We start from the raw sequence: 42081 nt of genomic DNA, 5'->3' as shown, positions 1-42081 counted from the left end.
CCGAAGCCATCCTGCGCAAGTGCGTGCACTGCGGCTTCTGCACCGCCACCTGCCCGACCTACCAGCTGCTGGGCGACGAGCTCGACGGCCCGCGCGGCCGCATCTACCTGATCAAGCAGGTGCTGGAAGGCGCGCAACCCACGCGCAGCACGCAGCTCCACCTGGACCGCTGCCTGACCTGCCGCAACTGCGAGAGCACCTGCCCGTCGGGCGTGCAGTACGGCGCGCTGGTCGACATCGGCCGGCGCGTCGTCGATGCCAAGGTCGAGCGCCCGCCGGCCGAACGCGCCGTGCGCACCGCGCTGAAGGAGGGCCTGACCTCGCCGCTGTTCGCCCCCGCGATGAAGCTCGGCCAGTGGTTCCGCCCCTTCGTGCCCGCCGCGCTGAAGGCCAAGGTCCCGCCCCGGGCCGGCCCGCGCGCGCACGACTGGCCGACGCGCCGCCACCCGCGCAAGGTGTTGATGCTGCTGGGCTGCGTGCAGCCGGCGATGGCGCCCAACATCAACAGCGCGACCGCGCGCGTGCTCGACGCCGCCGGCATCCAGACCCTGGTGGCCGACGGCGCCGGCTGCTGCGGCGCGATCCGCGACCACCTCGGCGACCACGAGGGCGCACTGGCCGACATGCGCCGCAACGTCGACGCCTGGTGGCCGCTGGTGCAGGGCCTCACCGCGCAGGGCAAGGTCGAGGCCGTCGTGATGAACGCCTCCGGCTGCGGCGCCACCGTCAAGCAGTACACGCACCACCTGCGGCACGACCCGGCCTACGCCGAGCGCGCGCAGAAGATCGCCGCGCTGACGCGCGACCTGAGCGAGCTGCTGCCCGACGTGGCACCGCGCCTGAAGCCGCGCCTGCGCAGCGCCAGGCCGCCGAAGCTGGTCTACCACCCGCCCTGCACGCTGCAGCACGGCCAGCAGCTGCGCGGCGGCGTCGAGTCGGCCTTGCGCGAGCTGGGCTTCGACATCCAGCTCACGCCGGTCGACAGCCACCTGTGCTGCGGCTCGGCCGGCACCTACTCGGTGCTGCAGCCCGAGCTGGCCTACCAGCTGCGCGACCGCAAGCTCGACGCGCTGGCGCAGGCCGGCGCCGAGTGCATCGTCTCGGCCAACGTCGGCTGCATCCAGCACCTGCAGAGCGGCAGCACCGTGACGCCGGTGAAGCACTGGGTCGAGGTGCTGGACGAGGCCCTGCGCCCGTGAGCCGACCTGAAACTCGGTAAGGACACCTCGATGAACTTCGCGCCCAGAGCACTCAGGACGCTGCTCATGACATTGAGCATGACGCTCGTGGCTGGCGCTTCAGTTGCGGCCGAGTTCGATGCACTGGCCGAGCGATTCCTGCCAGCCCACTGGATCAAGGAAAGACTCCGGGGCAACGCTCTCGCCAGTGCCATCAGCAACGCGTGCAGCAAGCCGTCACCGTGCGACTATCCGCAACCACAGGCCGCGGGTGTCGTCACCGATGCAGACTTGCGAAGCATCATGACGCGTCTGGACGAAGTGTCCGCGCGGGGTGTGGCGCTGATCGATGCCGACACACCGGCGGTTCGAGACGTGGTTCGCCGACAGCTCGCCATCTTTCGGCCGCCTGACCAAAGCACGTTGGAGTTCTGGGGCAAGCCCAACCCCAAAGCAGCGAAGTGGCTGGCCCTGCGAACCGAGTTTTTCCGCGAAGGCTATCGGCTTATCGCGTACCGAGACGTACTCATGCGATTCGCTCCCGCCAGGATGCATGATGAGTCTGGAGTCTCGACACGCCACGCGACTTGGCTATTGGACGCCGAGCACCGAGCCATACGGCACATGTTGGTCAGCGATCAGCTCTCGGCCGCGCTGCCGCCCGGCGTCGATCTTTCGCGTCTTCGACATCTTGATGCCGAGGCCTTGAAGCTCGAATCGGAGGACTGGTTGTTGCGAAGCCAGCTGGACGTGTGGAAGTACTGGTTCCATCACGTTGAGAACGGGGTCTTTCAGCTCTGGACCTCTGACGCGCGCTTCTTGGCGGACTACAAGATCATGAGCGCCGATGTACGAAAGATCATCGCTGAGCAGCTCCGCGCTCGGCCGGCCCGATGAGGGGAGGCCAGAATTCGATCGCCGTTGCCGGGCCGTGTCCAGTGAAGAATTCGAGGTGACCGTCGATTGCGCAGCTCCCGCTTCTGACATAGGTCTTCTTCCGTTGAACCACCCTCAGCCCGCGTGCCCCTCCGCCGCCAGCGGCTCGGGCTTCACGCGCAGCGCCCACAGCACGCCGGCCACCAGCAGCGCCACGCCGCCGAGCGTCGTCGACCCGGGCCACTCGCCGCGCAGCGCGTAGGCGTAGGCCAGCGCCGACAGCGTCTCGAAGACGATCAGCTGGCCGACCAGCGAGGTCGGCAGGCGCTGGCTGGCCTCGTTCCAGCACAGCGTGCCCAGCCACGACGCGAACAGGCCGACCGCGAGCATCAGCGCGACGAAGCGCTCGGGCGACGGCCCCAGCGGCATGTCGAAGGCCTGGCCGGACGCGCTGTTCCAGATCCAGAAACCCGCATAGCCCACGGCCGCCAGCGGCAGCGTGGCGACGCCCTGCGCGGTGGCCCAGGTGCGGGGGCTGCGGTCGGCATGCGCGCGCAGCCAGTCGGCATTGCGGATCGGATACCAGGTCCAGCAGGCCACCGCCGCCACGGCCAGCAGCGCGCCGCTGGCATAGCGCGCCAGGTCGGCCTGCGGGTCGGCGCGCAGCGCGGCGAGCTCGGCCTGGTTGACGCAGGCGATGCCGGCGGCGATCAGCCCCAGCGACGGCGCGAGCCGCCCCCACGGCAGGCGGCCGTCGCGCGCCGCGTCGCGGAAGTTCGAGGTGATCGCGATCACCACCGGCAGCGTGCCGATGATCATCGTCGGCAGCGGCCCGCCGGCGCGCTGGATCGCCGCCGCGAGGCACAGGTAGTACAGCAGGTTGCCGATCAGCGAGAGCTTGAGCGCCTCGCGCCAGTCGCCGCGCGTGAACTGCGCGAGCCGCGCACGGTCCAGCCAGGCCAGCGGCAGCGCGATCAGCCCGAAGGCGAGGTAGCGCGCGAAGGACAGCAGCGCCGGCGGGTAGTCGGCCAGCATCGTCGGCGCGACGAAGACCAGGCCCCACATCAGGCCGGCGGCCAGGGCGAACAGGGTTCCGGTGAGCAACATGATCCGGCGAGCGTAGGTGCTCGCGGCGCTGCGGTCTTGTACCGGCTTGCTCAAGCCCGGCGCGTCTGCCTTTGGTAGCGGGCCGGCGTGACGCCGTAGCGCCGCGCGAAGGCGCGGGTGAGGTGCGCCTGGTCGGTGAGGCCGGTGGCCGCCGCCACCTCGGCCGGCGCATCGCCGGCCGCCAGCAGGCGCTTGGCCTCGAAGAGCCGCAGCGCCATCAGCATCTGCTGCGGCGTCGCGTGGTAGCGCGCCTTGAACTGGCGCAGGAAGTGAAAGGGGCTCAAGCCCGCGACCGCGGCCAGCTCGTCGAGCGTGAGGCGGCGATCGAGGTGCGCGCGCAGGTAGTCGACCACCGGCGCGAAACGCAGCGCGCCCTCGGGTGCGGCGGTGCGCGCACTGCGCGCATGGCGGCGGAACTCGGCCAGCAGCGTGTGCAGCAGGCTGTCGAAGGCCAGCGGCTCGTCGGCCCGCCACAGCGCGTCCAGCAGCGCGGCCACGCGGCGCGCGCGCGGCGCGTCGTGCCCGACCGCGTCGCCGAAGTGCCAGCCGCGGTCGCCGCTGACGCGCTCGACCACGTCGGCGTCGACGTAGACCATGCGGTAGCGCCAGCCGCCGTCGGTCTCGGCGCGGCCGGTGTGCAGCTCGTCGGGGTTCATCGTCACCAGCGACCCGGCCGGCGCCAGGTGGTCGCTGCCGCGGTAGCGGAAGCGTTCGACGCCGGCTTCGATCGCGCCCAGGCCGAAGGCCTCGTGGGTGTGCGGATCGAAGGTGTGGCGCACGATGTGCGCGCGGTACAGCTCGACGCCGTCGCGATGCGCCGGCCGCTTGAACTCGGCGCGGTCGAGCGGATGCTCGAAGGACTGCGGGACGCCGTGCATGGCGCCGATGATCGCAGACGCCCCGCGGCCGGCGCGGGACCGCGGACTCAGGCCGCGGCGGACCGGAAGTAGCGCGCTTCCAGCGCCTTCGCGTTCGTCAGCCGCAGCGCCACCAGCAGGCGCTCCATCCACGTCAGCGGCTGGATGCTGCCGTCGGGCAGGAACAGCACCGGGCCGAGGATGGGCTCGTCCTCGATCTTCGATTCCTGGTGGGTCACGGGCGTCCTGGCTTCGCTCATCGTCGTCTCCTTGCGTCAGCGTCGCGCCGGGCCGGAGCGGCCGCGCGATGTAACAGGATGTGTGCCCGCGAAGACTAACGCGGGAGTGCGACTTTCGACAAGGGCGGGAACCAGCACGGCATCCCGCGATCAGGCGCCCAGTTCGCGCGCCGCGATCGTGTAGCGGAAGCTGTCCGGCGACAGCGAATCGAAGGCGCCGCTGGCGTTCTCGCCCTGCGGGTACATCAGGAAGGGCAGCGTGCCCTTGCCGGCGCTGCCGGGCAGGCGCACGTCGTGCGCGGTGTTGTAGGCGATCCAGTTGCCTTCCCAGTGGCCGAACAGGCCCTTGTTGACCGGCGCGGCGACCGGGTGTGCCGGGTCCCTGATCCACTCCGGCGTCTCCTGGCGCATCACCTTCAGCACGTCGGCCGGGTCCATCGCGACCCAGCCGTGCTGGCGCAGGAAGACCTCGGCGCGGCAGTGCTGGGCGCTCTTCAGGCTGGCCGGGTTGCCGGCGCCGAGCTCCTTGTAGCCGAAGGCCGAGGGGGCGACGCGCAGGCCGTAGACGTCGCGTGCCGGGATGCCGACCGAGCGGCTCATCGCGACGAAGACCGCGTTGAGATCGGCGCACTTGCCGGCGAGGTTGCCGGTCTCGAGCATGGTGCGCACGTCGCCGGTGCCGCAGCCCTTGACCTTGGGTTCGCGGTGCGCGTTCGTCACCACCCAGCGGTACAGCGCCTGCACCTTCTCGATCTCGGTCCTGGCGCCGCGCGTGGCTTCGAGCGCCGTCTTGCGCACGATGCCGTCGGTCGGCATCAGCTCGCTCGGCGCGAGCGCGGCGCGCAGCACCTCGGGGTCCTCGCTGGCGCGGCCCGGCTTCGACCAGTCGATGCTGCGGCCGCGCGTCTGCAGGCGGCTCACCAGCGTGAACGTGGGCGCGCCGACGCCGGGCGGGAACTCGGCGTAGAGCATGCGCACGCCGCGCCCGGCATCGGCCACCAGCTTCATCGTGGTGGCATTGCCGGTCCAGTCGTGGCCCAGCGAGCGCTGGTAGTCGGTCTCGACGTCGGGCAGCGGCAGCCAGACGCGCGTCGTGCCCTGGTGGTCGGCGACCGTGACCGTGGTCGTGGTCTCGAAGCCGCGCCACGGGCCGACCTGCGGCTCGTAGCGGCGCTCCTGGGCAAGGACCGGCGGCAGCAGCGGGGCAGCGGCCAGCGCGCAGGCACCCTGGATCAGCGAGCGGCGGGAGACGGTGTCGGACATGGTGGGGGGCTCCTGGTTGAAGGTCGGAAGATCAGCGGGCGCGCAACAGGGGCGCCATCCATCGGGCGGCTTCGGCGCCGGCCCAGTCGGCCTCGCCGATGACCGAGAACGCCGCGCGCCCGTCGCGGCCGACGACGACCGTGGTCGGGAACACGCGCACACCCCAGGCCTGCGAGGCCGCGCCGTCGGCATCACGCACGACGCGGGTCCGGCTGAGCGGCATGAACTGCATGAACTTGCCCAGCGCCTGGTCGGTCTCGCGGTGGTTCACCGCGACGACCTGCAGGCCGTCGGCTGCATGACGCTCGGCCAGCACGTCGAGCAAGGGCAGCTCGTCGACGCAGGGCGGGCACCAGCTGGCCCAGAAGTTGAGCACCACGACCTGGCCGCGCGCGCTGGCCAGGTCGAAGGGCGGCCCATCGTGGCCGGGCAAGGCGAGGTTCGGCGTGGCGCGGTTGGCCGGCCAGGGACGCGGCAGCGGCGCGGCGGTCGCCGGTGCGGCGACCGCCGCGCCCAGCAGACTCATCAGCAATCGACGACGCGCATTCATCGGCAGCGGCTCAGTACAGCGCCGCCGATGCGGACGGCTTGCCCGACGGGCGCTCGAGGCCCAGCAGCGCCGCACCCACCGCTTCGGCCACCTCGATGCCGTCGACGCCGGCCGACATGATGCCGCCCGCGTAGCCCGCACCCTCGCCGGCCGGGTAGAGGCCGTGCACGTTGAGGCTCTGGAAGTCGCGGCCGCGCGTGATGCGCAGCGGCGACGAGGTGCGGGTCTCGACGCCGGTCAGCATCGCGTCGGGCATGGCGAAGCCCTTGATCTGCTTCTCGAAGGCGGGCAGGGCCTCGCGGATCGCCTCGATCGCGTAGGGCGGCAGGGCCGGGGCCAGGTCGGTCAGGCTCACGCCGGGCTTGTACGAGGGCTCGACGCCGCCGAGCACGCGGCTGGGCCGGCCCTTCAGGAAATCGCCCAGCAACTGGCCGGGTGCGAGGTAGCCGCCGCCGCCCAGCTCGTAGGCGCGCGACTCCCATAGGCGCTGGAAGGCCAGGCCGTCGAGCGGGCTCACCGGGCCTTCCGCCGGACGACCCAGGAGCGCGTCCTGCCGGTAGTCCTGCGGCGCGATGCCGACGACGATGCCGGCATTGGCGTTGCGCTCGTTGCGCGAGTACTGGCTCATGCCGTTGGTCACCACACGCCCGGGCTCCGAGGTCGCGGCCACCACGGTGCCGCCGGGGCACATGCAGAAGCTGTAGACCGAGCGGCCGTTCTTCGCGTGGTGCACGAGCTTGTAGTCGGCCGCGCCCAGCAGCGGATGGCCGGCGCCGGGGCCGAAGCGCGCCCTGTCGATCACGCCCTGCGGGTGCTCGATGCGAAAGCCGATCGAGAAGGGCTTGGCCTCCATGAAGACGCCGCGCGCGTGCAGCATCTGGAAGCTGTCGCGGGCACTGTGGCCGAGCGCCAGCACGACGTGGTCGGCGCGCAATTGCTCGCCGGACGCGAGCGTGAGGCCCCGGATCGCACCGCCTTCGATCGACACGTCGGTCACGCGCTGCCCGAAGCGGATCTCGCCGCCCAGCGACTCGATCCCGGCGCGCATCTTCTCGATCATGCTCACCAGCCGGAAGGTGCCGATGTGCGGCTTGCTGACGAAGAGGATCTCCTCCGGCGCCCCGGCCTTGACGAACTCGTCCAGCACCTTGCGCGTCAGGTGACGCGGGTCGCTGATCTGGCTCCACAGCTTGCCGTCGCTGAAGGTGCCGGCGCCGCCCTCGCCGAACTGCACGTTGGACTCCGGCTCCAGCACGCCCTTGCGCCACAGGCCCCAGGTGTCCTGGGTGCGTTCGCGCACCGCCTTGCCGCGCTCCAGCACGATGGGCCGCAGGCCCATCTGCGCCAGGATCAGCGCGGCGAACAGGCCGCAGGGCCCGAAGCCCACGACCACGGGGCGTGGGCCGCCCGCGGCCGCGAAGTCGGCCGGCGCGTGGCCGACGCCGCGGTAGCGCGTGTCGGGCGCGGGCCGGATCTTGGGGTCGTGCGGCTGCACGCGGGCCAGCACGGCCGCCTCGTCGGCGACCTCGCAGTCCAGCGTGTAGACGAGCTGGATCGCGGTCTTCTTGCGCGCGTCGTGGCCGCGGCGAAAGACGTGCAGGTCCAGCAATTGCGCGTCGGCGATGCCGAGGCGGGCCAGGACGGCCGGGCGCAGGGCGTCCTCGGCATGGTCCAGCGGCAGGCGCAGTTCGTTGATGCGCAGCATGGTCGGGTGCGGCCGGGTCGGGGCCGAAACCAGGGGCGGCGGCGTTCGCACGCCGCCGCGGGGGGCGTCAGCCGCCCTTCTTGGCGCGCTTGCCCGGGTTCTTCTTGCTGCGGGTGTGCGAGCCGCGCTCCAGGCTGACCTTCTGGCCATGGCCGGCGGTGAGCGCGACGCCCTTGGGCGCGGCGGGACGCGGGGTGGCTTTGCGGTCGGCTTCGGTGGTGATCTTGTTGCCCATGGTGGTTGACTCTGGCTCGTGAATTGCGGAACGAAGGCGGGATTAGGCCACAACCGCTCACGGCAAGAGCTGCGGCCGGGCCGTGGCGACCGCCCGCCCGGCCGCGGCCCAACCCTCCAGGCCGCCCGCCAGCGGCCGCACGCGCGGCAGGCCGGCCGCCCGCAGGCGCAGCGCCGCGGTCGCCGCCGAGGCCTCGTTGGGACAGTTGCAGTAGGTGACGATCTCGCGGTCGTGGGGCAGCGAGGCGGCCCGCGCGGCGATGCCGTCCAGGTCGGCGATCAGGGCGCCGGGGATGTGGCGGGTGTCGAGCTCGGCCGCGGCGAGCGAACGCACGTCGATGATCAGCGGCGCCGGCTCGCCGTCGCCGGCGGCGTCGATCAGGGCCTGCAGCTCGTCGGCGGCGATGCGCGGCACCGCGGCCTCGCGCAGGAAGCGCTGGCGCCGCCACCAGCGCCAGGCGACGAAGCCGGCCAGCAGGGCCAGCAGCAGCAGCGTCGCCGTGGTGCCGGCGCTGGCCAGCGCGACCAGCAGGCGCTCGACCTCGCCGGCGAAGACCACGCCCAAGCCGAGGAAGACGCCGGACCAGAGCGCGCCGCCGAGCGCGTCGCTGGCGACGAAGCGGCCGAGCGACATGCCCATCGCCCCGGCCATCGGCGCCGCCACGACGGACACGCCGGGCACGAACTTGGCCGCCACCAGCGAGCTGCCGCCCCAGCGTGCGACCAGGGCCTCGCTCTGGCGCACGCAGCTGTCGGGCGACAGCGACCAGCGGCACAGCAGGCCCAGCACGCGATGGCCCTGGGCGCGGCCGGCCCAGAACCACAGCCCGTCGCCCAGCACATTGGCCGCCACCGCGACCGCGAAGGCCAGCGGCAGCGAGACCACGCCCACCGCCGACAGCCCGCCGGCCACCACCAGCAAGGGTGCGGCCGGCACCGGCGCGCCGATGCGCGCGGCCAGCGTGGCGACGAAGACGAGCAGCGCACCGTGCGTCGTGACGAGGTCGATCAGGGTCTGCACGGCGGTGCCTGGCGCTGGGGATGGCTACGGATGGTCACGATTCGAACATGGCGAACGCGATTGCGTCGGCGCACGGCGGGAACCTCGCCCGACGCACGCGGTCCCTCGGGCTGCACACACAAGAAGGAGCGCGGTATGCAAGCACGAGTCCTGACGAAACGACGGTCGGCCTGGCGACCGCTCGCCGCACTGGCTGCATTGCTGCTGGTCGGCGCCGCCCTGTGGATCACCACGCCGGCGCAGGCGCAGTCCGCCGGCAAGGCGCCGGTGCTGGGCGACGGTCCGCCCAAGGGCAAGCCGCTGAGCCAGCCGCAGCTCAAGGCCTGCCTCGACCTGCAGCGGCAGCTGGAGCAGGAAGGCGCCGAGCTGCAGCGCGACCAGACCGAGCTCGATGCCGCCAGGCAAACCTTCGAGCGCTTCGACGCGCAGCTGCAGGCCGACCGCGCCACGCTGGTCGCCACCGACAAGGCCGCGGTCGACGCCTACAACGCGCGCCTCGACCAGCGCCGCCAGATGGTCGCCGACTACAACGCCAAGGCGCCCGCGTACGCGAGGCAGGCGCAGACCTACAACGGCCTGCGCCAGACCTGGGCCAGCGACTGCGACGACCGGCCCTACGACGCGGACGACTACGCGGCGATCTTCCGCGCGCGCTGACGCGCGTCAGGCCCGCGCCGCGAAGCCGGCGTCACTCATGACGCCGTCACCGCGCGGAAGGCGGCGATGAAGTCGGCCACCGGCTGCGGCGAACGCAGGCCCTGGGGCAGCAGCGCACGCACCTCGACCGGCACCTCGGGCAGCAGCGTGCGCACGTGCAGCGCGTCGCTGCGGCCGGCCTGCGCGGTGAAGGAGTCGATGATCGCCGGCCCGAAGCCCTGCTCGGCCAGCACCATCGCGATGTGGTGGGTCTGCACGGTGATGCCGGCGCGCGGCGCCACGCCCAGGCGCGCCCACTGATCGGCCAGCACCGTGCCCAGCGGGTCGCGCTCGTCGATGCGGATGAAGGGCGAGCGCAGCAGGTCCTCCAGCGACACCGTCGTGCGGCGGTCCGCGGCCGAGTCGCCGGTGCGCGTCACGCAGACCAGGCGGCCGGTCGCGACCAGTTCCTCGTGCAACGCCGGATGCGGCAGGCTGCCGTAGACGATGCCGACGTCGCCCTCCTGCAGCGCGATGGCACGCGCGATCTCGGCCGAGTGCAGCGTCTTGATGGTCACCGGCATCTGCGGGTGCCGCGCGCGAAAGCGCTCCAGCGCCCGCGGCAGCGCGCGCACCGCGAGCGAGGGCACGATGAGGATGCGGAACTGCTGGCCCTCGCCGCTGCCCAGCGCGCCGGCGATGCGGCGCACCGACTCCAGCTGCGACATCAGGCGCTGCACCTCGGGATAGAGCGCCTGGGCCTCGTGCGTGGGCACCAGGCGGTTGCGCTGGCGCGTGAAGAGCGCGTAGCCCAGCTGCAGCTCGGCATGCTGCAGCGTCTGCGTGACGGCCGGCTGCGTCACGTGCAGCAGCCGCGCTGCGGCGCTCACCGTGCCGGTCAGCATCACCGCGTTGAAGACCTCGATGTGCTTCAAGCGCATCGAGCCATTAGGTCAGCTTATGGTCTACCCGTCAAATGCGATGCGCCGGCCGGCACGGCACTCGCTAGCATCCGGCGCACCCCTTCCCGCAATTCCGGCCACCGCCAGAAAGGACCTCCGCATGCGCCCCTCGATCCGCACCGGCCTCGCCGCCCTCGCCGCCCTGAGCTGTGCCGCCGTCTCGGCCCAGACCGCCGGCACGCTCGACAAGGTCAAGGCCAGCGGCAGCATGACCGTGGCCTACCGCGAAGCCTCGATCCCCTTCTCCTACCTCGGCGCCGACGCACAGCCGGTCGGCTTCGGCTGGGAGATCTGCGGCAAGGTCGTCGACGCCGTGAAAAAGGCCACCGGCCGCGCCGACCTCAAGCTCGCGACCCAGGCCGTGACCTCGCAGAACCGCATCCCGCTGCTGCAGAACGGCACCATCGACATCGAGTGCGGCTCGACCACCAACAACAGCGAGCGCGGCAAGCAGGTCGCCTTCGCGACCAACTACTTCTACACCGGCACGCGCTTCCTGGTGAAGGCCGACTCGCCGGTCAAGTCGATCGCCGACCTGAAGGGCAAGAAGGTCGTCTCGACCACCGGCACCACCAACTACCAGATCCTGCGCAAGCTCAACGCCGACCGCGCGCTCGACTTCGAGCTGCTGAGCGCCAAGGACCACGCCGAATCCGCGCTGCTGGTGCAGGCCGGCCGCGCCGACGCCTTCGGCATGGACGACATCCTGCTGTACGGCCTGCGCGCCAGCGCGCAGAACCCGGCCGAGCTGGCGGTGGTTGGCGAGGCGATCCAGGTCGAGCCCTACGCGATCATGATCCGCAAGGACGACCCGGCCTTCAAGAAGCTGGTCGACGACACGCTGGCCGGGCTGATGAAGAGCGGCGAGTTCGAGGCGCTGTACAAGAAGTGGTTCCAGTCGCCGATCCCGCCCAAGGGCATCAACCTCAACGCGCCGATGAGCCAGGAGCTCAAGGACAACCTGAAGGCGCTGTCGGACAAGCCGGCGACCTGAGCGGCGCGCCCCCCTCGACGTGAACGCGATCGACCTTCCGCCGCGCACCGCGCGCGGCGCGGGCAGCGCTTGGCCCGACGCGACCGGCGGCGTGGTCGGCATCCTCGGCGGCATGGGGCCGCTGGCGACGCTGGACTTCATGCGCAAGATGCTGGCGGCCACGCCCGCTGCCATCGACCAGGAGCATGTGCCGGTGGTCGTCAGCTCGATCCCGCAGGTGCCCGACCGCACGCGCGCCTTCCGCGGCGAGGGCGATTCGCCGCTCGCGGCGATGGTCGCCAGCGGCCGCCGCCTGGTGGCGGCTGGCGCGGAGCTGGTGGTGATGCCCTGCAACACCGCCCACCTGTGGTTCGACGAGCTGCAGGACGCGCTCGGCCTGCCGATGCTGCACCTGGTCGACGCCGCGCTCGAGGACGCGGTGGCGCAGGCCGGCGACGGCGGGCGCATCGGCCTGCTGGCGACCGACGCGACCCTGGCGTCGGGCCTCTACCTGAACCGCGCCATGTCCGGCGTGCAATGGCTGCTGCCGACCGCCGGCGAGATGCTGGAGCGCGTGATGCCCGGCATCGCCGCGGTCAAGGCCGGCCGGCTGCCGCAGGCGCGCGAGCTGCTGCTGGCTGCGGTCGACGCGCTGCAGCGTCGCGGCGCCAGCGCGGTGGTGCTGGGCTGCACCGAGATCCCGGTCGCGCTCGACACCGCCGACGCGCCGCTGCCGCTGGTCGACGCGACCGGCGCGCTGGCGCGCCGCGCGGTCGCGTGGTCGATGGAACGGCGGCGCAACCCGGCGGTGCCCCGGCAGTGAACGCGCCGCGCGGCAGCGTCTGCGTGGTCGGCGCCGGCATCGTCGGCTGCGCGACGGCCTACGCGCTGGCGCGCGACGGCTGGCAGGTCACGCTGGTCGACGCAGCCGCGCAGCCGGGCCAGGGCGCGAGCCTGGCCAACGGCGCGCAGCTGAGCTACAGCTACGTCGAGCCGCTGGCCACGCCGGCCGCGCTGCGCGCGCTGCCCGGCTGGCTGCTCAAGGCCGACAGCCCGCTGCGCTGGCGGCCGCGGCCGGATGTCGACCACCTGCGCTGGCTCGCGGCCTTCGTGCGGGCCTGCCGCGCCTCGCAGGTGCGCGACACCACCGCGGCGCTGCTGGTGCTGTCCTTCCTGAGCCGCGACACGCTGCATGCCTGGCTGGCCGAACAGCCGGGCGCCGCGGCGCGCAGCGGTCACGGGCGGCCCGGCAAGCTGGTGCTGTATCGCGACGCCGCGGCGCGCGCCGGCGTGCAGCGTCAGCTCGACGCGCAGGCGGCGCTGGGCTGCCGGCAGCGCGTCGTCGATCGCGACGAGTGCGTCGCGATCGAAGCCGCGCTCGCCGCCGACCGCGGCGCCATCGCTTTCGGCGTGTGGACCGACAGCGAGGAAGTCGTCGACGCCGCGCGGCTGGCCCAGGCGCTGGCGCAGGCCAGCGGCGCGCGCCTGCGCCTGGGCGAGAAGGCGCTGGGCTTCGAGCAGCGCGACGGCCGCCTGCACGCGCTGCGGCTGCAGGACGACGTCATCGCGGCCGCTCATTTCGTCGTCGCCACCGGCGCCGGCGCCGCGACGCTGCTGCGGCCGCTGGGCCTGCACCTGCCGATCGAGCCGATCAAGGGTTACAGCATCACCGTGCCGGTCGTCGACGCCACCGCGGCGCCGCGCGTCAGCGTCACCGACACCGCGCGCAAGCTCGTCTACGCGCGTCTCGGCGACCGGCTGCGCGTCGCGGGTTTCGCCGAGCTGGTCGGCGCCGACCGCCGCATCGCGCCGGCGCGCATCGAGGCGCTGTGCGACGCGGTCCGGCAGACCTTCCCCGGCGCCTGCGACCTGCGCGAGCCGGCCGCCTGGGCCGGCCTGCGACCGGCCACGCCGGACGGACGCCCGCGCGTCGGCGCGACCCGCTTCCCCAATCTCTGGATCAACGCCGGCCAGGGCGCGCTGGGCCTGACGCTGGCGGCCGGCAGCGCGGCGCTGCTGGCGCGCCTGATGGCGCGGGCCGAGCCCGGCATCGATCCGCGGCCCTACGCACCGGACGCAGAAGCCTGCCCGTCGTCGGCGCGGGCGCCGCAGGCTACTGCAGCCTGAGTCGCGGCGCCGCGTCCGACGCTGCCCGCACCTCGCCGATCTCGGCCGCCGCCTCGAAGCCGTGGCGGCCGAACACCGCCAGCACCTCGGGGACCGCGGCCGCGTCGCAGCTCACCAGCAGGCCGCCGCTGGTCTGCGGGTCGGTCAGCAGCGCGCGATCGACCGGGTCGAAGCCTTCGGGCACGACCACCTCGGCGCCATAGCCGGCCCAGTTGCGGCCCGAGGCGCCGGTGACGAAGCCCTGCACCGCCAGGGCACGCGCGCCGGCCAGCAGCGGCACGCGCGACCAGTCGATGACCACGTCGGCCTGCGCGCCGCGCGCGATCTCGAGCGCGTGCCCGGCCAGGCCGAAGCCGGTGACGTCGGTCAGCGCGTGCACGCCGGGCAGCGCGGCCAGGTCGGGGCCGGGCGTGTTGAGCCGCGTCGTGGTCTCGATCATGCGGGCGTAGCCGTCGGCATCCAGCCGCTCCTGCTTCAGCGCCGCCGACAGCACGCCCACGCCCAGCGGCTTGCCGAGCACCAAGCGGTCGCCGGCCCTCGCGTCGGCATTGCGCTTGACGCGCTGCGGATGCACCAGGCCCAGCGCGACCAGGCCATAGATCGCCTCGACCGAGTCGATGCTGTGCCCGCCCGCGATGGGGATGCCCGCCGCCCGGCACGCCGCCTCGCCGCCTTCGAGCACGCGCGCGATCGTGCGCGGCCCCAGCACCTTGATCGGCATGCCGACCAGCGCCAGCGCCATGATGGGCCGGCCGCCCATCGCGTAGACGTCCGAGATCGCGTTGGTGGCCGCGATGCGCCCGAAGTCGTAGGGGTCGTCGACGATGGGCATGAAGAAGTCGGTCGTCGCGACCAGGGCCTGCTCGTCGTTGAGGCGGTAGACGGCCGCATCGTCCGAGGTCTCGATGCCGACCAGCAGCTCCGGCGGCAGCGGCAGGCGCGCGCCGCTGCCGCGCAGGATCTCGCTCAGCAGGCCGGGCGCGATCTTGCAGCCGCAGCCGCCGCCGTGCGACAGCGAGGTGAGGCGGGGTTCGGTGGTGGCAGGGGCGTTCATACGCGGGCGCAGGTCGGCGAGGCGCGCAGCATAGCCCTGCGCATCGCGCGCCGTGCGCTCAGGTCTTCCAGACCCGCGGCGCGCACGCGGCCAGGCCCCAGGCGATCTCGCGCCAGCGCGCCCACACCGCGGCCAGCAGCTGCATCGCCGGCTCGACCCGCGGCGCCAGCACGCGCAGCACGACGACGCCTTCGTGCGGCGAGGTCGCACCGGCGCGTGCGGCCAGCGGGCTGGTGGCCGCCGGCTCGCGCGCCGCATCGAGCAGGGCCTCGACCCGCGTCGCTTCCAGCGCGCCGCCGGCCGCGAACCACAACATGCCGAGCACCCGCTGGCCGTCCCAGCCCAGCGGCGAGTCCAGCAGCCGGGCATCGGCCGCGTCGACGAGGCCGCGCTCGAGCCAGCGGCCCGGCAGTTCCAGGTGCTGCAGGTAGCGGCCGCGCTCGAAGGCCTGGCCGGCCGCCGGCAGGCCGAGCGCCAGCAGGTCCCAGCCGATCATCTCGGCACCCGGCGCGAGCGTGAAGCGCAGGCGGTTCTCGGCCAGCGCGCCGCTGTGGACGATGGCCTCGAGCGGCAACCACTCGAGCCGCGCACCGGGCGCGAGCCGCGCGTCGACGGTCTGCAGCGCCGGCGCGCCGCCGCTGCGGTAGAAGCGCGTGGCGCCGGGCGTGGTGAGCAGCGCGTGCGCGCCTTCGGCCACGTCGATATCGAGATCGAGTGTGTCGCCGCCGGCGATGCCGCCCGGCGGATGCACCAGCACGTCGTGGCAGACCGCCGGCGCCTCGGGGTAGAGGCTGGCCAGCACGCGCAGCGGGCCGTCGTGACGATCGTGGCGCACGCTGCGCCGGCCGCCGTCGCGCCAGTCCTCGCTGCGATAGCGCAGCTCCAGCCGCCCCGCCCAGCTCATGCTGCCGTCTTCAGCAAGCCCTTGCGCTCGATGAAGGCGATGACCTCGTCCAGCCCGGCGTTCGTCTTGAGGTTGGTCATGACGTAGGGCTTCACGCCACCGCCGGTGGCGGCGCGCATGCGCTTCGTGTCGGACTCCATCACCGCGAGGTCGGCGCCCACGTAGGGCGCGAGGTCGGTCTTGTTGATGACCAGCAGGTCGCTCTTGGTGATGCCGGGCCCGCCCTTGCGCGGGATCTTCTCGCCGGCGGCGACGTCGATCACGTAGATCGTCAGGTCGCTCAGCTCGGGGCTGAAGGTCGCGGCCAGGTTGTCGCCGCCGCTCTCGATGAAGACGATGTCGGCCTCGGGGTACTTCGCCAGCATCCGGTCGACCGCCTCGAGGTTGATCGACGCGTCCTCGCGGATCGCGGTGTGCGGGCAGCCGCCGGTCTCGACGCCCATGATGCGGTCGGCCTCCAGCGCGCCGGCGACGGTGAGCAGGCGCTGGTCTTCCCTGGTGTAGATGTCGTTGGTGACGACGACCAGGTCGTAGCGCGTGCGCAAGGTCTTGCACAGCATCTCGACCAGCGTGGTCTTGCCCGAGCCGACCGGGCCGCCGACGCCGACGCGCAGCGCGGGGAGTTTCTTGCTTCGGCGGAGCGGTGCGTTCGTCGTCATGCGTCGATTATCGACGCCGTCACCTCCGTCAGGCGGCGATGCCGACCTGCAGCGTCGCGATGTAGCCGCTGGCGACGTCGCCGCTCAGCGTGGCCAGCTGCAGGCCCGTGCCGTCGCTGAAGACGTTGTCGGTGGCGAAGCTGATCTGCGCCAGGTTCGCGGCGCTCTGGCCGTAGCCGCTGGTGGCGTAGACCTGCTGGCAGGCCGCCACCGGCAAGGCCAGTTGCGAGGTCCGCAGCTTGCTGGTCGACGCGGTCGCCGTCGCCAGGCTGCGGTAGACCTCGAAGTGGATGTGCGGCATGCGGCCCGCGTAGCAGCCGGGGAAGATGGTCGTGAAGCTCGCGAGGCCGTCGGCGTCGGTGGCCTGCACGCCGCGCAGGTAGTTCTCGCCGGTGAAGCCGGCCGAGTACAGCGAGTAGGCGCCGCCCTGCGTGCAATGCCACAGGTAGATCGCGTAACCGGCCAGGTCGGCGCAGCTCGCGCTGGTGTCGACCAGCTGCAGCCGCACCGTCAGCGGCACGCCGGCCGCAGTGCCCGAGGCGCCGGCGACGCTGGTCCGGATGTCACTGCGCACGATGCCCGACAGGCCCAGCACGTTGACCACGCCGGAGGCGTTGCTGTTGGAGCCGTCGGCCGGATAGGGGCCTGCGGTCTCCTCGGGGATCACCGCACAGCTGGCGCTGGAGCTGCCGCCACCGCTCGAAGCGCTGCCGCTCGTGGCGGCGCCGGCCTCGCCGCCGCCACCGCAGGCCAGCAGGCCCAGGGGCGCGGCGCTGCCGGCCGCCAGCCAGGTCAGCAGGCGGCGCCGCTCGGCGCTGCGGCGCATCAGGGTGTCGAGGTCGTGGGCCAGGCCCAGGTCGTGGGGGTCGTCGTTCATGCAGGCATCGCGTTGGGGCTGGGGACCCGCGATGCTCGCGACCTCAGGTGTCCGCAATCTCTCTGCTTCGTTTCTGCGCGGACACAATCGTGTCCGCCGACGGCCGCCGCTCAGGACCTGAACAGGCGCGAGTACTGCGTCTCGTGCTGCGCCGACAGGATCGCCAGCATCGGCGAGAAGGCCTGGCGGTCGCCATCGGCCAGCGCCAGTGCGCGGTCGACGGCCGGCGGGATCGCCTCGACGAGCGCGGCCAGGATGCGCTGGCCGGCGCTCTGCCCCAGCGGCACGGCCTTGATCGCGGCCTGCACCAGGTTCTCGGCCCAGCCGAAGGCCAGCGACAGCAGCGACTCACGCCGCGGCGCGCCCGCCAGCACCGCGGCCAGCGCAAAGGCCACCGGCCAGGTCGGCGACAGCGCCGCCGCGTCGGCGACGCGCGGGTCCGGGGTGCCGCCGCGGTTCTTCAGCCACGCGACGAGCGAGCGGCCCATCTGCTCGGTCTGCAGGCGCAGTTCGCGCGTCTCGCGGGTGCTGCGCACCCAGTCGTCGAGCGCGCGCACGGCCGCGAGGTCGCTGCGCTGCCAGGCGTCGAAGGCGCGGGCCGCGACGGCCAGCTCGCTGCGGGCGAGCGTGAGGTCCAGCTGGTCGACCAGCCAGCGCGCCACCTCGGCCTCGCTGCGTGCACGGCCCGAATCGACCGCGGCTTCCAGCCCCTCGGAGTAGCTGAAGCCGCCCACCGGCAAGGCCGGCGACGCGAGCCACATCAGCTGCAGCAGCGGGCCGGCGGCGAGGGTCGGCTCGGACATCGGCGCGCCGGCGCTCAGTGGTCGTGCCCGCAGCCCGGACCGTGCACGTGGGGCGTGGCCGCCGGCTTCACCGCGATGCCGATCGGGCGGCCGCGTGCCGGTGCGGCCGGTGCACGCGCGTGCTCATGGTCGTGTGCATGACCCTGCGCGTGCTCATGCTGATGCCCGTGGCCGCCCGCCGCATACGCCCCGCCCTCGGGCTCGAACGGCGCCTGCGCTTCGGTGACGATCAGGTGCATCGCACGCAGCATGTCGGCCAGCACGTGGTCGGGTTCGAACTGCAGCGCGTCCGGCTGCAGCTCCAGCGGCACGTGGCGGTTGCCCAGGTGGTAGGCCGCGCGCAGCAGGTCGAAGGGCGCGCCGTGCTCGGCGCAGACGGTGACGCGCAGCACCGGCTGGGCAGCGGCGATCACGCGCACCAGCGAGCCGTCCTCGGCCACCAGCACGTCGCCGCCGCGCACCGCGCTGCCGCGCGGCAGCACGACGCCGAGGCTGCGCCCTTGCGAATCGGTGGCCTCGAAGCGGCTTTTCTGCCGCACATCCCAGTCGAGTTCGACGGTCGCGGCACGCTTCACGAGCACCGGCGCCAGGCCGCGGCCGGCGGGGATCAACTTGGTCAGGGTCAGCATGGCCGGATTGTGCGCGCGCCGCTTATCCGCCACAGACGCCAGATACCGCACGGCCGGCGTGAGCATTGGCTCACGAAGCGCCGCGGATGCGTGCGCCGCGCGCGCCGGCAGGGTGGTCGAATCGAGGACAGCGGCCGCCTCCGTGAAAGGACGCCCTCGTCACCATGCCCGTCATCGCAGTCATCAACCGCAAGGGCGGCAGCGGCAAGAGCACGCTGGCCACCCACCTCGCCGGCCATTGCGCCAGCGCCGGGCTGCGCGCGATGCTGGGCGACACCGACCGGCAGCAATCGACCCAGGCCTGGCTGCGCGCCCGCGCCGCGCAGACCCTGCCCGGCTCGAAGCCGATCGTCGGCTGGGCGATCGACCCGAAGAACTCCCTGCGTCCGCCGGTCGGCGTGACCCACGTCGTGCTCGACACGCCCGGCGGCACGCACGGCTTCGAGCTGGCCAAGGTCGTCTCGTACGCCGACGCGGTGCTGATCCCGGTGTGCCAGTCGATGTTCGACCGCGAAGCCGCGGCCGAGTGCTATGCCGAGCTGAAGACGCTGCCGCGGGTGGCCAACGGCCGCTGCAAGGTGGCGGCGATCGGCATGCGCCTGGACGGGCGCACCAAGGCCGGCGAGGTGCTGGCGCGCTGGGCGGCGGAGATCGACCTGCCCTACGTCGGCGCGCTGCGCGAGACCCAGACCTATGTGCGCTGCGTCGAGCACGGCCTCACGATCTTCGACCTGCCGGCCTCGCAGACCTCGATCGACCGCGCGCAGTGGCAACCCATCCTCGACTGGCTCGATCCGGTGCTGCGCCCGCTGCCGGCCGCCGCCGAAACCCCTGCCTTGAAGCCGACCCGGCCCTGCGCCGTGACGGCCGAGCGACGCCCGGCGTCGCTGACCACGGTGTCCACCGAGCGCAGCAGCGCGCCGGTCGCGCACACCGCGCCGCACCGGCCTGCACCGGGCGCCACGGGCCAGGTGCCGCTCGGCATCCTGCAGGCCGCACCGCGCCGCGGCGTCGCCCAGCGCGTCGCCGAGTGGCTGCGGGTCTGGCCGATGCGGCAAGCACGTCGCGCCTGAGGGTCCGTCAGCGCCTCAGAACAGGAAGTAGCGCTGCGCCATCGGCAGCACGGCGGCCGCCTCGCAGCTCAGCAGCTGACCGTCGGCGCGCACCTCGTAGGTCTGGGCGTCGATCTGCATCGCCGGCAGCCAGGCGTTGTGGACCATGTCGGTCTTCTTCACCGTGCGGCATCCGCGCACGGCCGAGACGGTCTTGCGCAGCCCCAGGCGTTCACCCACCCCCGCGGCCACGCCGGCCTGGCTGAGGAAGGTGAGCGAGCCGCGCCCCAGCGCGCCGCCGTAGGCGCCGAACATCGGCCGCACGTGCACCGGCTGCGGCGTCGGGATGCTGGCGTTGGCGTCGCCCATCAGCGCGCTGGCGATGAAGCCGCCCTTGATGACGAGGCTGGGCTTGACGCCGAAGAAGGCCGGCCGCCACAGCACCAGGTCGGCCCACTTGCCGACCTCGATGCTCCCGACCTCGTGGGCGATGCCGTTGGCGAGGGCCGGGTTGATCGTGTACTTGGCGACGTAGCGCTTGACCCGCGTGTTGTCATTGCGCGCGGAATCGCCATCGAGCGCGCCGCGCTGCACCTTCATCTTGTGCGCCGTCTGCCAGGTGCGCAGGATGACCTCGCCGACGCGGCCCATGGCCTGGCTGTCGCTGCTCATCATGCTGATGGCGCCCAGGTCGTGCAGCACGTCCTCGGCGGCGATGGTCTCCTTGCGGATGCGGCTCTCGGCGAAGGCCAGGTCCTCGGCGATGCTGGCGTCGAGGTGGTGGCAGACCATCAGCATGTCGAGGTGCTCGTCGACGGTGTTCACCGTGAAGGGCATCGTCGGGTTGGTCGAGCTGGGCAGGAAGTTGGCCTCGCCGACCACGCGCAGGATGTCGGGCGCGTGCCCGCCGCCCGCGCCCTCGGTGTGGAAGGCGCACAGCGTGCGGCCCTTCGTCGCCGCGATGGTGTCCTCGACGAAGCCGCTCTCGTTGAGCGTGTCGCTGTGGATCGAGACCTGGGTGTCGGTCTCGTCCGCGACGGCCAGGCACTGGTCGATGGCCGAGGGCGTGGTGCCCCAGTCCTCGTGCAGCTTCAGGCCGATCGCGCCGGCCTCGACCTGCTGGCTCAAGCCCTCGGGCCGGCTCGCATTGCCCTTGCCGAGGAAGCCCAGGTTCATCGGGAAGGCCTCGGCCGCCATCAGCATGCGCGCCAGGTTCTCGGGCCCCGGCGTGCAGGTGGTGGCGAAGGTCCCGGTCGCCGGGCCGGTGCCGCCGCCCAGCATCGTCGTCACGCCGCTCGCCAGCGACTCCTCGATCTGCTGCGGGCAGATGAAGTGGATGTGGCTGTCGATGCCGCCAGCCGTGACGATCATGCCTTCGCCCGCGATGACCTCGGTGCCCGGCCCGATGACGATGTCCACGCCCGGCTGCACATCGGGATTGCCGGCCTTGCCGATCGCGGCGATGCGCTGGCCGCGCAGGCCGATGTCGGCCTTGACGATGCCCCAGTGGTCGACGATCAGCGCATTGGTGATCACGCAGTCCATCGCGTCGCCGGGGCCGATGCCGTTGATGCGCTGGCTCTGGCCCATGCCGTCGCGGATGGTCTTGCCGCCACCGAACTTGACCTCCTCGCCGTAGCCGCCGGCCAGCAAGGTGAAGTCGCGCTCGACCTCGACGACCAGTTCGGTGTCGGCCAGGCGCACGCGGTCGCCGACGGTGGGGCCGTACATCTCCGCGTAGGCGCGGCGCGAGAGGCTCATCGAAGGTTCTCCATCAGCAGGGCGGGGGCGGCGGGCCGGCGGCGGCGCGGCCACGATCGGCCCGGGGTTCCCGCAGTCGTTGGCGCAACAGGTACTGGGCCAGCTTGATCTCGATCAGGAAGTCGGCGGCGCGGTGGCGCGACCAGGAGCGCCACACCACGGGTTCGAACAGCCGCGACAGGAAGTCGAGGCCGCTGGTCGTCTCGGGCCACAGGTAGTCGGGGATCTTCACCCAGTCGATGCCCGGTCGCGCCTCGGGCGGCAGCGCGACGTCGTCACCTTGCAAGCGCCGCGCCCAGGCGCCGATCAGGTCGACGCCGGCGCTGCGGGCCACGCCGATCGATCCCCAGGGCCGCGGGTTCACGTCGACGAGCCGCGGGCAGCCGTCGGCGTCGTCGACGAAGTCGGCGCAGGCGATCCCGGTGTAGGCCAGGGCCTCGAAGCAGCGCCGCCCGGCGTCCAGCAGCCGGGGCTGCGCCTCGGTCCGCAAGCGCAGCGCCGGACCGGTCGGCGGGCCGCCGCAGGCGGTCCGCTCGGCGCCGATCAGGTGCACCGCCCGACCGTTCTCGAACAGGCCGCCGACCAGCCGGGTGGCGCCCGGCAGCCAGGCCTGCAAGGTCGGCCGGCGCGCCGGGTCGTCGCTCCACAGCGAGCGCACGGCCTGCGTGGCCTCGGGCAGGCGCGACGCGATCACCACGCCGTGCCCGGCATAGCCGTTCGGGACCTTGACGACCAGCGGCCAGCCCAGCTGCCCGCCGGCCGCCTCGATCTCGGCGTCGTCGCCGCGCACGAGCCAGACCCCGCGCGGCACCGGCACGCCGTGAGCCGCGACGTACTCGAGCATGCGCTGCTTGTGGCCGAACAGCGGCCGGTGTGCGGCCGCCACCGCCGGCAGCAGGCGGTCGATCCAGCCGGGCAGGTAGCGCCAGCAGGCCGCCAGCACCGGCTCGGCCAGCGCCAGCACCCAGTCGGCGCCGCAACGCTCGCGGGCCTGGCCGATCGTCGCGATCATCCCGGGCGCGTCCAGCGGATCGATGCGCCCGGGCAGCGCCGTCACGCCGGCGGGCAGCAGCCAGGCCTTGCCGGTGTCGCCCCCGACGACGAAGACCCGCAGGCCCGCCGCCGCCAGGTCGCTGGCCAGCCGGAACACCTGCGCCCAGCCGACATCCACCACCAGGATCGAGGTCATGCCCGATTATTCGGGCCGGGCAGCGGTCACTGTTACAAAGTGCCCTGCACCTCGCCGCGGAAGCCCCAGACCGCGCGCGCCCCGGCGTAGTCCACCAGCGTCACCGTGCGCTGCTGGCCGGGCTCGAAGCGCACCGCGGTGCCCGAGGCGATGGCCAGACGCATGCCGCGCGCGGCGGTCCGGTCGAAGGCCAGCGCCGGATTGGTCTCGGCAAAGTGGTAGTGCGAGCCGACCTGGATCGGCCGGTCGCCGCGGTTCTCGACCACCAGCGTCAGCGCGCGCCGGCCGGGCATCAGCGCGTGGTCGGGCGCGTCGGCCGGGATCAGTTCGCCGGGGATCAGCATCGCGGCCGGCTCTTCACTTGCGACGCGCGAACCACAGCGCCGCGGCCGCCGCCACGGCCAGCGCGACCCAGCCCCAGGCGTCGAAGGCATGCCAGTGCAGGCCCTCCTGGCCGTGCCCTTCGTGGGCCCGGGCGACGGCCGCGACCCCCAGACCCGGAACGGTGAACAGCAGCGAGCGAAGGTTCTTCATGGTGCATGCCTCATGCAATCGGTTGGTGCACGGTAACCAGTTTGGTGCCGTCCGGGAACGTGGCCTCGACCTGGATCTCGGGAATCATCTCGGCCACGCCCTCCATCACGTCGGCACGCGCCAGCACCTGGCGGCCTTCGCTCATCAGCGCGGCGACGCTCTTGCCGTCGCGCGCACCTTCCAGGATCGCGGCCGAGATCAGCGCCACCGCCTCGGGGTGGTTGAGCTTCAGGCCGCGCGCCTTGCGCCGTTCGGCCAACAGCGAGGCGGTGAAGAGCAGCAGCTTGTCCTTCTCGCGCGGGGTCAGGTCCATGGGTTCGGGCTCTGCAGGATGGATGCCACGCCGGGTGGTTCGGTTCTTGATGCTAACCACGCCGCCATGGATCCCGCCGCCCTCGATCCGCCTCCGCCCGCCCGCCTGGACGACGCCCCCCAGCGCGTCGTCAAGGTGCGCCGCGACTACAACTCCTGGGTCGCGCGCGAGTCGATGGAGGACTACGCACTGCGTTTCACCGCGCGCAGCTTTCGCAAGTGGTCGCCGCTGCGGGTGGCCAACACCGCGCTCGGCGGCGCGGCCTCCTTCCTGATCCTCGAGGCCATCGGCGCCACGCTGCTGCTGCGCTACGGCTTCGTCAACGCGGCGCTGGCGATCCTGGCGACCGGGCTGGTGATCTTCCTGGCCGGGCTGCCGATCAGCGTCTACGCGGCGCGCCACGGCGTCGACATGGACCTGCTGACGCGCGGCGCGGGCTTCGGCTACATCGGGTCGACCATCACCTCGCTGATCTACGCGAGCTTCACCTTCATCTTCTTCGCGCTCGAGGCCGCGGTGATGGCCTACGCGCTGGAGCTGGTGTTCGACATCCCGCCGGCCTGGGGCTACCTGGTGTGCGCGCTGGTCGTGATCCCGCTGGTGACGCACGGCGTCACCGCGATCGGCCGGCTGCAGGCCTGGACGCTGCCGCTGTGGGCCGCCCTGCTGGTGGCGCCCTACGTCGCGGTGCTGCACGCCAACCCGGGGCTGATCGGCGGCCTGACGGCCTACGCCGGCGAGACCGGCGGCCACCCCGGCTTCGGCTGGCTTGCTTTCGGCGCGGCCACCACGGTCGGCATCGCGCTGATCACGCAGATGGGCGAGCAGGCCGACTACCTGCGCTTCATGCCCGAGCGCACCACGGCCAACCGGCGCCGCTGGTGGACCGCGGTGCTGATCGGCGGACCGGGCTGGGTGCTGCCGGGCGTGCTCAAGATGCTGGGCGGCGCGCTGCTGGCCTACCTGGCGATCACGCTCAGCGTGCCGGCCGAGCGCGCCGTCGACCCCAACCAGATGTACCTGGCGGCCTACGAGATGGTGTTCTCGCACTACGGCACCGCGGTCGCGGTGACGGCGCTGTTCGTCGTGATCTCGCAGCTCAAGATCAACGTCACCAATGCCTACGCCGGGTCGCTGGCGTGGTCCAACTTCTTCTCGCGCGTCACGCACAGCCACCCGGGGCGCGTGGTCTGGGTCGTCTTCAACACGATGATCGCGCTGCTGCTGATGGAGTTGAACGTCTTCGCCGCGATGGGCGAAGTGCTGGGCCTGTACTCCAACATCGCGATCGCCTGGATGATGGCGGTCGTGGCCGACCTGGTGGTCAACAAGCCGCTGGGGCTGTCGCCGGCGGGCGTCGAGTACCGGCGCGCCTACCTCTACGACGTCAACCCGGTCGGCGTCGGCGCGATGGGCATCGCCTCGGCGCTGTCGGTCGCTGCGCACCTGGGCGCGTTCGGCGCGGCGGCGCAGGCCTTCTCGGCGGCGATCGCGCTCGTCACGGCCTTCGTCGCCTCGCCGCTGCTGGCCTGGTGGACGAAGGGCCGCTACTACCTGGCGCGCAGCGACACGCCGGCGCCCGCCCCCGCCTCGGAGTCCGGCACCACCACGCGCCTGCAGCGCTGCTGCATCTGCGAGCGCGACTACGAGGGCGAGGACATGGCCGGCTGCCCGGCCTACGGCGGGCCGATCTGCTCGCTGTGCTGCACGCTCGACGCGCGCTGCGGCGACCTGTGCAAGCCCGAGCCGGCGCGCCTGGCCACGCAGTGGGGCAGCGCGCTGCGCTGGCTGCTGCCGCGGCGCGCCTGGCCCTATCTGGACACCGGCCTCGCGCACTACCTGCTGCTGATGCTGGTGGTGCTGCCACTGCTGACCGCGATCACGCTGATGCTCGAGCGCCACGGCTTCGGCAAGGCCTTCGCGGTGATGCTGCTGGTGGCCGGCGTCGTGTGCTGGTGGCTGGTGCTGGCGCACAAGAGCCGCCAGGTCGCGCAGGAGGAGTCCAACCGCCAGACCCAGCTGCTGATGCGCGAGATCGAGTCGCACCGCCGCACCGACGCGCAGCTGCAGCAGGCGCGGCAGGTCGCCGACCGCGCCAACCAGGCCAAGAGCCGCTACATCACCGCGATCAGCCACGAGCTGCGCACGCCGCTCAACAGCATCCTCGGCTACGCGCAGCTGCTGGAGGAAGACGAGGCGATGCCGCCGCAGCGGGCGCAGGCGGTGCGCGTGATCCGCCGCGGCGGCGACCACCTGCTGGGCCTGATCGAAGGCACGCTGGACCTGGCGCGCATCGAGGCCGGCAAGCTGGCGCTCGAGCCCCGCCCGATGCGCTTTGCCGACGGCCTGCACGAGATCGCCGGCCTGATGCAGCTGCAGGCCTCGGCCAAGGGCATCGCCTTCGACACCGACTTCGCGGCCTCGCTGCCCGAGGTGGTGCGCGCCGACGAGCAGCGCCTGCGCCAGATCCTCATCAACCTGCTGGGCAACGCGGTCAAGTTCACCGCGCGCGGGCGCGTCGTGTTCCGCGTCAGCCACCTGCGCGAGACGGCGCGCTTCGAGATCGAGGACTCGGGCCCGGGCATGAACGCCGACGAACTGGCGCGCGTCTTCGAGCCCTTCCAGCGCGGCGCGGCGGCCGGCGCCAGCAGCGTCGCCGGCTCGGGCCTGGGCCTGACCATCGCGCGCATGCTGACCGAGCTGATGGGCGGCGAGATGACGGCCACCAGCACGCCCGGCGTCGGCAGCCGCTTCGCGATCCGGCTCTTCCTGCCCGAGCTGACCGGCGCCGTCGTGCCGCGCGCCGCGGCGCGCCACGCCCGCAGCGGCTACCTCGGGCCGCGCCGGCGCGTGCTGGTGGTCGACAACGAGGAGGTCGACCGCGACCTGCTGGCCCACCTGCTGCAGCCGCTGGGCTTCGAGCTCGTGCTCGCGGCGTCGGGCGAGGAGGCGCTGGCGCTGCTGCAGGGCGGCCCCGCGCCCGACGCCGTGCTGATGGACCTGGCGATGCCCGGCATCGACGGCTGGGAAACGCTGCGCCGGCGCCGCGCCGAGGGCCTGGCGCCCGGCGCCCCGACGGCCATCGTCTCGGCCAATGCCTTCGACAAGGCGCTCGACAACGACGTCGGCATCGGCCCGGCCGACTTCATCGTCAAGCCGGTGCGGCTGGACGACCTGCTCGACTGGCTGGGCGCGCGGCTGGGACTGCAATGGCTCGAAGCGCAGCCCGCGGTGCCGGCCGAGCCGGCCGCGGCCGCGTCGGCGGCGTCGCTCCATCTGCCCGACGCCGCCGCCCTGCAGGCCTTGTCAGGCCCGCTGCACCTGGGCTATGTGCGAGGCATCCACGCCGAGCTCGATCGCATGGCGGCGGCCGACCCGCGCTGTGCCGCCTTCGTGGACGGCCTGCGCACGCTGGCGCGCGACTTCCGCCTCGACGCGCTGACGGCGCGCGTCGAGCAGGCGCTCGCCGCGACCCGACCCGACGACGATGACGGCGCCCGCCAGCCCCGCGCCGCGTGAGGCCGGCGCCGGCGGGGCCGGCGTGATCCTCATCGTCGACGACCAGCCCGACAACCTGGCGATGCTGCACGACGCGCTCGACGAGTCGGGCTACACCGTGCTGGTCGCCACCTCCGGCGAAGGCGCCCTCGAGCGCTGTGCCCGCACCCAGCCCGACCTGGTGCTGCTGGACGCGGTGATGCCGGGGCTCGACGGCTTCGAGGTCGCGCGCCGGCTGAAGGCCGACGCCGTCACCGCGCAGGTGCCGGTGGTCTTCATGACCGGCCTGTCGGAGACCGAGCATGTCGTGGCGGCGTTCGCCGCCGGCGGCGTCGACTACGTGACCAAGCCGATCCGGCCGCGCGAGGTGATCGCGCGCATCGAGACCCACCTGCGCGGCGCACGCCTGCAGCGCCAGGCCCGCAACGCGCTCGACGCCTTCGGCCACGCGGTCATCACCGTGCGGGCCCGCGACGCGCGCATCGTCTGGGCCACGCCGCTGGCGCGCGAGCTGCTGGTCGCGCTGCACGCGGTGCAGGTCGGCGGCGGCGGCAACGGCCAGCAACTGGCCGCGCCGGTGGCCGACTGGCTGCAGGCCCAGGCCGTGCTGGCCGCGACCGGCCGCCAGGCGCGCCCGGGCGGCCAGCCGCTGCTGCTGGCACGCGACGGCCGGCGCGCCAGCTTCGCGCTGCACGAGTCGACCGGCGACGACGAGTGGCTGCTGGTGCTGACCGAGAGCGACGACCGCGGCACGATCGAGTCGCTGGCGCTGGCCTTCCGGCTGACCGCCCGCGAGGCCGAGGTGCTGCACTGGGTGACGCAGGGCAAGACCAACCGCGACATCGGCGAGATCCTCGGCACCAGCCCCAAGACCGTGACCAAGCACCTCGAGCACGTGTTCGAGAAACTCGGCGTGGAGACGCGCACCGCCGCGGCCAACATGGCGCTGGCGCGCGGGCGCTGACTCAGAAGTCGGTGCTGACGGTGGCCCGCGTGAAGGCCTCGTTGTGGTCGATCAGCGTGTCCAGGGCCTTCGTGGCCCCGGCCTCGTCGCGCTGCGCGATCGCGCGCGCGATGTCGCCGTGCAGCCGCGCCATCGTCGGCGTGTCGGCGGCCTGGCGGTAGTGCAGGAACCAGAAGCGCCGCGACAGGCCGTGCATCAGGCCCATCGCGCCGGCCGCGAACTCGTTGCGCGACGCCACCAGCGACAGGTCGTTGAACTCCTTGTCGGCGCGCATGAAGCGCGTCTCGTCGTCGGCGCGGCCGGCGGCCTCGAACTCCTTCGCCAGCGCCTCGAAGCGCGAACGCTCGGCCTCGCTGCAGCGCCGCGCGGCGCAGCGCACCACCAGGCGCTCGACCTCGCGGCGCGTCTCCAGCAGGCGCAGCTGGCGCTTGATGTCGATCTCGGACACCAGCACGCCGCGCTGCGGCAGGATCGCCACGAGGTGCTCGCGGGCCAGGCGCTGCAGCGCCTCGCGCACCGGCGTGCGGCCGATCGCCAGGCGCGCCGACAGCTCGGCTTCGGACAGCGCCGTGCCGGGCGGCAGCTCCAGCGTGACGATCAGCTCCTCGATGCGCTCGTAGGCCTGCGAGGTCAGGCTCTTCGGGCGGGCCGCGGGCGGGCGCGCGACCGGCGCGGGGGCCGCAGCGGCCCGCGGCGTGCGTCGGGCGGCGATCTTCTTCGGCGCAGCTTTCATCGTGGTCTGTACTCCGGGGTCCCGCGGTCGCGACGATAGCCGAGCCGCCGGCCGCCGGCCGCGGCGATGCGGGTTGTTCCCGATGGGCGATTCGTCATCGGCAATTACGATGCCACTAACATATCAGTTGTGTGGATGGTGATCACGATGATGTCCGAACGCCAGCGTCGCTTCCGCGAGCAGTACAAGTCCAACATCAACCCGCTCTACAACGGCCCGCTGCACGTGGTGGTGATGTTCGCCGCCGGGCTCGGGGCGATCTGGTACTGCGTGCAGCACCTGCAGTCGCCGACCTGGGAGTGGGCGCTGGTGCTGCCGGTGTTCCTGGCCGGCAACTTCGTCGAGTGGTTCATGCACAAGTACGTGATGCACCGTCGCATCGACGTGTTCGCGCTGCGGGCGATCTACGAGCGCCACACCCGCGAACACCACCAGTACTTCACCGACAACGACGTCACGATCGACACGCTGCGCGAGTTCCGCATCGTGTTCTTCCCGTGGCGCGTGCTGATCGTGCTGGGCGTGGCCGGCGGCACGCTGGGCTGGCTGGCGTCGGTGCTGATCAACCCGAACGCCGGCTACATCCTCTACATGACGATGGTCTCGCACTACCTCGTCTACGAGGTCTTCCACTTCTGCTGCCACGTCCACGAGAACTGGTTCGTGCGCAACGTCCCCTTCGTCAACACGATCCGCCGCCACCACAAGTCGCACCACAACCAGGGAATCATGATGCACCTCAACATGAACCTCAGCTTCCCGATCGCGGACTGGTTCATGGGCACCAGCGACCTGAAGCGCGGCCTGGTCGGCCACCTGTTCAACGGCTACGACGAGACGCACATCAAGCCCGAGCTCAGGCCGTTGATCGCGCGCTTCCGCGCGGCCGATGTCCAGGAGCAGCGCGTCACGCTCGACGGCCCGCAGCTCACGTCCGAAGAAGAGAAGGCGTTCGCCTGACCGGCACGACCGACCCGCCCCGCCCCGCGAGCGACCGCTCGCCCCACCCCAGGAGACCAACGATGAAGCGTCGCAACTTCGTGAACGCCGCGATCGGCAGCGCGGGCCTCATGGCCGCCGCCGGCGCGGCCGCCCAGGCCGGCGGACCGACCTACAACTGGAAGATGGCCACCGGCTGGGCCGGCGGTCCCGTCATGGACGTCGGCGCCAAGGCCTTCTGCGAGCGCATGGCCTTCTTCTCGGGCGGGCGCTTCAAGATCCAGCCCTTCCCGGGGGGCGGGCTCGGCAACGCGCTGAAGGTGCCCGAGACGGTGAAGAACGGCCTCGCCGAGTGCGGCCACACCTGGATGGGCTACGACTGGGGCAAGGACCCGACGACCGTGCTGTTCGGCGGCTACGCCGGCACCTTCGACACCGAGCGCATGCTGCACTGGCTGTACGAGAGCGGCGGCGTCGACCTGCAGCGCCAGTTCCGCGACGAGGCCGACGGCGTCATCTCGATGCCGCTGTTCATCCGCACCGCCGAGGTCTTCCTGCACTCGCGCAAGCCGGTCAAGTCGCTGGCCGACCTGAAGGGCCTGAAGCTGCGCACCGCCGGCGCCTGGCTGGAGATGTCCAAGGACCTCGGCGCCGCGCCGGTGACCACCGCTGCCGGGGACGTGTTCCCGATGCTCGAGCGCGGCGCGATCGACGCCACCGAGTGGGGCACGCTGTGGGAGAACATCTCGCCGGGCTTCTACAAGGTCGCCAAGTACCTGAGCTACCCGGGCGTGCACCAGCCGACCGCGCCCTTCGAGCTGGTCATCAACAAGGACGTCTGGAACAAGATGCCGCCGGCCGACCGGCAGCTGGTCGAGCTGGTCGCCAAGCTGGTGACGATGGAGACCTGGACGCGCATCGGCGCCGAGGACGTCAAGGCCTTCGACTTCTTCAAGAAGCAGGGCGTGCAGATGGTCGAGCTCGACGACGAGGTGCAGTTCGCGGCCCGCAAGATCGGCCTCGACTGGGCCGAGAAGACGGCCAAGGACGGCAAGTACAAGTGGTTCGCCAAGGTGCACAAGAGCCAGGTCGACTTCGACGCGGCCTGGCGTGACGCCGACCACTGGCGCAAGGTCAAGGTCAAGCAGGCCTGACCCGTCCCTCCCCCGGCCCGCCGCCGACGCGGCGGGCCGATCCCGAACCCCTGAGCCGGAGACGCGAGTGGATCGCCTCATCGCCTGGGCCGAGCGTGCGGTGGGTGCGGTCGGCGTGATCGCCGCGCTGCTGCTGGTGCCGCTCGTGCTCGCCACCACCTGGGAGGTCGTCGCGCGCTATGCGTTCGGCGCGCCCACCATCTGGGCCTACGAGGTCGGCTACCTGCTGACCGGCTCGCACTTCCTGCTGGGCCTGGCCTACACGCTGCGGCAGGGCGAGCACATCCGCATCGACGTGCTCAGCATGCACCTGGCGCCGCGCACGCGCCGCCGCATCGACGCCGTGGCCTACGCGCTGGTGCTGCCGCTGCTGGTGTGGCTGAGCGTCGCGCTCTTCAACTACTTCCTGTCCGGCTACACGCGCGGCGAGACCTCGGGCCAGTCGGCCCTGAACCTGCCGGTGTGGCCCTTCCGCGCGGTCTTCGTGATCGCCTTCGCGATGTTCGCGCTGCAGGTGCTGTGCGAGCTGCTCAAGTCGCTGCGCAGCGCGACCAACGACCACCCGTCGCAGCCGTCATGACCGAGTACCTGCCCTTCTTCATGCTGCCGCTGGCCTTCGGGCTGATGTTCCTCGGCGTGCAGGTCGCGTTCGCGATGATGCTGACCGCGGCCGCCTTCGGCCTGGTCATCTTCGGTCCCAACGTCATCCACCAGTTCATCGAGAAGATCGACGACCTGTCGTCGAACTTCGTCTTCGCCGCGGTGCCGCTGTTCGTCTTCATGGGCGCGATGCTCGAGAAGTCCGGCATCGCCGACCGGCTGTTCGAGGCCATCCACATCTGGACGCGCCGCCTGCCCGGCGGCCTGGCGCTGGCGACGGTGCTGATGTGCATCGTCTTCGCGGCCTCCAGCGGCGTGATCGGCGCCACCGAGTCGGTGGTCGGCCTGCTGACGATCCCGATCATGCTGCGCTACGGCTACAACAAGAGCCTGATCAGCGGCACGATCTGCGCCGGCGGCTCGCTGGGCACCATCATCCCGCCCTCGGTCGTGGTGGTGGTGATGGGCCCGCTGGCCAACCTGTCGGTCGGCGACCTGATGTACGGCATGGTGCTGCCGGGCTTCCTGATGGCCGGGCTCTACCTCGTCTACATCTTCTTCCTGTGCCTCTTCAAGCCCGAGATGGGCCCGCGCATCCCGCCCGAGCCGGGCGATCCGACGTTCGTGCAGAAGCTCGGCATCACGACGCGCAACCTGCTGCCGCCGATGGGCATGATCGTCGCGGTGCTGGGCTCCATCCTCGCCGGGCTGGCCTCGCCGACCGAGGCGGCCGCGCTGGGCGCCGTGTGCTCGGTGGGGCTGACCGCGCTCTACGGCCGCTTCACCTGGGCCGGCCTGTACGAGTCGCTGCTGAAGACGCTGCGCGTCACCGCGATGATCATGTTCGTGCTGCTCGGCGGCACGCTGTTCACCGGGGTGTTCATCGGCGGCGGCGGCATCAACCTCGCCAGCTCGATCATCACCCACCTGGACCTGTCGCCCTGGGCGCTGCTGGGGATGATGCTGTTCATCCTGTTCCTGGCCGGCTTCTTCCTGGACTGGATCTCGATCGTGCTGATCTTCCTGCCGATCTTCACGCCGCTGGTCAAGGCCGCCGGCTTCGACCCGGTCTGGTTCTGCATCCTGTTCCTGATCATGATCCAGACCAGCTACCTGACGCCGCCGATGGCGCCGGCGATCTTCTACCTGCGCGCCGTCGCCCCGCCCGAGATCACGATGCGCCACATGTACTGGGGCATGATCCCCTTCATCGTGCTGCAGGTCATCACGCTGGCCTGCACGCTGATGTGGCCGCAGCTCGTGACCTGGCTGCCCGGCGTCGCGATGCAGCTGCGCTGACGGAGGCCCTGCGATGGATGCCCGACCCTCCCGCCGCGTCGACGTGGACCTGCTCGTCGTCGGCGGCGGCGCGACCGGCGTCGCGGCCGCCACCACCGCGGCGCGCGCCGGCCTGAAGACGCTGCTCGTCGAACGCTACGGCTTCTGCGGCGGCGGCGCGGTGGCCGGCCTGTCCGGCACGATCTGCGGCCTGTACGAAGCCGAGGCGTCGCCGACCCGGCCGAAGCAGCTGGTGCACGGCTTCGTCGACGACTTCATCGCCGCGATGGAGCAGCGCGGCGGCCTCGCCGCGCCGGTGCTCTACGGCAAGACCTGGACGCGCGTGCATGAACCGCTGGCCTGGCGCGAGTCGGCCGACGCGCTGCTGGTCGACGCCGGCGTGCAGCTCGCGTACCACGCGCTGGCGATCGGCGTGCACCGCGACGGCGACGCGATCGGCGGCGCGACGGTCTGGACCAAGGGCGGCCTGCTCGACGTGCGCGCCGGCCTGACGATCGACGCCAGCGGCGACGCCGACCTCGTGGCGATGGCCGGCCTCGAGACCTGGTGCGGCGCCGACGGCACGGTGCAGAACCCGACGATGATCTTCCGCCTGCAGGGCGTGGACACCGCGCGCTTCAAGGCCGCCTACGGCAGCGACACCATCATGCCGCCGCAGGTCAGCGCGCTGATCGCCGAGGCGGCCGAGGCCGGCTACGCACTGCCGCGCCAGAAGATCTGGCTGTTCGAGACCACGCGCCCCGGCGAGCTGCTGTGCAACTGCACGCGCGTGCGCGGCGCCGACGGCCGCGAGCTCAACACCGTGATCGCCGCCGACTTCACCGAGGCCGAGGTCGAGGGCCGCCGCCAGGCCCGCGAGTACGCCCGCTTCTTCAAGGACCGGCTCGCCGGCTGCGAAGCCAGCTGGATCAACGACACCGCGGTGCAGGTCGGCGTGCGCCAGACGCGCCAGGGCAAGGGCGTCGCGATGCTGCGCAATGCCGACGTCGTGGCCGGCAGCAAGTTCGCCGACGGCGTGGCGCGCTCGCCCTGGCCGATCGAGCTGCACGCCGGCGCCAGGCCGCGCGTCGAGTGGCTGCTGAACGACTGGTACGAGGTGCCCTGGGGCTGCTTCGTGCCGGCGCGCGGCGAAGGCCTGCTGTTCGGCGGCCGCTGCCTGTCGGCCGAGCACGAGGCGGTGGCCTCGGCGCGCGTCACCGCGCAGTGCTTCTCCTACGGCCAGGCGCTCGGCGTCGCCGCGACGCTGGCCGCGCGCGAGCGCGTCGCGCCGCGCGACATCCCCGGCCGCACGATCCGCGAGGCGCTCAATCGCCAGGGCGCGCGGCTCGACGACTGAACCGACTCGAATGCCATGTCCCGCAAACCCCTGAGAAGCAACTTCGAACCCGGCTCCACGCGCTGGGCGGTGCGCCACGCGCAATGGACCGCGATGGGCATCGCCGAGGCCGACTTCGACAAGCCCAAGATCGCGGTCGTCAACACCTCGAGCGGCCTGTCGGTGTGCTTCCAGCACCTCGACGGCATCGCGAAGCGCGTCGCCTCGGCGATCCGCGCGGCCGGCGGCCTGCCGCTGGAGATCCGCACCGCCGCGCCGTCGGACTTCGTGACCAGCGCCGGCCGCCAGGGCCGCTACCTGATGCCGACGCGCGACCTGATCGTCAACGACATCGAGGTCCAGGTCGAGGGCGCCGAGCTCGACGGCATGCTGCTGCTGTCGAGCTGCGACAAGACCACGCCGGCCCACCTGATGGCCGCCGGCCGCCTGGACGTGCCCAGCCTGGTGCTGGCCTGCGGCTACCAGCTCGGCCGCCAGTGCGGCGAGCACCACGTCGACATCGAGGAGGTCTACAAGTCGGTCGGCAGCGTCAAGGCCGGGCAGATGGCGCTGGGTGAACTGCAGGACATGTGCCGCGTCGCGATCGACGGGCCCGGCGTCTGCGCGGGCCTCGCCACCGCCAACTCGATGCACTGCCTGGCCGAGGCGCTGGGCATGGCGCTGCCGGGCAACGCGCCGATCCGCGCCGACGGGCCGCGCCTGCACGCGCTGGCCGACCAGGCCGGCGCGCGCATCGTCGCGATGGTGGCCGAGGACCTGCGCCCGCGCGCCATCCTCACGCCCGCGGCCTTCCGCAACGCGGTGCGCTTCGCGGTCGCGACCGGCTGCTCGGTCAACGTGATGCGCCACCTGATCGCGATCGCGATCGAGGCCGAGTGCCCGGTCGACGTGATCGCCGAGTTCGAGCGCGCCGCCGATCTGGTACCGATGCTGACCCGCATCCGCCCGAACGGACCCGACCGCATCGAGACCTTCGAGGCCGCCGGCGGCGTGCGCGGCGTGCAGCGCCGCCTGGCCGCGGTGCTGGACCTGGACGTGCAGACGGTCACCGGCCGGCCGCTCGGCGCCTGGGTCGACGAGACGCCGGAGCCCGACGCGCGCTACATCCGCCCGCTCGCCGAGCCCTTCGCGGCCGAGCCGGGCCTGATGATCATCCGCGGCTCGCTGGCGCCCGACGGCGCGCTGGTCAAGCTGGCGGCGGTGCCGGCGGCGATCCGGCGCTTCCGCGGCGCGGCCAAGGTCTTCGAGGACGAAGCCATCGCGATCGAAGGCCTGAAGACCGGCGCCGTGCGCCCCGGCCAGGTCATCGTGCTGCGCATGCTGGGACCCAAGGGCGGCCCGGGCACGGTGTTCGCGGCCAGCTTCATGGCGGCCCTGGTCGGCGCCGGCCTGGGCAGCGAGGTCGCGGTCGTCACCGACGGCGAACTCTCGGGCCTGAACAGCGGCATCACCATCGGCCAGGTCATGCCCGAGGCGGCCGAGGGCGGCCCGCTGGCCGCGGTGCGCGACGACGACATGATCACGATCGACCTGACGGCGCGCCGCATCGAACTGGAAGTCGCCGCCGGCGAGATCGCGCGGCGGCTTGAGGGCTTCACGCCGCCGGTACCGACCGGCCGCTACGGCTGGCTGCACCTCTACGGCCAGCTGGTGCAGCCGCTGTCGCAGGGCGCGGTGCTGGGCCGTCGGCCGGCGCTGCCGGTGGTCAAGCCATGAGCGCGCCGACACCGGCCGCGACGCAAGCCCGCAAGGGCGCGCGCCTGCGCGCGCTGCACCAGCGCGCCGGCATCTTCGTCATCCCCAACCCCTGGGACGCCGGTTCGGCGCGGCTGCTGGCCGGCCTGGGCTTCGAGGCGCTGGCCACCACCAGTGCCGGCCATGCGTTCTCGCTGGGCCGGCCCGACGCCGAGGGCCAGGTCAGCCGCGAGGAGACGCTGGCCAACGCACGGGCCATCGTCGACGCGACCGAGCTGCCGGTCTCGGCCGACCTCGAGGGCGGCTTCGGCGATACGCCGGCGCACTGCGCCGAAACCATTCTCCTGGCCGCGCAATGCGGCCTGGTCGGCGGCTCGATCGAGGACGCGACCGGCCGGCCCGCGGACCCGATCCATCCCTTCGAGCTGGCCGTCGAGCGCGTGGCCGCCGCGGTGCAGGCGGCGCAGTCGCTGCCCTTCCCCTTCACGCTGACCGCGCGCGCCGAGAACCTGCTGCACGGCCGCAACGACCTGGCCGACACGATCCGCCGCCTGCAGGCCTATGCCGAGGCCGGCGCCGACGTGCTGTTCGCGCCCGGGCTGCGGAGCGCCGAGGACATCCGCGCGGTGGTGCAGGCGGTCGCGCCGAAGCCGGTCAACGTGGTGATGGGGCTGTCCGGCGCGACGCCGACGCTGCCCGAGCTGGCCGCGCTGGGCGTGCGGCGCGTGAGCCTGGGTTCGTCGCTGGCGCGCGCCGCGCTGGGCGAGCTGATGCGCGCGGCGCGCGAGGTGCGCGACCAGGGCCGCTTCGACTTCGCGCAGCAGGCCCTGCCCTTCGCCGAGCTCAACACGATCTTCCGCCGCTGACTCCTCCCGGACCCGCCATGAACGCCCCGACGCCCGCCGACCGCAAGAAGCGCACGATCACCGACATCCGCGACTCCAAGCGGACCGGCGAGAAGATGGTCTACACCTCGGTGCCCGACTACACCTCGGCGCGCTGGGCCGAGGCCGCGGGCGTCGACGTCGCGGTCGTCGGCGACAGCCTGGCGATGGTCGCCCACGGCCACACCAGCACCGTGCCGGCGACGATGGACATGATGGTGATGCACGCCCAGGCGGTGCGGCGCGGCGCGCCCAACACCTTCACGCTCGGTTGCATGCCCTACCAGAGCTATCACACGGTGGAGCGCGCGCTGGCCAACGCCACGCGCTTCATGCAGGACGGCGGCTGCGACGCGGTCAAGCCGCAGGGCGGCAAGTCGCAGGCGCACATCCTGAAGGCGCTGGTCGACGCCGGCATCCCGACCGCGTCGCACATCGGCCTGACGCCGCACACGATCGCGATGTTCGGCGGCTTCCGCATCCAGGGCCGCAGCGCCGACGCGGCGATGAAGATCCTGGAGGACGCGCTCGCGATCCAGGATGCCGGCGGCTTCATGCTCGAGTTCGAGGCGGTGCCGGCGAAGATCGCGAAGGTGATCTCCGAGCAGCTGGAGATCCCGACCATCGGCATCGGCGCCGGCGCGGGCTGCGACGGGCAGATCCTGCTGTCCTACGACCTGCTGGGCGTGTTCACCGACTTCAAGCCCAAGTTCACCAAGCGCTACGCCAACCTGACCGAGGTGGCGGTGCAGGGCCTCAAGGTCTACATCGACGAGGTCAAGTCCGGGCGCTTCCCGGACGACGACCACAGCTACGGCGTCGACGAGCGCGAGTACGAGGTCTTCCTGAGCCGGGTCGAGAAGCGCCGTCAGCTCTGAGCGCGCGGCGCGGCCGCCGCCACCGCCTGCTGCGCGCGCTGCTTGGCCGCGACGTAGGCGCCGTGCGGGATGTACAGCAGGTCGGACAGGCGGCGCATCACGTGGTTCTCGTGCGCCGACAGCGTGCCGTCGGCATAGGCCACGCGCCACAGGTGCTCGACCATGCGCAGCTTCTGCTCCATCGAGAAGGCGTCGTTGAGCCGCGAGGTGAAGCCGAAGAAGTCGGTCGCCTCGCGCGAGGTCTGCAGCGCCAGCTCGAGCAGCCGCTCCAGCTCGTCGGGCGCCAGCGCGAACTTGTCGCGCAGCGCATGGATCACCGCCGAGCGCTCGTCGGCATGCAGCTCGGCGTCGGAGCGCATCACCTCGACCAGCAGCACGGCGGTGGCCAACTGCAACGTGTGCTCGGTCGCAGCCTGCGATGTCGAGGCGGCGGGCGTCGTGATCGACTCGAAGAGATCCTTGAGGGTGCGCAGCATGGGGCGGAGGATCGCACAGGGGCGGCTTTCGACCCTGAACCGACATCCACGGCCCTGAATCCGGCGTCACGAAGCGGTCGGCCCGGTACGCCGGTCGCCCCGTGGACGGCACACGCGGGTAGACGGTAGTCAGCGCGATGGAGGCGCAACGCGCGGGTTAAGACCGTGCGGCCTAGCCGCCCGCTCGCAGAGGCGGTTTGTGGCAGCGACGAATTCGTTGCGACCACCGCCGGCAAGAGCGGTTCAATCGGGATCGGTTTGAAGGAGCGGCGCACGAGGACAGGGCCTCTTCATCCCGATCACTCAAGCCATGTGGAGCTTCACATTTGCCGCCGCGGACAGCTCGTCAGCCAGGCAATTTCGCCGCCAGCAGCTCGATCTTCTCGATGTTAGGCGGTGTACTGAGCAAGGCGGCTGCGTTCGCCATCAACGCGGCGGCGATCTGGCCGTGCAGGTGAGCCTCGCGGCCGGCCTCGTCCGCAAAAGCGTCAAAGACGCCGAACGTCGATGGGCCGAACTTCAATGCGAACCAGGCGGTGGTGCCCGATTCGGCGTTGGCGAGCGGCAACGCGCTTCTCAGAAAGTCGGCAACGGCGGCTTCCTGGCCAGGCTTGGCTTCAAGGCGGACGAACAGGGCGAACTTGGTCATGGAGTGATCCTCTGGTTGAACGGGTGAAAGCGTTGGCGAGTCCGAAGTCTCGGGTGCGACGGCAGTTTTTGCGAGTGGCAGGAATGACAACATTGATATCATTTCCGCCATGAATCTGCACCTTCTTGTTCTCGATGGCGTGTTCGACCTGGGTCTTGCTGCACTCATGGACACACTGAGCACGGCCAATGAACTGGCAGGCTCGCTCGCACAGGCGCCGCCGCCCATCAACGTCACGTTGGTCGGCGTTCGGCGTCGCGTGCGCACCGCGCACGGTCTGGCGGTACCGGTCGTGCCAGTGCACCGCGTGGAAAACCCTGACGTTGTTCTGGTGCCCGCACTCGGCGCCAAGATGCCAGACGCACTCGCCGCGCGTCTCGCGCATGCGGACGTGGCCGACGCGGTCGTCGCGTTGCAGCAATGGTCAAGCGCCCGCGCGGCCGCTGGCGCCGCCTGCACTGGCACGTTCTTGCTGGCGGAAAGCGCGCTGCTAGATGGCCAGCGCGCCACAACTTCGTGGTGGCTGGCGCCAATGTTTCGGCAGCGCTATCCGCACGTGGTGCTCGACGAGTCCCGCATGCTTGTGAATTCGGCCGGCTTCACCACGGCCGGCGCCGCCTTGGCTCATCTCGACCTGGCATTGAGCGTCGTGCGCAGCCGTAGCCCAGCGCTGGCGGCTCTGGCGGCGCGATACCTGCTGGTAGAGGCCCGCGGCTCGCAAGCTGAGTTCGTGATCCCCGATCACCTGGCCCATGCCGACCCAGTGGTCGAGCGCTTTGAGGGCTGGGCCAGGCAGCAACTCGCGCACGGGTTCTCTCTCGCCGATGCGGCCATCGCAGCGGGCGCCAGTGAACGCACCTTGGCGCGGCGCGTGCAAAGCGTATTGGGCAAGACACCCCTCTCGTACTTCCAGGATCTGCGCGTCGAGCGTGCGGTGCATCTGCTGCGAACCGGCAGCGAGAGCGTCGACCAAATCGCCGCACAGATCGGCTATTCCGACGGTGTGACCCTTCGCAACCTGTTGCGACGCAAGCTGGGCCGCGGCGTGAGGGAGTTGCGTGCACGTGCCTGATCGGCGCCGCGTGGTGCAGCTCAATGAAGTGCCCGAATGCTGCCGGTACTGAACGTCTGCAGATGGCCGCAAGCCGCCGCTCACCCCTGAACGCCGCGCCCTGCCAGCAAGCGCGGAACCGGGATGAACCGCGCGCCGGCCGCCGCTGTCAGCGCGCGGCGGGGCAGAACTGGCGCTGCAGCGCCTCGGCGAAGCGTGTCGCGATCACGCGGTTGGCGTCGGGGTGCAGGTGGACCCAGGACAGCAGCAGGTGCCGGTCCTGGTCCAGCGCGTCGATCACGTCGACGAAGGGCAGGCGCTCGCGCTCGGCCCATTGCCGCAGGTCCTGCATCAGGCGCTGGTGGACGAGCAGCGAGTACTCGAAGGAACTCACGCGCTCGCCGCGGTCGAGCCGGCGGCGGATCTCGCCGGTTTCCTGGGCGTAGGTGACGCCCTTGAGCTTGAGGCGGTCTTCCTGATCGTGGGGCAGCGGCGACCGCGAGGTCGCCTGCTGGTTCGCCGCGACGAACACGATCTTGCGCGCGCGCGCCGCGTCGAGGATGCGCGCGACGTGACCCAGGAACACCCCGCTGCGCTCGGCGGCATAGGGTTCGAACTTCAGCGTCGGATCGGTGAGCGAGACGCGCTCGCCGACCAGCAGCTGGTCGACCAGCGCGACCAGCAGCAGCCGGCGCGTCGCCACCGCGTACGCGCGCTCGACCGGGCCGCCGCGATCGGCGGCGAGCGTGCTGTCGTTGCGGCCTTCGTAGAAGGTGACGGCATCGGGCGCCAGCGCGACGCCCTCGGCCAGGAACATCGCGGCCACCTTCTCGGCCGTGGCATGGGGCACCGCGAAGTTGATGACCTCGAAGCGCGGCGTGCCGCCGCACGCGGCGTTCAGCGCCCGCTCCATCAGCACCGGGTAGGTGGCGTCGTCGGGGTTGTAGTAGCCGAAGGTGGACGATGAGCCGAGGGTCAGCACCCGCACCACCCCGGGGGCCTTGGTCGGCGCGAAGTCCGCGCCGCGGAAGCCGCTGCCGTTGATGCGCACCGGGATGCGCTCGCCGCTGTCCGGATCCTGGGTGGTCTTGAGTTCGTTGGGAAAGAACTTCGTGTAGCCCTGCAGCGCCTTGCCGTGGCGCTCGACCGAGTCGTCGCGGGCCCATTCGGCCACTGCCTGCCGGGCCTCGTCGTCGGTGAGGGTCTTGGGCTGGCTGCCGTCGGTGCCGGTGGTGTTGCGGTACCAGCCGGTCCCGTACAGCAGCACGCGCGGTCCGACGCTCCACGCGAAGTAGAGGCGCACGGCCGCTTCGGCGAGCAGGCAGCCGACCAGCAGGCCGACCACCACGGCCAACGGCCGCATCCACCACCTGTCCTGCACGGTCCTCTCCCTGGCTCGGCGATCTGGCGTCGCGTCTTGTCTCGTCGCGTTTCGTCGCCTGAATCATTCGGGCGACAAGCTTGCGATTGGACCCGGATTCCGCCTTCGACGCCTCAGGGAAAGCGAGGGCCGCCCGCCGGCGCACCTACGACATCTGCCGTATTCCCCGCCCGCGGCGCGCTCCGGACACTGCGTCGGTTCCTGTCTTCTCCGTCGGTCTCCCGTCCATCACGTCCGTCACGTCCATCTCCCCAGGAGGTTCGTCCATGTCGCTTTCCACCACCCGCCGCACCTTCGCCGTACGGACCCTGGCCGCTGCCGCGGTCGCCACGCTCGGCTTCGGTGCCTCGTTCGGCGCGCGCGCCGCCGACACCATCAAGGTCGGCGTGCTGCACTCGCTGTCGGGCACGATGGCGATCTCGGAGACCGTGCTCAAGGACACGGTGATGATGACCATCGACGAGATCAACGCCAAGGGCGGCGTCATGGGCAAGAAGCTCGAGGCGGTGGTCGTCGACCCGGCGTCCAACTGGCCGCTGTTCGCCGAGAAGGCCAAGCAGCTGATCACGCAGGACAAGGTCGCGGTCGTGTTCGGCTGCTGGACCTCGGTGTCGCGCAAGTCGGTGCTGCCGGTCTTCGAGGAGACCAACTCGCTGCTGTTCTACCCGGTGCAGTACGAGGGCGAGGAACTGTCGAAGAACGTGTTCTACACCGGCGCCGCACCCAACCAGCAGGCCATCCCCGCGGTGGAGTACCTGATGAGCAAGGACGGCGGCTCGGCCAAGCGCTGGGTGCTGCTGGGCACCGACTACGTGTACCCGCGCACCACCAACAAGATCCTGCGCGCCTTCCTCAAGAGCAAGGGCGTCGCCGAGGCCGACATCATGGAGGAGTACACCCCCTTCGGCCACAGCGACTACCAGACCATCATCGCCAAGATCAAGAAGTTCTCGTCCGAGGGCAAGAAGACCGCGGTGGTGTCGACGATCAACGGCGACTCCAACGTGCCCTTCTACAAGGAGCTGGGCAACCAGGGCCTGA

The 42081-nt window shown here is 71.8% G+C and carries 43 protein-coding genes; 19 read left to right on the top strand and 24 right to left on the bottom strand.

The genetic code is table 11. The features are described 5' to 3' along the window. Both glcF and QZV97_RS12630 read left to right on the top strand, forming a co-directional pair. The coding region (glcF, locus tag QZV97_RS12635) for a glycolate oxidase subunit GlcF (protein WP_295642420.1) at positions 1 to 1199 on the top strand (1199 nt) is incomplete at its 5' end. Positions 1200 to 1229: 30 nt separating this feature from the next. Then, positions 1230 to 2075, top strand: coding sequence for a hypothetical protein (locus QZV97_RS12630; protein ID WP_295642418.1), 846 nt, complete (start codon positions 1230 to 1232; stop codon positions 2073 to 2075). A 114-nt stretch (positions 2076 to 2189) separates the two neighbouring features. Here QZV97_RS12630 and QZV97_RS12625 read toward each other — a convergent pair whose 3' ends face one another. From QZV97_RS12625 to QZV97_RS12590, 8 genes are all read right to left on the bottom strand, one after another. After that, on the bottom strand, positions 2190 to 3158 hold the full coding sequence (locus QZV97_RS12625) for a DMT family transporter (protein WP_295642424.1): 969 nt from the start codon (positions 3156 to 3158) through the stop codon (positions 2190 to 2192). Between the two features lie 53 nt (positions 3159 to 3211). Continuing rightward, positions 3212 to 4039, bottom strand: coding sequence for an AraC family transcriptional regulator (locus tag QZV97_RS12620; protein ID WP_295642416.1), 828 nt, complete (start codon positions 4037 to 4039; stop codon positions 3212 to 3214). A gap of 47 nt (positions 4040 to 4086) precedes the next feature. Beyond that, on the bottom strand, positions 4087 to 4278 hold the full coding sequence (locus tag QZV97_RS12615) for a hypothetical protein (protein WP_295642414.1): 192 nt from the start codon (positions 4276 to 4278) through the stop codon (positions 4087 to 4089). Between the two features lie 129 nt (positions 4279 to 4407). Continuing rightward, positions 4408 to 5520, bottom strand: coding sequence for a transglutaminase family protein (locus tag QZV97_RS12610; protein ID WP_295642412.1), 1113 nt, complete (start codon positions 5518 to 5520; stop codon positions 4408 to 4410). 31 nt (positions 5521 to 5551) lie between these two features. Continuing rightward, a complete protein-coding gene (locus QZV97_RS12605) occupies positions 5552 to 6070 on the bottom strand; it encodes a TlpA disulfide reductase family protein (protein WP_295642410.1) in 519 nt (172 codons plus the stop codon). Between the two features lie 10 nt (positions 6071 to 6080). Continuing rightward, entirely contained in the window at positions 6081 to 7775 is a 1695-nt protein-coding gene (locus QZV97_RS12600; protein WP_295642408.1) for an NAD(P)/FAD-dependent oxidoreductase, read from the bottom strand. Positions 7776 to 7842: 67 nt separating this feature from the next. Next, entirely contained in the window at positions 7843 to 8010 is a 168-nt protein-coding gene (locus tag QZV97_RS12595) for a hypothetical protein (RefSeq protein ID WP_295642406.1), read from the bottom strand. A gap of 57 nt (positions 8011 to 8067) precedes the next feature. Then, entirely contained in the window at positions 8068 to 9030 is a 963-nt protein-coding gene (locus QZV97_RS12590; protein WP_295642404.1) for a rhodanese-like domain-containing protein, read from the bottom strand. A gap of 135 nt (positions 9031 to 9165) precedes the next feature. Between QZV97_RS12590 and QZV97_RS12585 the strand changes: the two genes are divergently transcribed. Continuing rightward, on the top strand, positions 9166 to 9687 hold the full coding sequence (locus QZV97_RS12585; protein ID WP_295642402.1) for a hypothetical protein: 522 nt from the start codon (positions 9166 to 9168) through the stop codon (positions 9685 to 9687). A gap of 35 nt (positions 9688 to 9722) precedes the next feature. Here the strand turns inward: QZV97_RS12585 and QZV97_RS12580 are convergent, their stop codons facing one another. Beyond that, on the bottom strand, positions 9723 to 10607 hold the full coding sequence (locus tag QZV97_RS12580) for a LysR substrate-binding domain-containing protein (protein WP_295642400.1): 885 nt from the start codon (positions 10605 to 10607) through the stop codon (positions 9723 to 9725). 121 nt (positions 10608 to 10728) lie between these two features. Here QZV97_RS12580 and QZV97_RS12575 point away from each other — a divergent pair, with 121 nt between their 5' ends. Genes QZV97_RS12575 through QZV97_RS12565 form a run of 3 tightly spaced genes read left to right on the top strand, consistent with a single transcriptional unit; the run spans position 10729 to position 13728 of the window. Continuing rightward, complete coding sequence (locus QZV97_RS12575) at positions 10729 to 11622, top strand: amino acid ABC transporter substrate-binding protein (protein ID WP_295642399.1); 894 nt, start codon at positions 10729 to 10731, stop codon at positions 11620 to 11622. Between the two features lie 19 nt (positions 11623 to 11641). Then, complete coding sequence (locus QZV97_RS12570; protein WP_295642397.1) at positions 11642 to 12424, top strand: amino acid racemase; 783 nt, start codon at positions 11642 to 11644, stop codon at positions 12422 to 12424. Next, a complete protein-coding gene (locus QZV97_RS12565) occupies positions 12421 to 13728 on the top strand; it encodes a D-amino acid dehydrogenase (protein ID WP_295642395.1) in 1308 nt (435 codons plus the stop codon). The genes QZV97_RS12570 and QZV97_RS12565 overlap by 4 nt, the downstream gene beginning before the upstream one ends. Here the strand turns inward: QZV97_RS12565 and selD are convergent. The 6 genes from selD to ureE all read right to left on the bottom strand — a co-directional run bounded on the left by selD (position 13715) and on the right by ureE (position 18654). Then, a complete protein-coding gene (selD, locus tag QZV97_RS12560; RefSeq protein WP_295642393.1) occupies positions 13715 to 14782 on the bottom strand; it encodes a selenide, water dikinase SelD in 1068 nt (355 codons plus the stop codon). The genes QZV97_RS12565 and selD overlap by 14 nt on opposite strands. A gap of 58 nt (positions 14783 to 14840) precedes the next feature. Further along, a complete protein-coding gene (locus QZV97_RS12555; protein WP_295642391.1) occupies positions 14841 to 15686 on the bottom strand; it encodes an urease accessory protein UreD in 846 nt (281 codons plus the stop codon). After that, a complete protein-coding gene (gene ureG, locus QZV97_RS12550) occupies positions 15683 to 16345 on the bottom strand; it encodes an urease accessory protein UreG (protein WP_295642389.1) in 663 nt (220 codons plus the stop codon). The genes QZV97_RS12555 and ureG overlap by 4 nt, the downstream gene beginning before the upstream one ends. Before the next feature lie 28 nt (positions 16346 to 16373). Next, a complete protein-coding gene (locus QZV97_RS12545; protein WP_295642387.1) occupies positions 16374 to 17222 on the bottom strand; it encodes an intradiol ring-cleavage dioxygenase in 849 nt (282 codons plus the stop codon). Between the two features lie 110 nt (positions 17223 to 17332). After that, a complete protein-coding gene (locus QZV97_RS12540; RefSeq protein WP_295642385.1) occupies positions 17333 to 18025 on the bottom strand; it encodes an urease accessory UreF family protein in 693 nt (230 codons plus the stop codon). A 14-nt stretch (positions 18026 to 18039) separates the two neighbouring features. After that, positions 18040 to 18654, bottom strand: coding sequence for an urease accessory protein UreE (ureE, locus tag QZV97_RS12535; protein WP_295642383.1), 615 nt, complete (start codon positions 18652 to 18654; stop codon positions 18040 to 18042). Positions 18655 to 18818: 164 nt separating this feature from the next. On the opposite strand from ureE, the gene QZV97_RS12530 reads away from it, so the two are divergent. Beyond that, positions 18819 to 19727, top strand: a complete 909-nt coding sequence (locus QZV97_RS12530; protein ID WP_295642381.1) for a ParA family protein — start codon at positions 18819 to 18821, stop codon at positions 19725 to 19727. Positions 19728 to 19742: 15 nt separating this feature from the next. On the opposite strand, the gene ureC is transcribed toward QZV97_RS12530, so the two are convergent. The 5 genes from ureC to QZV97_RS12505 are packed head-to-tail and all read right to left on the bottom strand — an operon-like array spanning position 19743 to position 23503. Next, positions 19743 to 21467, bottom strand: a complete 1725-nt coding sequence (gene ureC / locus QZV97_RS12525) for an urease subunit alpha (RefSeq protein WP_295642379.1) — start codon at positions 21465 to 21467, stop codon at positions 19743 to 19745. A 13-nt stretch (positions 21468 to 21480) separates the two neighbouring features. Then, positions 21481 to 22656, bottom strand: coding sequence for an ATP-grasp domain-containing protein (locus tag QZV97_RS12520; protein WP_295642377.1), 1176 nt, complete (start codon positions 22654 to 22656; stop codon positions 21481 to 21483). Positions 22657 to 22688: 32 nt separating this feature from the next. Then, positions 22689 to 22997 carry an urease subunit beta gene (locus tag QZV97_RS12515; RefSeq protein ID WP_295642422.1) on the bottom strand — a complete coding sequence of 103 codons (309 nt, stop codon included), beginning with the start codon at positions 22995 to 22997 and terminating at the stop codon, positions 22689 to 22691. Between the two features lie 16 nt (positions 22998 to 23013). Continuing rightward, complete coding sequence (locus QZV97_RS12510) at positions 23014 to 23190, bottom strand: hypothetical protein (protein ID WP_295642375.1); 177 nt, start codon at positions 23188 to 23190, stop codon at positions 23014 to 23016. A 10-nt stretch (positions 23191 to 23200) separates the two neighbouring features. Further along, complete coding sequence (locus tag QZV97_RS12505) at positions 23201 to 23503, bottom strand: urease subunit gamma (RefSeq protein ID WP_295642373.1); 303 nt, start codon at positions 23501 to 23503, stop codon at positions 23201 to 23203. Between the two features lie 66 nt (positions 23504 to 23569). On the opposite strand from QZV97_RS12505, the gene QZV97_RS12500 reads away from it, so the two are divergent. Together QZV97_RS12500 and QZV97_RS12495 are read left to right on the top strand one after the other, a co-directional pair. Continuing rightward, positions 23570 to 27022 (top strand): ATP-binding protein, encoded by a 3453-nt coding sequence (locus tag QZV97_RS12500; protein ID WP_295642371.1) that lies wholly within the window; start codon positions 23570 to 23572, stop codon positions 27020 to 27022. Beyond that, entirely contained in the window at positions 26991 to 27965 is a 975-nt protein-coding gene (locus QZV97_RS12495; protein WP_295642369.1) for a response regulator, read from the top strand. The genes QZV97_RS12500 and QZV97_RS12495 overlap by 32 nt, the downstream gene beginning before the upstream one ends. Before the next feature lies 1 nt (position 27966). Here QZV97_RS12495 and QZV97_RS12490 read toward each other — a convergent pair whose 3' ends face one another. After that, positions 27967 to 28698 carry a GntR family transcriptional regulator gene (locus QZV97_RS12490; protein WP_295642366.1) on the bottom strand — a complete coding sequence of 244 codons (732 nt, stop codon included), beginning with the start codon at positions 28696 to 28698 and terminating at the stop codon, positions 27967 to 27969. A 147-nt stretch (positions 28699 to 28845) separates the two neighbouring features. Here QZV97_RS12490 and QZV97_RS12485 point away from each other — a divergent pair, with 147 nt between their 5' ends. The 8 genes from QZV97_RS12485 to panB all read left to right on the top strand — a co-directional run bounded on the left by QZV97_RS12485 (position 28846) and on the right by panB (position 37483). Beyond that, positions 28846 to 29658: a fatty acid hydroxylase family protein gene (locus QZV97_RS12485; RefSeq protein WP_295642365.1), complete on the top strand. Its 813-nt coding sequence runs from the start codon at positions 28846 to 28848 to the stop codon at positions 29656 to 29658. Positions 29659 to 29720: 62 nt separating this feature from the next. Continuing rightward, complete coding sequence (gene dctP / locus QZV97_RS12480) at positions 29721 to 30791, top strand: TRAP transporter substrate-binding protein DctP (RefSeq protein ID WP_295642363.1); 1071 nt, start codon at positions 29721 to 29723, stop codon at positions 30789 to 30791. A gap of 67 nt (positions 30792 to 30858) precedes the next feature. Then, positions 30859 to 31371, top strand: coding sequence for a TRAP transporter small permease subunit (locus QZV97_RS12475; protein ID WP_295642361.1), 513 nt, complete (start codon positions 30859 to 30861; stop codon positions 31369 to 31371). Beyond that, positions 31368 to 32690 (top strand): TRAP transporter large permease subunit, encoded by a 1323-nt coding sequence (locus tag QZV97_RS12470; protein ID WP_295642359.1) that lies wholly within the window; start codon positions 31368 to 31370, stop codon positions 32688 to 32690. The genes QZV97_RS12475 and QZV97_RS12470 overlap by 4 nt, the downstream gene beginning before the upstream one ends. 13 nt (positions 32691 to 32703) lie before the next feature. Beyond that, complete coding sequence (locus QZV97_RS12465; protein ID WP_295642357.1) at positions 32704 to 34026, top strand: FAD-dependent oxidoreductase; 1323 nt, start codon at positions 32704 to 32706, stop codon at positions 34024 to 34026. Positions 34027 to 34041: 15 nt separating this feature from the next. Beyond that, entirely contained in the window at positions 34042 to 35742 is a 1701-nt protein-coding gene (gene ilvD, locus QZV97_RS12460) for a dihydroxy-acid dehydratase (RefSeq protein ID WP_295642355.1), read from the top strand. Continuing rightward, positions 35739 to 36587, top strand: coding sequence for an isocitrate lyase/phosphoenolpyruvate mutase family protein (locus QZV97_RS12455; protein WP_295642353.1), 849 nt, complete (start codon positions 35739 to 35741; stop codon positions 36585 to 36587). The genes ilvD and QZV97_RS12455 overlap by 4 nt, the downstream gene beginning before the upstream one ends. A gap of 17 nt (positions 36588 to 36604) precedes the next feature. After that, positions 36605 to 37483, top strand: coding sequence for a 3-methyl-2-oxobutanoate hydroxymethyltransferase (gene panB, locus QZV97_RS12450; RefSeq protein ID WP_295642351.1), 879 nt, complete (start codon positions 36605 to 36607; stop codon positions 37481 to 37483). Here panB and QZV97_RS12445 read toward each other — a convergent pair. Both QZV97_RS12445 and QZV97_RS12440 read right to left on the bottom strand, forming a co-directional pair. After that, the gene (locus tag QZV97_RS12445) at positions 37474 to 37959 is read right to left on the bottom strand and encodes a TerB family tellurite resistance protein (RefSeq protein WP_295642349.1); all 486 of its coding nucleotides are present in this window, start codon (positions 37957 to 37959) and stop codon (positions 37474 to 37476) included. The genes panB and QZV97_RS12445 overlap by 10 nt on opposite strands. 346 nt (positions 37960 to 38305) lie before the next feature. After that, a complete protein-coding gene (locus QZV97_RS12440; protein ID WP_103738223.1) occupies positions 38306 to 38608 on the bottom strand; it encodes a putative quinol monooxygenase in 303 nt (100 codons plus the stop codon). Positions 38609 to 38717: 109 nt separating this feature from the next. On the opposite strand from QZV97_RS12440, the gene QZV97_RS12435 reads away from it, so the two are divergent. Beyond that, positions 38718 to 39680 carry a helix-turn-helix domain-containing protein gene (locus tag QZV97_RS12435; protein WP_295642346.1) on the top strand — a complete coding sequence of 321 codons (963 nt, stop codon included), beginning with the start codon at positions 38718 to 38720 and terminating at the stop codon, positions 39678 to 39680. 148 nt (positions 39681 to 39828) lie between these two features. Here QZV97_RS12435 and QZV97_RS12430 read toward each other — a convergent pair whose 3' ends face one another. Next, entirely contained in the window at positions 39829 to 41022 is a 1194-nt protein-coding gene (locus tag QZV97_RS12430; protein WP_295642345.1) for an SGNH/GDSL hydrolase family protein, read from the bottom strand. Between the two features lie 284 nt (positions 41023 to 41306). Between QZV97_RS12430 and QZV97_RS12425 the strand changes: the two genes are divergently transcribed. Further along, the coding region (locus QZV97_RS12425) for a transporter substrate-binding protein (protein WP_295642344.1) at positions 41307 to 42081 on the top strand (775 nt) is incomplete at its 3' end.

Origin of the sequence: uncultured Methylibium sp., from assembly GCF_902826655.1 — a bacterium.
In the GTDB taxonomy this organism is placed as follows: Bacteria; Pseudomonadota; Gammaproteobacteria; order Burkholderiales; family Burkholderiaceae_C; genus Methylibium.
The sequence above is the reverse complement of the archived record's forward strand: the minus strand, read 5'-3'. Positions and strand labels throughout refer to the sequence as shown.

What these genes read in the sequence shown, in the direction of transcription:
- QZV97_RS12555 (WP_295642391.1), bottom strand. Translation starts at nt 15,686, where the DNA reads ATGAGCTGGGCGGGGCGGCTGGAGCTGCGCTATCGCAGCGAGGACTGG.
- QZV97_RS12615 (WP_295642414.1), bottom strand. Translation starts at nt 4,278, where the DNA reads ATGAGCGAAGCCAGGACGCCCGTGACCCACCAGGAATCGAAGATCGAG.
- QZV97_RS12505 (WP_295642373.1), bottom strand. Translation starts at nt 23,503, where the DNA reads ATGGACCTGACCCCGCGCGAGAAGGACAAGCTGCTGCTCTTCACCGCC.
- QZV97_RS12540 (WP_295642385.1), bottom strand. Translation starts at nt 18,025, where the DNA reads ATGTCCGAGCCGACCCTCGCCGCCGGCCCGCTGCTGCAGCTGATGTGG.
- QZV97_RS12600 (WP_295642408.1), bottom strand. Translation starts at nt 7,775, where the DNA reads ATGCTGCGCATCAACGAACTGCGCCTGCCGCTGGACCATGCCGAGGAC.
- QZV97_RS12500 (WP_295642371.1), top strand. Translation starts at nt 23,570, where the DNA reads ATGGATCCCGCCGCCCTCGATCCGCCTCCGCCCGCCCGCCTGGACGAC.
- QZV97_RS12610 (WP_295642412.1), bottom strand. Translation starts at nt 5,520, where the DNA reads ATGTCCGACACCGTCTCCCGCCGCTCGCTGATCCAGGGTGCCTGCGCG.
- ilvD (WP_295642355.1), top strand. Translation starts at nt 34,042, where the DNA reads ATGTCCCGCAAACCCCTGAGAAGCAACTTCGAACCCGGCTCCACGCGC.
- QZV97_RS12435 (WP_295642346.1), top strand. Translation starts at nt 38,718, where the DNA reads ATGAATCTGCACCTTCTTGTTCTCGATGGCGTGTTCGACCTGGGTCTT.
- QZV97_RS12495 (WP_295642369.1), top strand. Translation starts at nt 26,991, where the DNA reads ATGACGGCGCCCGCCAGCCCCGCGCCGCGTGAGGCCGGCGCCGGCGGG.
- QZV97_RS12605 (WP_295642410.1), bottom strand. Translation starts at nt 6,070, where the DNA reads ATGAATGCGCGTCGTCGATTGCTGATGAGTCTGCTGGGCGCGGCGGTC.
- QZV97_RS12455 (WP_295642353.1), top strand. Translation starts at nt 35,739, where the DNA reads ATGAGCGCGCCGACACCGGCCGCGACGCAAGCCCGCAAGGGCGCGCGC.
- QZV97_RS12545 (WP_295642387.1), bottom strand. Translation starts at nt 17,222, where the DNA reads ATGAACGACGACCCCCACGACCTGGGCCTGGCCCACGACCTCGACACC.
- QZV97_RS12595 (WP_295642406.1), bottom strand. Translation starts at nt 8,010, where the DNA reads ATGGGCAACAAGATCACCACCGAAGCCGACCGCAAAGCCACCCCGCGT.
- QZV97_RS12510 (WP_295642375.1), bottom strand. Translation starts at nt 23,190, where the DNA reads ATGAAGAACCTTCGCTCGCTGCTGTTCACCGTTCCGGGTCTGGGGGTC.
- selD (WP_295642393.1), bottom strand. Translation starts at nt 14,782, where the DNA reads ATGAACGCCCCTGCCACCACCGAACCCCGCCTCACCTCGCTGTCGCAC.
- panB (WP_295642351.1), top strand. Translation starts at nt 36,605, where the DNA reads ATGAACGCCCCGACGCCCGCCGACCGCAAGAAGCGCACGATCACCGAC.
- QZV97_RS12440 (WP_103738223.1), bottom strand. Translation starts at nt 38,608, where the DNA reads ATGACCAAGTTCGCCCTGTTCGTCCGCCTTGAAGCCAAGCCTGGCCAG.
- dctP (WP_295642363.1), top strand. Translation starts at nt 29,721, where the DNA reads ATGAAGCGTCGCAACTTCGTGAACGCCGCGATCGGCAGCGCGGGCCTC.
- QZV97_RS12465 (WP_295642357.1), top strand. Translation starts at nt 32,704, where the DNA reads ATGGATGCCCGACCCTCCCGCCGCGTCGACGTGGACCTGCTCGTCGTC.
- QZV97_RS12620 (WP_295642416.1), bottom strand. Translation starts at nt 4,039, where the DNA reads ATGCACGGCGTCCCGCAGTCCTTCGAGCATCCGCTCGACCGCGCCGAG.
- QZV97_RS12530 (WP_295642381.1), top strand. Translation starts at nt 18,819, where the DNA reads ATGCCCGTCATCGCAGTCATCAACCGCAAGGGCGGCAGCGGCAAGAGC.
- ureG (WP_295642389.1), bottom strand. Translation starts at nt 16,345, where the DNA reads ATGACGACGAACGCACCGCTCCGCCGAAGCAAGAAACTCCCCGCGCTG.
- QZV97_RS12520 (WP_295642377.1), bottom strand. Translation starts at nt 22,656, where the DNA reads ATGACCTCGATCCTGGTGGTGGATGTCGGCTGGGCGCAGGTGTTCCGG.
- QZV97_RS12585 (WP_295642402.1), top strand. Translation starts at nt 9,166, where the DNA reads ATGCAAGCACGAGTCCTGACGAAACGACGGTCGGCCTGGCGACCGCTC.
- ureE (WP_295642383.1), bottom strand. Translation starts at nt 18,654, where the DNA reads ATGCTGACCCTGACCAAGTTGATCCCCGCCGGCCGCGGCCTGGCGCCG.
- QZV97_RS12430 (WP_295642345.1), bottom strand. Translation starts at nt 41,022, where the DNA reads ATGCGGCCGTTGGCCGTGGTGGTCGGCCTGCTGGTCGGCTGCCTGCTC.
- ureC (WP_295642379.1), bottom strand. Translation starts at nt 21,467, where the DNA reads ATGAGCCTCTCGCGCCGCGCCTACGCGGAGATGTACGGCCCCACCGTC.
- QZV97_RS12630 (WP_295642418.1), top strand. Translation starts at nt 1,230, where the DNA reads ATGAACTTCGCGCCCAGAGCACTCAGGACGCTGCTCATGACATTGAGC.
- QZV97_RS12575 (WP_295642399.1), top strand. Translation starts at nt 10,729, where the DNA reads ATGCGCCCCTCGATCCGCACCGGCCTCGCCGCCCTCGCCGCCCTGAGC.
- QZV97_RS12470 (WP_295642359.1), top strand. Translation starts at nt 31,368, where the DNA reads ATGACCGAGTACCTGCCCTTCTTCATGCTGCCGCTGGCCTTCGGGCTG.
- QZV97_RS12490 (WP_295642366.1), bottom strand. Translation starts at nt 28,698, where the DNA reads ATGAAAGCTGCGCCGAAGAAGATCGCCGCCCGACGCACGCCGCGGGCC.
- QZV97_RS12580 (WP_295642400.1), bottom strand. Translation starts at nt 10,607, where the DNA reads ATGCGCTTGAAGCACATCGAGGTCTTCAACGCGGTGATGCTGACCGGC.
- QZV97_RS12485 (WP_295642365.1), top strand. Translation starts at nt 28,846, where the DNA reads ATGATGTCCGAACGCCAGCGTCGCTTCCGCGAGCAGTACAAGTCCAAC.
- QZV97_RS12445 (WP_295642349.1), bottom strand. Translation starts at nt 37,959, where the DNA reads ATGCTGCGCACCCTCAAGGATCTCTTCGAGTCGATCACGACGCCCGCC.